Annotated in this window: 46 protein-coding genes and 2 pseudogenes (1 of these 48 running past the window's edge); 19 read left to right on the forward strand and 29 right to left on the reverse strand. The window is 63.6% G+C overall.

What is annotated here, in order from left to right; all coding sequences use genetic code 11:
• The 3 genes from A9D13_RS17835 to A9D13_RS17845 all read right to left on the reverse strand — a co-directional run.
• Positions 1-935, reverse strand: a 935-nt coding sequence (locus tag A9D13_RS17835) for a class 1 fructose-bisphosphatase (protein ID WP_066771795.1), incomplete at its 3' end; no start/stop codon positions are given.
• Between the two features lie 52 nt (positions 936-987).
• Entirely contained in the window at positions 988-1,845 is an 858-nt protein-coding gene (locus tag A9D13_RS17840) for a shikimate 5-dehydrogenase (RefSeq protein WP_082922544.1), read from the reverse strand.
• Positions 1,846-1,858: 13 nt separating this feature from the next.
• The gene (locus A9D13_RS17845; RefSeq protein ID WP_066776862.1) at positions 1,859-2,866 is read right to left on the reverse strand and encodes a LacI family DNA-binding transcriptional regulator; all 1,008 of its coding nucleotides are present in this window, start codon (positions 2,864-2,866) and stop codon (positions 1,859-1,861) included.
• A gap of 141 nt (positions 2,867-3,007) precedes the next feature.
• Here A9D13_RS17845 and ptsP point away from each other — a divergent pair, with 141 nt between their 5' ends.
• The 4 genes from ptsP to A9D13_RS17865 are packed head-to-tail and all read left to right on the forward strand — an operon-like array spanning position 3,008 to position 9,628.
• Positions 3,008-5,518: a phosphoenolpyruvate--protein phosphotransferase gene (ptsP, locus tag A9D13_RS17850; protein ID WP_066776864.1), complete on the forward strand. Its 2,511-nt coding sequence runs from the start codon at positions 3,008-3,010 to the stop codon at positions 5,516-5,518.
• Positions 5,515-6,504 (forward strand): 1-phosphofructokinase, encoded by a 990-nt coding sequence (pfkB, locus tag A9D13_RS17855; RefSeq protein WP_066776866.1) that lies wholly within the window; start codon positions 5,515-5,517, stop codon positions 6,502-6,504. The genes ptsP and pfkB overlap by 4 nt, the downstream gene beginning before the upstream one ends.
• A complete protein-coding gene (locus tag A9D13_RS17860) occupies positions 6,501-8,213 on the forward strand; it encodes a PTS fructose transporter subunit IIC (RefSeq protein ID WP_066776868.1) in 1,713 nt (570 codons plus the stop codon). Before pfkB ends, A9D13_RS17860 begins: the two co-directional genes overlap by 4 nt.
• Before the next feature lie 23 nt (positions 8,214-8,236).
• Positions 8,237-9,628: a carbohydrate porin gene (locus A9D13_RS17865; RefSeq protein ID WP_066776871.1), complete on the forward strand. Its 1,392-nt coding sequence runs from the start codon at positions 8,237-8,239 to the stop codon at positions 9,626-9,628.
• A gap of 115 nt (positions 9,629-9,743) precedes the next feature.
• Here the strand turns inward: A9D13_RS17865 and A9D13_RS20235 are convergent.
• From A9D13_RS20235 to A9D13_RS17910, 12 genes and pseudogenes are all read right to left on the reverse strand, one after another.
• A pseudogene (locus A9D13_RS20235) lies at positions 9,744-10,022 on the reverse strand (hypothetical protein); the annotation flags it as partial.
• A gap of 142 nt (positions 10,023-10,164) precedes the next feature.
• Positions 10,165-10,479 (reverse strand): response regulator, encoded by a 315-nt coding sequence (locus A9D13_RS20865; protein WP_172808220.1) that lies wholly within the window; start codon positions 10,477-10,479, stop codon positions 10,165-10,167.
• A 202-nt stretch (positions 10,480-10,681) separates the two neighbouring features.
• Positions 10,682-11,401, reverse strand: coding sequence for a polyamine aminopropyltransferase (locus tag A9D13_RS17875; RefSeq protein WP_066777541.1), 720 nt, complete (start codon positions 11,399-11,401; stop codon positions 10,682-10,684).
• 38 nt (positions 11,402-11,439) lie between these two features.
• Positions 11,440-11,754, reverse strand: a complete 315-nt coding sequence (locus A9D13_RS17880; protein WP_066776876.1) for a DUF6481 family protein — start codon at positions 11,752-11,754, stop codon at positions 11,440-11,442.
• 258 nt (positions 11,755-12,012) lie between these two features.
• Complete coding sequence (locus A9D13_RS17885) at positions 12,013-12,225, reverse strand: cold-shock protein (protein WP_066776879.1); 213 nt, start codon at positions 12,223-12,225, stop codon at positions 12,013-12,015.
• A 528-nt stretch (positions 12,226-12,753) separates the two neighbouring features.
• A complete protein-coding gene (locus tag A9D13_RS21445; protein WP_156522161.1) occupies positions 12,754-13,041 on the reverse strand; it encodes a PilZ domain-containing protein in 288 nt (95 codons plus the stop codon).
• Between the two features lie 185 nt (positions 13,042-13,226).
• Positions 13,227-13,388 (reverse strand): hypothetical protein, encoded by a 162-nt coding sequence (locus tag A9D13_RS20870; protein ID WP_172808221.1) that lies wholly within the window; start codon positions 13,386-13,388, stop codon positions 13,227-13,229.
• Between the two features lie 343 nt (positions 13,389-13,731).
• Positions 13,732-15,846, reverse strand: a complete 2,115-nt coding sequence (locus tag A9D13_RS17890) for a TonB-dependent receptor (RefSeq protein WP_066776883.1) — start codon at positions 15,844-15,846, stop codon at positions 13,732-13,734.
• 179 nt (positions 15,847-16,025) lie between these two features.
• Positions 16,026-17,432 (reverse strand): alpha,alpha-trehalose-phosphate synthase (UDP-forming), encoded by a 1,407-nt coding sequence (locus A9D13_RS17895; RefSeq protein WP_066776886.1) that lies wholly within the window; start codon positions 17,430-17,432, stop codon positions 16,026-16,028.
• A 2-nt stretch (positions 17,433-17,434) separates the two neighbouring features.
• Positions 17,435-19,630 (reverse strand): xanthine dehydrogenase family protein molybdopterin-binding subunit, encoded by a 2,196-nt coding sequence (locus A9D13_RS17900; RefSeq protein WP_066776889.1) that lies wholly within the window; start codon positions 19,628-19,630, stop codon positions 17,435-17,437.
• Positions 19,627-20,613, reverse strand: a complete 987-nt coding sequence (locus A9D13_RS17905) for an FAD binding domain-containing protein (protein ID WP_066776892.1) — start codon at positions 20,611-20,613, stop codon at positions 19,627-19,629. Before A9D13_RS17905 ends, A9D13_RS17900 begins: the two co-directional genes overlap by 4 nt.
• On the reverse strand, positions 20,610-21,122 hold the full coding sequence (locus A9D13_RS17910; protein WP_066776895.1) for a 2Fe-2S iron-sulfur cluster-binding protein: 513 nt from the start codon (positions 21,120-21,122) through the stop codon (positions 20,610-20,612). Before A9D13_RS17910 ends, A9D13_RS17905 begins: the two co-directional genes overlap by 4 nt.
• A gap of 154 nt (positions 21,123-21,276) precedes the next feature.
• Here A9D13_RS17910 and A9D13_RS17915 point away from each other — a divergent pair, with 154 nt between their 5' ends.
• Positions 21,277-23,595: an FdhF/YdeP family oxidoreductase gene (locus tag A9D13_RS17915; RefSeq protein WP_082922547.1), complete on the forward strand. Its 2,319-nt coding sequence runs from the start codon at positions 21,277-21,279 to the stop codon at positions 23,593-23,595.
• Between the two features lie 68 nt (positions 23,596-23,663).
• Here A9D13_RS17915 and A9D13_RS17920 read toward each other — a convergent pair whose 3' ends face one another.
• On the reverse strand, positions 23,664-24,935 hold the full coding sequence (locus A9D13_RS17920) for a VOC family protein (RefSeq protein WP_066776898.1): 1,272 nt from the start codon (positions 24,933-24,935) through the stop codon (positions 23,664-23,666).
• A gap of 102 nt (positions 24,936-25,037) precedes the next feature.
• Positions 25,038-26,927 carry a DEAD/DEAH box helicase gene (locus A9D13_RS17925; protein ID WP_066776901.1) on the reverse strand — a complete coding sequence of 630 codons (1,890 nt, stop codon included), beginning with the start codon at positions 26,925-26,927 and terminating at the stop codon, positions 25,038-25,040.
• 330 nt (positions 26,928-27,257) lie between these two features.
• Here A9D13_RS17925 and A9D13_RS17930 point away from each other — a divergent pair, with 330 nt between their 5' ends.
• The 4 genes from A9D13_RS17930 to A9D13_RS17945 are packed head-to-tail and all read left to right on the forward strand — an operon-like array spanning position 27,258 to position 31,709.
• Entirely contained in the window at positions 27,258-28,040 is a 783-nt protein-coding gene (locus A9D13_RS17930) for an SDR family NAD(P)-dependent oxidoreductase (RefSeq protein ID WP_066777547.1), read from the forward strand.
• Complete coding sequence (locus A9D13_RS17935) at positions 28,033-28,923, forward strand: alpha/beta hydrolase (RefSeq protein WP_172808222.1); 891 nt, start codon at positions 28,033-28,035, stop codon at positions 28,921-28,923. The genes A9D13_RS17930 and A9D13_RS17935 overlap by 8 nt, the downstream gene beginning before the upstream one ends.
• Positions 28,917-30,764 carry a glycoside hydrolase family 15 protein gene (locus A9D13_RS17940; RefSeq protein WP_082922549.1) on the forward strand — a complete coding sequence of 616 codons (1,848 nt, stop codon included), beginning with the start codon at positions 28,917-28,919 and terminating at the stop codon, positions 30,762-30,764. Before A9D13_RS17935 ends, A9D13_RS17940 begins: the two co-directional genes overlap by 7 nt.
• Before the next feature lie 48 nt (positions 30,765-30,812).
• On the forward strand, positions 30,813-31,709 hold the full coding sequence (locus A9D13_RS17945) for an SDR family oxidoreductase (RefSeq protein ID WP_066776908.1): 897 nt from the start codon (positions 30,813-30,815) through the stop codon (positions 31,707-31,709).
• Positions 31,710-31,778: 69 nt separating this feature from the next.
• Here A9D13_RS17945 and A9D13_RS17950 read toward each other — a convergent pair whose 3' ends face one another.
• A complete protein-coding gene (locus A9D13_RS17950; RefSeq protein WP_066776911.1) occupies positions 31,779-32,150 on the reverse strand; it encodes a PilZ domain-containing protein in 372 nt (123 codons plus the stop codon).
• 609 nt (positions 32,151-32,759) lie between these two features.
• Between A9D13_RS17950 and A9D13_RS17955 the strand changes: the two genes are divergently transcribed.
• From A9D13_RS17955 to fumC, 6 genes are all read left to right on the forward strand, one after another.
• Positions 32,760-33,023 carry a hypothetical protein gene (locus A9D13_RS17955; RefSeq protein WP_066776912.1) on the forward strand — a complete coding sequence of 88 codons (264 nt, stop codon included), beginning with the start codon at positions 32,760-32,762 and terminating at the stop codon, positions 33,021-33,023.
• Positions 33,024-33,178: 155 nt separating this feature from the next.
• Positions 33,179-34,606 (forward strand): sensor histidine kinase, encoded by a 1,428-nt coding sequence (locus tag A9D13_RS17960; protein ID WP_066776920.1) that lies wholly within the window; start codon positions 33,179-33,181, stop codon positions 34,604-34,606.
• An 80-nt stretch (positions 34,607-34,686) separates the two neighbouring features.
• Positions 34,687-35,796, forward strand: coding sequence for an FUSC family protein (locus A9D13_RS17965; protein WP_066776923.1), 1,110 nt, complete (start codon positions 34,687-34,689; stop codon positions 35,794-35,796).
• Between the two features lie 84 nt (positions 35,797-35,880).
• Entirely contained in the window at positions 35,881-37,164 is a 1,284-nt protein-coding gene (locus A9D13_RS17970; protein ID WP_156522162.1) for an MgtC/SapB family protein, read from the forward strand.
• 90 nt (positions 37,165-37,254) lie between these two features.
• Positions 37,255-38,499, forward strand: coding sequence for a dipeptidase (locus A9D13_RS17975; RefSeq protein WP_066776927.1), 1,245 nt, complete (start codon positions 37,255-37,257; stop codon positions 38,497-38,499).
• Positions 38,500-38,546: 47 nt separating this feature from the next.
• Positions 38,547-39,941 carry a class II fumarate hydratase gene (gene fumC / locus A9D13_RS17980; protein WP_066777562.1) on the forward strand — a complete coding sequence of 465 codons (1,395 nt, stop codon included), beginning with the start codon at positions 38,547-38,549 and terminating at the stop codon, positions 39,939-39,941.
• Positions 39,942-39,952: 11 nt separating this feature from the next.
• Here the strand turns inward: fumC and A9D13_RS17985 are convergent, their stop codons facing one another.
• From A9D13_RS17985 to A9D13_RS18030, 10 genes and pseudogenes are all read right to left on the reverse strand, one after another.
• Entirely contained in the window at positions 39,953-40,240 is a 288-nt protein-coding gene (locus tag A9D13_RS17985; RefSeq protein WP_066776929.1) for a formate dehydrogenase subunit delta, read from the reverse strand.
• Positions 40,237-43,104, reverse strand: coding sequence for a formate dehydrogenase subunit alpha (fdhF, locus tag A9D13_RS17990; protein WP_066776931.1), 2,868 nt, complete (start codon positions 43,102-43,104; stop codon positions 40,237-40,239). Before fdhF ends, A9D13_RS17985 begins: the two co-directional genes overlap by 4 nt.
• Positions 43,094-43,921 (reverse strand): formate dehydrogenase accessory sulfurtransferase FdhD, encoded by an 828-nt coding sequence (fdhD, locus tag A9D13_RS17995; RefSeq protein WP_066776934.1) that lies wholly within the window; start codon positions 43,919-43,921, stop codon positions 43,094-43,096. Before fdhD ends, fdhF begins: the two co-directional genes overlap by 11 nt.
• Entirely contained in the window at positions 43,918-45,450 is a 1,533-nt protein-coding gene (locus tag A9D13_RS18000) for an NADH-ubiquinone oxidoreductase-F iron-sulfur binding region domain-containing protein (RefSeq protein WP_066776937.1), read from the reverse strand. Before A9D13_RS18000 ends, fdhD begins: the two co-directional genes overlap by 4 nt.
• The gene (locus A9D13_RS18005; RefSeq protein WP_066776940.1) at positions 45,447-45,872 is read right to left on the reverse strand and encodes an NAD(P)H-dependent oxidoreductase subunit E; all 426 of its coding nucleotides are present in this window, start codon (positions 45,870-45,872) and stop codon (positions 45,447-45,449) included. The genes A9D13_RS18000 and A9D13_RS18005 overlap by 4 nt, the downstream gene beginning before the upstream one ends.
• A 112-nt stretch (positions 45,873-45,984) precedes the next feature.
• A complete protein-coding gene (locus A9D13_RS18010) occupies positions 45,985-46,785 on the reverse strand; it encodes a fructosamine kinase family protein (protein ID WP_066776942.1) in 801 nt (266 codons plus the stop codon).
• 10 nt (positions 46,786-46,795) lie between these two features.
• Positions 46,796-47,236 (reverse strand): annotated as a pseudogene (locus tag A9D13_RS20245) (low molecular weight protein-tyrosine-phosphatase); the annotation flags it as partial.
• Between the two features lie 5 nt (positions 47,237-47,241).
• Positions 47,242-47,865, reverse strand: coding sequence for a class I SAM-dependent methyltransferase (locus A9D13_RS18020; protein WP_066776946.1), 624 nt, complete (start codon positions 47,863-47,865; stop codon positions 47,242-47,244).
• Positions 47,866-47,936: 71 nt separating this feature from the next.
• Positions 47,937-49,427, reverse strand: a complete 1,491-nt coding sequence (gene glpK, locus A9D13_RS18025) for a glycerol kinase GlpK (RefSeq protein WP_066776948.1) — start codon at positions 49,425-49,427, stop codon at positions 47,937-47,939.
• A 35-nt stretch (positions 49,428-49,462) separates the two neighbouring features.
• Positions 49,463-50,284, reverse strand: coding sequence for an MIP/aquaporin family protein (locus A9D13_RS18030; RefSeq protein WP_229665471.1), 822 nt, complete (start codon positions 50,282-50,284; stop codon positions 49,463-49,465).
• A 240-nt stretch (positions 50,285-50,524) separates the two neighbouring features.
• On the opposite strand from A9D13_RS18030, the gene A9D13_RS18035 reads away from it, so the two are divergent.
• Positions 50,525-52,024: a glycerol-3-phosphate dehydrogenase gene (locus A9D13_RS18035; RefSeq protein WP_066776949.1), complete on the forward strand. Its 1,500-nt coding sequence runs from the start codon at positions 50,525-50,527 to the stop codon at positions 52,022-52,024.
• Between the two features lie 30 nt (positions 52,025-52,054).
• The gene (locus A9D13_RS18040) at positions 52,055-52,852 is read left to right on the forward strand and encodes a DeoR/GlpR family DNA-binding transcription regulator (protein WP_066776952.1); all 798 of its coding nucleotides are present in this window, start codon (positions 52,055-52,057) and stop codon (positions 52,850-52,852) included.
• Here A9D13_RS18040 and A9D13_RS18045 read toward each other — a convergent pair.
• Entirely contained in the window at positions 52,849-53,472 is a 624-nt protein-coding gene (locus A9D13_RS18045) for a TetR/AcrR family transcriptional regulator (protein ID WP_066776955.1), read from the reverse strand. The two genes, A9D13_RS18040 and A9D13_RS18045, sit on opposite strands and share 4 nt — an antisense overlap.
• A 78-nt stretch (positions 53,473-53,550) precedes the next feature.
• Between A9D13_RS18045 and A9D13_RS18050 the strand changes: the two genes are divergently transcribed.
• The gene (locus tag A9D13_RS18050) at positions 53,551-54,735 is read left to right on the forward strand and encodes an efflux RND transporter periplasmic adaptor subunit (protein WP_066776958.1); all 1,185 of its coding nucleotides are present in this window, start codon (positions 53,551-53,553) and stop codon (positions 54,733-54,735) included.
• A 3-nt stretch (positions 54,736-54,738) separates the two neighbouring features.
• Positions 54,739-57,671, forward strand: partial view of an efflux RND transporter permease subunit gene (locus A9D13_RS18055; RefSeq protein WP_066776961.1) — the 5' portion only. It continues 268 nt past the right edge of the window; the window shows 2,933 of its 3,201 coding nt (coding positions 1-2,933); its start codon is at positions 54,739-54,741; its stop codon lies off the right edge, out of view.

Genomic DNA, 57,671 nt, shown 5'->3' on the forward strand with positions numbered 1-57,671 from the left:
TGCAGGCCGACAGGCTCTGCATCGAGGATGCGGTTGGCCCCATCGGTCGCCGCGCCGCCAGCCTGTTCGATCAGCATGCTCATCGGGTTCGCTTCATATAGCAGGCGCAGCTTCGCCTTACCGTTGCGGTGATCTTCGGGGTAAAGGAACACGCCGCCACGCTTAAGGATGCGATGCACGTCGGCCACCATGGATGCGGTCCAGCGCATGTTGTAATCGACGCCCAAAGGCCCCTCTGCGCCAAGGATGCGCTCTTCCACATATTGGCTGATCGCAGGCGACCACTGGCGACGGCGCGCCATGTTGATCGCAAATTCGCGGCGGCCGGTCGGGATCTTCAATGGCCCGTCGGTCATACGCCACGAACCGATTTCGGCATCCAGCGTGAATTCATAGACGCCCGTGCCCACGGTCAGCACCATCAGCGTCTGCGGGCCATAGATCGCATAGCCCGCCGCCACCTGGCAGTGACCGGGCTGGAGGAAATCACCTTCCTCCACATCGCGGCCAGACGTGTGCTCCGGCGCGCGCAGGATCGAGAAAATAGTGCCGACGGAAAGATCGACATCGACATTGCTCGACCCGTCGATGGGATCGAACAGCAACAGATATTCGCCCTTGGGATAGCGGTTCGGGATCGGGTGGATCGCCTCCATCTCTTCAGACGCCATGCCGGCAAGATGGCCGCCCCACTCATTCGCGTCGAGCAGCAGGTCATTGGCGATCACGTCCAGCTTCTTCTGCACCTCGCCCTGCACGTTTTCGCTGTCGAGGCTGCCCAGCACATCCCCCAAAGCGCCCTTTGAAATGGCGTGATTGATCACCTTGCAGGCGCGGGCAATGGTTTCGATCAAGAGGCGCAGTTCGGCCGGACAGGTCGAATCCGGCATGCGCTGCTGATCGATGAGAAAACGGCTGAGAGTGGGTTTGGACATAGGCAATGCTCTCTGACAGGCTGTCATGACGATTGCGCGACATGTCCCGGCCTCAGCCGAGTGCGGCGCGAATTTCAGCTGCCGCGGCTGCGCCATGGGCAAAGGCCGCAGCCTCTTCCACCATGTCGGCGTCAGGACGCACCCCGGTATACAGCACGAATTGTTCCACCGCCTGCAATACGATTACGCTGGCGCCCGAAATCACCAATTTTTCCATTTCCCGCGCCAGCTTGATAAAGGGCGTTTCGGCTGGCTGGGCGACCACGTCGAAAACGATCTCGGCTGCCGCGACATAGGATTCGGGGAATGCAAGGTCAGCCCCATTCCCGCCCGCCATGCCAAGCGGGGTCACGTTGATCAAAAGGGGCGCTCCCGGTTCGGGCAGGTCGGCGCGCCAGTCATAGCCATATTGCCGGGCCAGCGCGGGGCCGGTGTCGACGTTTCGCGCGATGATGGTGCCATGATCGAAACCCAGATTTCGCAGCGCCGCTGCCACCGCCTTCGCCATCCCGCCGCTTCCGCGCAGGACGAAAGGTGTGGCCGGGTCGATCCTTTTCGCTTTCAGCAAATCGCGAACCGCGATGAAATCGGTGTTGTAGCCGGTAAGCACGCCATCATCATTGACGATGGTGTTGACGCTTTCAATCACGCTGGCCGACGCTTCAATATGGTCGAGGAGCGGAATCACCGCCTCCTTGAACGGCATGGAAATCGCGCTTCCGCGAATACCCAGCGCCCGGATCCCACCGATGGCGGCAGCCAGATCGGTCGTACCGAACGACTTGTAAAGAAAGTCGAGCCCCAGCAACTCATACAGCCGGTTATGTAGCCGCGATCCGCCATTACCGGGCCTGCCGGACAGCGACATGCACAGCTTCGTCGCAGCGCCAATCGGCGGTTTTTCGGTCATCGACAAACACTCTTCATCGGGATTGAGCCTCCATATCCGCCGCTGCATCCACGGCAGCGGACGATCCGCGCACGATCAGCCGGCCTTGTAGCACCACCTTGCGCGCGGGGTTTTCAGGGTGGGCGATGCGCTCGGCCAGCATCGTCATCGCGGTGCGGCCAATTTCGTCTACCGGCTGTTCGATCACGGTCAGCCCGTCGCCGACAAATTCCATCCAGTCGTTATTATCGAATCCTGCCAGCGCGATATCGCCCGGAACACGCAGGCCCAGAACCCGCAATTCGCGCAGCACCGTCAGCAGCATCACGCCATTGCTGGCAACGATGGCATCGGGCCGGTCCGCGCCTGCGAGGATTCCGTGCAGCACCTGCGCGGCCTCGCCATCGGCATGCGGCACGGCATGGCTGGTGGCAGCGATCCCCAACCGGGCGGCGGCTTCCTCGAACCCAATGCGGCGTTCCCGACCGGTATTGCTTTCGGCGCCGAAAAGCCCCGCAATGCGGCGATGGCCACGCTGCACCAGATGCTGCACCAGCGCATCGGCCATCGAGATATTGTCGAGCACCACGCAGTCGAACACCTCACCGGGGATCGTACGGTCGATCAGCACGGTGGGAAAGTCGCGTGGCGGGCGTTTGCGCGTGCTGCGGGCAGGGGCGAGGATGACGCCGGTCACGCGCTCCTCCTCCATCAGACCCAGATAGGCCTCCTCCTTCGCCGGATCTTCATCGGTGTTGCACAGGATGATCCGCATGCCTTGCCGGTTGGCCATGTCTTCGATCGTGCGCGACACGGCCGTGAAGAACGGGTTGCGAATGTCCGCCACGATAAGACCAATGGTATTGGTATGGCGCGAACGCAGACGCCGCGCTGCCAGATTGGGGCGATAGCCGGTGGTCTCCACCGCTTTCAGTACCGCGTCGCGCATGGCGGGATCGACGGGCGTTCCAGACAGGACGCGCGATACGGTAGCGGGGGAAACCCCTGCCGCCCGTGCCACGTCGCGAATACCCACTGCCATGAAAACGTTCTCTCCCGTTATCCGGTCCAATGCCTCTTCTGTGTCAATGATCTTGGCCTTTCGTATTGTTTTCTGCAAGCGCTCTTGACAATTTAGCTGAGAAAACGTTTTCTCAGTTCAGAACGAATGATGGAGAGAAGGATGTTGGCAGAAACCGCCCCCGAAGCGGTCGCACAGACCCATGTGGCGATCGGCGCAAAGGCTGCTTCGAAAGAAGATGCGATCCGCCAGGTGGGCCAGTTGCTTGTCGCGAGTGGCGCTGCCGATCCCGCTTATGTCGAATCGATGCTGGCGCGCGAAGCGGCTGCCAACACCTTCCTCGGCTCTGCCGTGGCGATCCCGCACGGGATGAAGGAAGACCGCGCCATGGTGAAGCATGACGCCATCGCCGTGCTGCAATTGCGCGGCGGGGTCGAATGGAACCCGGGCCAAGGCGCGCGGCTTGTCGTCGGCATTGCCGCCAATTCGGATAGCCATATCGCCATCCTGCGCCGCCTCACCCGCCTGATACAGGATGAGGAGAAGCTGGAGACGCTGATTTCAACCGATGATGCGCAGGCCATCGTGCGCGCATTGGAAAGCGATGCGCCCGAACCGGCGCGAATCGCTGCCACCGATCTGGCCCAGACTGCCGAATGGACAGTCGATTACCCCTCGGGCCTGCATGCGCGGCCCGGATCGGCATGGGTCGACACAGCCAAGGCGCAAAAGGCGCGGCTGCGCGTGCGCCACGGGGACGACAGCGCCGATCCGCGCAGCCTCATATCGCTCCTGCAACTGGGTCTGAAGCAGGGTGACACCGTCATTTTCAGCGCCGAGGGCGAAGGCGCCCGTTCCGCGCTGGATGCGCTGGTAAAGACCGCCCGCAACCTGTCCGCCCGCGAAAAGCGCGATGCGGAGCGGGCAGAAGAAAAGGCCGCCACCCCGATCCGCGGTTGGAAGCCGACCGGAAACCCCGAGATGATCACCGGCGTCGCGGCCAGCCCCGGCCTTGCCATCGGCACGGTGCACGTGCTTGCCGCCGAAGAGCTGGACGTGCCCGACGTGCCGGTCGATCTGGTCACCGGCGGCGCGCAATTGAACGATGCCCTGTCGCAGACCCGCGCCCATATGAAGGCGCTGATCGACGATACCGCGCGCCGGCTTGGCGCGGGCGATGCCGCGATCTTCAAGGCGCAGGCCGATCTGCTCGACGATACCGACCTTATCACTCTTACTTGCCAACTGATGGTCGAGGGGCACGGCGTCGCATGGTCATGGCACAATGCGGTCGAACGCGTCGCGGGCCAGCTTTCGGCGCTGGGCAATCCGGTGCTGGCGGCCCGTGCGGCGGATCTTCACGATGTCGGGCGCCGCGTGCTGGCCGAAATCGACCCCGCGCTCTCCACCGGATCGCTGGCCGACATGCCCGGCGAACCCACGATCCTCGTTGCCTCCGATCTCTCCCCTTCGGATACGGCGACGCTGGATACAGGCCGCGTCGCCGGTATCGCGACCGCACTGGGCGGGCCCACATCGCATAGCGCCATTCTTGCGCGCACGCTGGGCCTGCCCTCTGTCGTGGCGGGCGGCGCGCGCCTGCTGGCGCTGGCGGCGGGGACGACGGCCATCGTCGATGGCGACAGCGGGCGGGTCTGGATCGATCCTTCGGCTGACGATCTCGCCTCTGCCCGCGCATGGATTGCCGATCTGGCGCAGAAACGCGCGGCGGAGGAAGCCGAGCGCGGCCAGCCCGCCATCACCACCGATGGCATGCGGATCGAAGTCGCGGCCAATGTGAACCGCCCCGATCAGGTGCCCTTTGCCGTGGCGCAGGGCGGCGAAGGCGTCGGCCTGATGCGCACCGAATTCCTGTTTCTGGAGGCAGGCGAGACCCCGGACGAAGACGATCAATATGCGATTTATCGCGCCATGATCGACGCGCTGGAAGGGCGTCCGCTGATCGTGCGCGCGCTCGACATCGGCGGTGACAAGCAGGTCCCGCACCTCGACCTGCCCGAAGAGGAGAACCCGTTCCTGGGCGTGCGCGGCGCGCGGCTGCTGCTGCGCCGCCCCGACCTGCTCGATCCGCAATTGCGCGCCTTGTACCGCGCGGCAAAGGAAGGCGGGGACGTAAAGATCATGTTCCCCATGATCACTTCGGCATGGGAACTGATCCGCCTGCGCGCGCGGTGCGAGGAAATCCGCGCCGAACTGGACGCCCCCCAGATCCCCGTTGGCATCATGATCGAGGTGCCCGCTGCCGCCGTGCAGGCGCGCAGCCTTGCCCGCCATGCCAATTTCTTTTCCATCGGCACCAATGATCTTACCCAATATGCGCTCGCCATCGACCGGCAGAACCCTGAACTGGCGGGCGAGGCCGACAGCCTGCACCCTGCCGTGCTCAACCTTATCGCGCTTTGCGTCGAAGGGGCGAAGGAACACGGCTGCTGGGTCGGCGTATGCGGCGGTATCGCGGGCGATCCGTTCGGTGCGGCGCTTCTCACCGGGCTCGGCGTGGCCGAACTTTCGATGACCCCGCGCGACATTCCGGCGGTAAAGGCCCGCCTGCGCGGAGCCGGGATGGACGAGATGAAGGCGCTGGCCGCCCGCGCGCTGGCCGCAGCCGGAGCGGACGAGGTCCGTGCCCTCGATACAGGAGCGGGGGAATGAACATCCTGACCGTCACCTTCAACCCGGCCATCGACCAGACCGTGACGCTCGACCGGCTGACTGTCGGCGCGGTGCACCGCGCGCACCAGGTGCGGCAGAACGCGGGCGGCAAGGGCGTCAATGTCGCCAGCTGTCTTGCCGATTGGAGCACATCCGATAGCGGCACGCCCGTTGCGGCCTATGGCCTGCTCGGCAGCGACAATGCCTCCAGCTTCGATGCGCTGTTTGCACGCAAAGGCATCGCCGACCGCATGATCCGCATTCCCGGATCGACCCGCGTCAACCTCAAGCTGGTCGACGATGCGGGCACCACCGACATCAATCTCGATGGCATCGCCATTGATCGCGGGCGCGCCGAAATGGTCGCCGCAACTCTTGAAAGCGCGGCAGGTTCTGGCGACCTGGCCGTGCTGGCGGGCAGCCTCCCCCCGGGCTGCCCGCCCGATATCTACGGCACATTGACCGCTGCCTTGCGGGCAAAGGGCGCGCGCATCCTGCTCGACACCAGCGGCCTGCCGCTGACCTGCGCGCTGGAAAGCGCGGCATTGCCCGACGTGGTCAAACCCAACCGCGAAGAACTGGCCGACTGGCTGGGTCGCGCGCTGCCCGATACCGCCGCCCTGCTGGATGCCGCGCATGAATTGCGCCGGCGCGGGGTCGCTCTGGTGGTGATTTCCGCCGGCGAGGACGGCGCGATCTTTGTGTCGGGCGAAGGCGCGATTACGGCGAAGCTGACCATCGGTGACATCGCCAGCACCGTGGGCGCGGGCGATGCCATGGTGGCCGGCATCGCCGCCGCGCTGGCAGAGGGTGCCTCGCTCGAGCGCATCGCGCGCCTGTCGACCGCCTTTGCCGTCGCCAAGCTGGGCATGGCCGGTCCCAACCTGCCCGCGCTCGCCAATGTGCGGGCGCTGGTCGAGGACGTGGCGATCCAATGGCTGGAAACCTCCGAAACGAAAACAAGTATGGCTGGAGAGGCCGAATGAGCAAGTTCTACGCAATCGTCGAAGACCGGGACGCTGGCGTACGCGCCTTCCTGGCCGCCGAAGCCCTGCGCAGGGCCGCCGAAAAGACCGGCCGCGCGATAGAGATCGAGGTCCGCACCGAACAGGGCCCGGTCAACCCGCTGCCCGAAGGCGCGCCGGCTGCGGGCGACACGTTGCTGCTGGTCGGCCCCGAACAGGCGTCCGACCCCGCACTGGCCTCTCGCGCCGACAGCCGCCTCACGCTCGATGCCGTACTGTCGGACCCCGACGCCGCATTGGGCGCGGACACTGCCGCACCCGCAGCGGGCAGCGATACGAAGCGCATCGTCGCCGTAACCTCTTGCCCGACCGGCATCGCCCACACCTTCATGGCCGCCGAAGGGCTGCAGGCAGGCGCGGCGCAGCTCGGCTATGACATGCGCGTCGAAACGCAGGGTTCGGTCGGCGCCGGCACGCCGCTGACAGCGGAAGAGATCGCCGCTGCCGATATCGTCATCATCGCTGCCGACCGCGAAGTCGACCGTGCGCGTTTCGCGGGCAAGCGGGTCTTTGCATCCAGCACCAAGCCCGCCATTTCGGGAGGCGCGAAGCTGATCGCCCGCGCGCTGGACGAAGCCGAGACACAGGGCGGCGAGGTGCAGGCTGACGGAGCATCCGGAAACGCGTCCGGCAAGCAGGAACGCACCGGCCCCTATAAGCATCTGATGACCGGCGTGTCCTTCATGCTGCCCTTCGTGGTCGCGGGCGGCCTGCTGATCGCCATGGCGTTCGCGTTGGGCGGGGTCGACGCCAATGCCGATGCCGCCGAAGGGACGTTGGCCCATGCCCTGTTCCAGATCGGCGCGAGTGGCGGCTTTGCCCTGATCGTCCCGGCGCTGGCCGGTTACATCGCCTTTTCCATCGCCGACCGGCCGGGCATCGCGCCGGGCATGATCGGCGGCATGCTTGCCAATTCGATCGGCGCGGGCTTTCTGGGCGGCATCGTCGCGGGTTTCGTCGCGGGCTATGGCGTTTACTGGCTCAACCGCTGGATCCAGCTGCCCAAGAACCTGCAAGGATTGAAGCCCGTCCTCGTTCTGCCTGTGCTGGGCACGCTGTTGACGGGTCTGTTGATGATTTATGCCATCGGCACGCCGGTGGCCGCGCTGCTGAATTTCATGACCGAATGGCTGCGCTCGATGCAGGGGTCGAGCGCGCTGCTTCTGGGCGCGATCCTGGGCGCGATGATGGCGCTCGACATGGGCGGGCCGGTGAACAAGGCGGCCTATGCCTTTTCGATCGGCGTATTGGCGAGCGGCATTTACGGCCCGATGGCCGCGACCATGGCTGCGGGCATGACCCCGCCGCTGGCCGCAGCATTGGCCACCCGCCTGTTCAAATGGCGCTTTTCGCTGGAAGAGCGCGAGGCGGGCGGTGCGGCTGCCGTGCTGGGCCTTGCCTTCGTGACCGAGGGCGCGATCCCCTTTGCCGCGCGCGATCCGCTGCGCATGATCCCCGCGCTGATGGCCGGGTCGGCGCTGGCCGGGGCCATTTCGATGGCGGTGGGCGTGGAACTGCGTACCCCGCATGGCGGCATTTTCGTGCTGCCTATCCCGGGCGCGGTCACCCATGTCGGGCTTTATGCCGTCGCCATCATTGCCGGCACGGTGCTGTCCGCCGTGCTTGTCGGCCTGTTGAAACGCACGGCGCCTGCCGCCGCTGCCGCCTGATACCCCACGCAAAGGTTCAATCGATGACCGTCACATTCCCCCACGGCGCCTGCCGCACAGGCGCTGCCGCCCTCGCTATTGCCACGGCCCTGTCGCTATCGCCTGCTGCGGCCCTTGCACAAGACGGCGACGCCAGCACTGTCGCCGACCGGCAGGATCCGCTGCCCCCGGCCTTGCCCGAACCTGCCCGGCGCGAGGTCACCCCGTTCCAGCCCCTGGCCGATGACGGCATCACGCTTGCGCTGAACTATACGGGCGAGGCTGCCGCCAATCTGTCGGGCGGGCTGACGAAGGACGCCGCCTATGCGGGTCAGGTCTATGTCGGCGCCGATTTCGACATGGACACCATCGCCGGAATTTCGGGCGCGAAGATCCATGCCGCCGTCACCAACCGGCACGGCAAAAGCCTGTCGGCGCTCGCGCTGGGCAACAACACCTCGGTGCAGGAAATCTGGGGCACGCAAAACACCCATCTTGCGATCCTGACATGGGAACAGAGTATGCTGGACGGCGCGCTGACCGTTGAGGCAGGCAAGAGCCAGGCCAATATCCATTTCCTGAATTCGCAATATTACTGCCATTTCCAGAACAATTCGGTTTGCGGCAATCCGACCTTCGTCTTCAAGAACAGCAATTTCACCTATTTCCCGGCATCGAGCTGGATGGCCCATGCCAAGGCGCAGTTCACTGACGAGATCAGCCTGCATGCCGGCGTTTACGAGGTGAACCCGCGCCGCAAGCGGCCCAACGACGATGGCTTCACCTTCTCGTTCAAGGGCGGCACCGGCGTCGTCATCCCGTGGGAGCTGGAATATGCGCCCCAATCCGGGCTGCCGGGCCGCTATATCCTGGGCGGCTGGATCGACAGGGGCGATTATGCCGATCCGCTGCTCGACGATGATGGCGATATCGCGATCCTGTCGGGCGAAGCGGCGGCGACGCGCAAGGGGCGTTCGGGCCTGTATGTCCGCGCCGAACAGCAGATCACCGGCACCGCCGGGCCCAACCCGCGCGGGCTGGCGATCTTTGGCGTCGCGATGACCAACCTGTCGGGCCGGGTCGAGGAAAGCCGCTTCCTCGATTTCGGGATCGTGCAGACCGGCACTTTCCCCGGCCGCGATCGGGACACGTTGGGCTTCGTGATTTCCGACCAGCGCTTTTCCGACCTCGCGATGGAGCGTATGCGCGCCGCACGCGTTGCCGCAGGCGGCGATGGCGATATCTCCCGCCACCAAGTGATGATGGAACTGGCCTATGGCGCGCAGCTGACTCCTGCGGTCCGGATCTCGCCAAATGTCCAGTATATCGTGAACCCCGACCAGACCGGCGCGCCGTTTCGCACGAGCGATATTCCAGATGCACTGATCGTGGGCTTCAAATTCACCATCGACGGCCCGACATTATTGGGGCGGTGAGGCCAGTTTCAGACGAGTTCGGTCGTGGCAGGTTGCGACGCGGTGCCAATCCCTGATGCGGCCGAACACGATCTCGATGCGATTGCGATGCTGAATCGGCGCTTCTCTTATTGGCGTTCATGCCGCCCTTGGTCCGCCCTATCAGGCGCCCGAGATACCTTGTTCACTCCACGGCTGGAAGCGGTGCGCTTTCACCTTCCATCATGCGTCCGAAGAGCCTCCTTTCGCTCCAGTACTTCCAGCGGTTTTGAAGCGTTTCGTGAGGCACGTTTTCCTTGGGAGGCTCCCGCCAGCGAAACCCATCGCGATTGAGGAAGCTCTTGGGAAAATGCGATGGCAGACGTGCCATTTGCTCGTCGGTAAGCCCACACCGGCCGCTTATGTCCAATCTCATCGCGGAGCCAGAAGCCAAAGGCGCGCAGGGCACAGTCACATCGCGGCATGCCAATCAATTAGTCCCGAGCCTGGCAAATTCACGGAACTCTTGCGTTACGCAGCCCGTCACGGCGGTCCACGCGCCGAAGGGCCGCTGCGATCTAGCCCTGCGAAAGATCGGACTGGCGCTGGGCAAGAAGCCTCAGCGTGTCCACGACATCGTCAAAAGTGAAAGGCTTGGGAAGGCGTGCGGCGGCATCGAAATCGCCAATTGCGCTGTTGCCGCTCATGATCGCGAAAAATTTCGACCTTGCGGCCAATTCCTCAAGCACGGGATCGGAAGGCCCGTCTGCCAGGCCGAGGTCGACGAGCGCGACGTCGAATTCGACCGTTTCGATCGCCTCCATCGTTTCGCTTGTCGACGAATAAGGCCCCACGATAGAGCAACCGGCGTCTTCGAGCATGTCTTCGAGCAAGATGCAGATAAGCCCTTCATCCTCGCAAACGAGAACCGAAAGGCCTTTGATAGAGGGCGGCGTTACATGTTCGGATTGCTGCACGATGCGTTGCGACCTCCAAGCGGACGCCCACAATGAACGTGCGAAAAACTGCTTATCCAAATACGAGCAGACGGTTGCTTTGTTCCTGAGCAGACCATCTTTTCCAGATCGCCCCGGCTCACGGAATCTTGTGGGCAAGAATGATGACATGCGCCTCGATGTCGTCTTCGCCCTGCCAATGGGCATCGTGCCTGGCCTCGATCACGCGCACGGCAAATCCGCTTCGCGCGAGCCGGCCAGCAAAGCGATCGTCGTGCGCCGCCGACCAGATCGCAAGCAGGCCTTCGGGCCGCAGGGCGTTTCGCGCCGCGACAAGGCCGTCTGCGGAGTAAAGCCAATCGTTGCAGCGCCTCGTCAGGCCCTCAGGGCCGTTGTCGACGTCGAGCAGGATGCAGTCATATCCTTCGCTCGCAGCCTCGATCAGCATCCCGACATCGTCCTCGATCAGGACCACGCGGGGATCGTCAAGACAACCCGCCGTGACAGCGATCATCGGCCCCCGCGCCCACTCGACGATCTTGGGCACGATTTCCGCCACCGTTACTTCCGCGTCAGCTTCGAGACCGGCAAGGGCGGCCCTGAGCGTGAAACCCATGCCATAACCGCCGATCAGCATCTGCACACCCGCGCGCCCGGCCATTTGCGCGCAGGCCACTCCGGCAAGCTCCTGTTCGGACGAGGACAGGTCGGTACTCATCAGTTCGTGGTGGTCCAGCAGGATCGAGAAATCGTCGCCACTGCGGATCAGGCGCAGGCGGCCGCCATCGGGCACGAAGGCGATATCGACTAGCTGTTCGTCATCCTCAAGCGGGGACCAGTTCGGTACGGCCGGCGGCATGTCGGCCTTTTTCGACGCCAGTATCGTCAAGGCCGGGGCTACCTTCGCGCTTTGCGGGCGGCATATTTGGCATCGCGCGCAGCCTTGCGCTCGGCCTCGGTGGGGCCGGGCGGGGGCGAGGACATTGCCTCGATCCGCGCCGCCTTTTCCGCTTGCTCGCGCGCCTTTTTCTCTTTCAGGGCCGCGCGCTTTTCCGCCTGGACCTGCGCACGCGCCTCTGCAGCAGCCATACGTTTGGCCTGCACTGCGGGATCCACCGGCGCCTTTGCCCTGAGTTTTGCCAATGCCTTCTCTCGCGCTGCCGCGGCCGCGTTGCGGCGCTCGTTGAGATCGGGTTCCTTGTATGCTGCCATGACGTGCTTGCCTGTGAGAGAATTGGAAAAATGCTGCCGGTGTGTTCATTCTGGATCAGACGAAGCCAGCTTCGCATCAGGGCGATCACCGCGTTCGCTTTGCTGCTCGCGCCGGGTCTGTTCAGCCCGTTCAGCGCAAAGCTTCGATCGCAGCCTCGATCGCGCGGGCGTGGCGGAATTCGACTGACTGGCTCAGAACATCTCAGGCAGCGGAACCCCCGCATCCGCAGTGCGGAAACGGGGGCAAGATCGGCAAGCCTAGTCAGCCGCGGAAAGATTCACCGCGCTGGCCTTGCCATTGCGGCCCTGCTCGACCTCGAAGTTGAGGCGCTGCTCCTTGTCCAGCGTCTGCATGCCGGCTGCCTGGACCGCTGAGATATGCACGAAGCTGTCCGGCGAGCCATCGTCGGGCTGGATGAAGCCATAGCCCTTGTCAGCATTGAAGAATTTTACGGTGCCAGTCTTGCTCATGATCAGTTCCTTTCAAGAACGATGAGTGGCCGCGCCGCGACATGCGGTACGGTAAGCGTAAGGCCGTCCAATGAAAGGAAGTCGTCGTCTGGTTGCGCCACGCCGCAAGGCGGCAAGAGGCGGTTGTCAAAGGCCGAAGTCCGTCGCAAATTTCGACGTCAGCGATTGCGATGTAGCACGGCTGGCACGCTCGACCTAATTATTTGAACCCGGCAATGCCGGACATTGTTTGGCAAGTGGAAGTGCGTGGCCCGGCACCCCCCGCCGGGCCACGCTGACCAGGGCCGGTCGCAGGACTGCACGGCCTTCCCTGGTCCAAGAACCCTGAGCGCCCTTTTGGGCCCAGTCTGAGTTTCCGACGTCCGTCAGTGCGACTGGCCGTTTCCTCGATCCGGCTGGATTTGCACCCAATCAGCCGCTTGCATCACCATCGGGGCTGCGCCAGACGGCGCAGGGATCGACCGAAACGGTCCACGGGCTTTAGGTAGACCGGCTGGTCGCATGACGGATCGTAACCGAGGAACCTAATCACGGCATCGTGAAGCGGGGCTGTGAAACACACCCCGGCATTCGCGCCGGAGTGCCAACCACCTTGCCATCCGTGGCCGCAGGTTCGGTGAATCTGAGCGCGACGAGGCTGCCCTCGCTCATCCTTGCGCCCGGCACTTCGATCATGCAGCCGCTTTTCGAAACATTGTAGACATAAGCATCGAAGACGCGTCGCGCGCTCGTGCAGCGAAACGTTTTGCCGACACTGATCCTGCCAGAATTTCGGTTTTCCATCGGGCTCCCCGTCCGGTGGGATGGATCGGGCATCAAGGGGCAGCGATCCAGCCGAAACCTGCCGACACGTCAGTTGCCTGAATACGGTTGCGCGCGCCGCTTGAGCTTCCTGGTCGAAGCGTTCGCAGTCAGCGCGCAGGCCAGTGCCGCACCGACTGTCGGGAGAATATTGCTGTCCTTTCGGAGGCGGGCAGGAAGCGGAAAGGCGATGATGACGCTCATCGGTATTGCTGCACGTTCATGTCATGGCGAATGCGCCGCAACCGTGCAGAGTAGTGCCGAACCATATCGAAATGCGCCCCCCGGAATCCGGATGAGCGCCATCGGTTGGCATTCATCAATGCGATCTGATGATGATATAAAAGTTGATTGAGATCCATGTCGCGCTCCTCGATGCGGGAGCGCGGAGGTCTCTCAGCCACGGGATGCATCTTGAAGTGTCCCGCAATGGATGATGCATAGCATCCTTCACTGTTCGGACATAGCGATCATTTCCCGATGAAGATCCTTCTCGTTTTGCAGAGTGCGGCTATGTCAGGGTCGAGCCAGGTGCAGGCGACCGATCAAGGAATTGGCCACGACAGCCAACCAACGCTTCCCAGACACCGAAGTAGCGCCATGGGCCGCTGAAATCTGCCGAATATGGCAGAATGATCGGGCCGAAAATTCGCACTTGCCATTCTGACGAAGAGAACGGGCCATGCCGCGCACCACGTTCGCTTATCAAAAGCTGACGCGGGCGCTGACGGACGCGTTCAGCGGCTTTGCTGGCTGGATGTTGTTGTCGCCATGAGCGCTGGGGTAATAATCCTCGTCGAAGATGTTCTCGATATTCAGCTGCAGCGAAACCTTCTCGTTCACCTTGAAATAGCCGGCAAGATCGACCCGCGTATAGGACGGCAGCACGACCGCATTGCTGAGCGAGGCATATTGCTTTGACGCATGCACGATGCCCCCGCCGATGCCGATGCGGCGCGTGATGTCATAGCGGGTCCATGCCGCGATATGGTGATCGGGCACCTGCTCCAGCACGGTACCCGGCTCGGTGCTGCCAACGCGGGAGCGGACTTTGCCGTCGAGATAGGTGTAGCCGATATTGGCGTTCCAGCCCGGCGCCAGCTCGCCGGTCAGCTGGGCTTCGAAGCCGCGCGTGCGGGTCTTGCCGGTCAGCACCACGAAGCCGGGATTGTCGGGATCGGTGGTCTGGCGGTTCGATCGTTCCAGCTGGAACACTGCGGCCGTCACCAGCAGATGCGGGCGCGGTGCCCATTTGATGCCGGCTTCGATATTCTCGAACTTCTCCGGCGCCAGCTCTGCCGAAGTGGGGCTGATAAGCACGAACTGATCGCCTGCCTGCGGCAGGAAGCTTTCCGAATAGCTCGCATAGAGCGATAGCGTCTGCTGCGGCTTCACCACCACGCCGAAACGCGGGCTCCACTTCTCGTCCTTGCGCGAAGCGGGTGTTCCGCTGACGAGGTCGACGGTCTTGAGGTCGAAGCTTTCGAAGCGCACGCCGCCGATCAGCTGGAGATGCTCGCCGATTTCGATCTGGTCCTGCACATAGGCGGACAGCACGGTCAGCTCCGACGCGCGGTTGCGCGCCAGCGGGTCGAGGACAAATTCCGGAACGGTGATGTCATCGCTCAGCGCTACCTGCACCGAGGTCGGGCCATCAATGCTGCCGAAATGGACGATATCGCGCGAATTGCCGGTGTCTTGGCTAATCGCCTCGAACCCGGCGAGGAAGGTGTGGCCGATGCCGCCGGTATTGCCTTCCCAGACCAGATTACCCTGCCCGATCCAGTTGCGGCGCGTCGTCGCGTCGCGATATCCGGCAAGGCTTAGCGTATCGCCGTCAGTGCCGGTCGGCACGATATTGGCATAGACCTTGTCGTAATCGGCGAACTGCCCGCTGACATTTACGCTAAGGCTCTCGGAGAGCTGATGGTCGACGCGGGCGCGGGCAATATGCACCTGCGATTTCGCCTCGTTAAAGCCGGGCTGGCCGAAAAACGCCTTGTCATAACCCTTGAGCGGAGCGCCGTTCAGCGAGGGGACGCCGCGGTCGGTCACGCGTTCGTCATCGTCATAGCTATAGCTGAGAACGACGCGGGTGCGGTCCGACGGGTCCAGCGTCACGGTCGGGTTCACGCCGATAAAGCGGCCCTCGTACGCGTCGCGGTGGCTGGCAAATTCCTCATAGGTCGCATTGAGCCGGGCCGCGGAGGACAGGGAGAGCGGCTGGTTGATGTCGCCCGAAATCGCGAAGGCGCCGAAACTGTCCACCGATCCGGCAGCCGAGGTGAAAGCAGTGTCGGGGCTGGCGGTCTTGCTAACGCGATTGATTACGCCGCCGCCGCCGCCGCGGCCAAAGATCAGCGCGTTCGAACCCTTGAGGATCTCGACCCGTTCGACATTATAGAGCGAGCGATAATATTGCGCATCGTCGCGCAGGCCGTTGAGATAGAAATCGGCCGTGCTCTCCTGCCCGCGAATGAATACCTCGTCGCGGTGCCCTTCGCCCGATTCCAGCGATACGCCCGCGACGAAGCGCAGCGCATCGTTAAGCTGGCGCACGTTCTGGTCCTCGATCTGGTCGCGGGTGATGACGGACATGGCCTGCGGCACGTCGATGACAGGCGTTGGCGTCTTGGTCGCGCTCGACCCGTCATCGATCGCATAGCTGCCGCGTTCACCGGCAACGAGTATCTCATCCGGCAGATAGGAGCGGCGCTTGTCCTGATCCTGCTCCTCGGCAAAGGCCGGCGCGGCGGACGCGGCGAGAGCCACGGCCAGCGACGCATGCAAGGATCCAGCGGAAAGACGGCGAACAGACATTGAACCTCCCAACACTGCGATTGATTCGCAATTTGGGAAGGCTGCTAATGCGAGTTGATCGCAAAGGCAATGGGGCTGACGAAATCTTCGCAGATCGTTGCGTAAGGGGGCCGGCCCACCAATGGCCGCAGGCCCGGCTTTCAGCCCCGGATTTCAGGAAAGGATTTCAGGGCGCAGGCCTAGAACGCGAACGCACTTGCCTTAGCGCCGCTATGGGTCGTTCCGCGCAGGTCTTGGGTAAAACGCTCCTGCCAGTCGGTCAGGCTGTTCCGGGCGATGCTGTCGTTCAATGCCTGCCACCGCGCGATCCGCTCATCGCGTCCCATGTCGAGCGCCTCGGCGAAAACCTCGGCGCATTGTTCCTTGTCATAGGGGTTGATGAGCAGGGCATCGCCCAATTGTTCGGCAGCGCCGGTAAAGCGCGAGAGAATGAGGACACCGGGATCGTCGGGTGATTGGGCCGCGACGAATTCCTTGGCGACGAGATTCATGCCGTCGCGCAGGCTGGTGACGATGCACGCATCTGCCGCGCGATAGATCCCGGCCAAGGCGTCGCGACCATAGGACTGCGTATGATAGCTCAGCGGAGACCAGTCGAGCGTGCCATATTGCCCATTGATCCGCCCGGCCTCTGCGGCCAGTTCGTCGCCGAGGTTGCGATATTCCTCCACCAGTCCCCGGCTGGGCTGGCCGATCTGTAGCAGGCGCACCGATCCGTGCCTTTCGGGGAAGCGTTCGAGGAAGCGTTCATAGCCCGCGAATTTCTGGGGCAGCCCCTTGGAGTAATCGATGCGGTCGACGCCCAGCATGATCTTTTCCTCGCCCGCCCTGTCGCGCAGCATGGCCTCGCTCCTTGCGGCGGCCTCGCTTTTGCCCAGTTCGACCATCTCCCCGGGATTGATGCTGATCGGATAGGCGCGTGCGTGAAGCTTGCGGCCGAAATGGTCGATCAGCCCGTCTGGCGACGGATCGACCCCCAGTTCGGTTTCGACATAATCGGTAAAGGCGCCAAGATCCTTGTTCGACTGGAAGCCGACAAGGTCATATCCGAACAGCGACCAGACGAGATCCTCATGCTGGGGCAGGGTGACGAAGAGTTCGCGCGCGGGCCATGGGATATGAAGGAAGAAGCCGATGCGGTTCTTCACGCCCAGCGCCCGCAACTCCCGCCCCAGCGGGATCAGGTGATAATCCTGCACCCAGATCACGTCATCGGGTTCGACCAGCGAGCGGATTGCGCGTGCGAAAGTGCGATTCACATCCAGATAGGCATCGCGGAACGATTGCTCATAGGCGGTAAGGTCGATGCGGTGATGGAACAGGGGCCAGAGCGTGCGATTGGCATAGCCGTTGTAATATTCCTCGACGTTCTGGCGCGACAAATCGACCCGCGCGAGGGTGATGTCGCCCACCTCGGAAAATACCGGCTCGCCGTCCTCCTCGGCGGTCCGACCGCTCCAGCCCAGCCAGATGCCGCCGCTCTCCTTCAGCGCATTGCCCATGGCCATTGCCAGCCCGCCCGAGCTGGCACCGCCGGGTTTGTCGAGGTCGGCAACGCGGTTCGATACGACAATCAGCCGTGACAATTTCAGTTGTCCTCCATGGCCTGAAGTACCTTGTCGGGCGTCATCGGGAATTCGAAGATGCGCGCCCCGCTGGCGTTATAGATGGCATTGGCGATCGCGCCCGCGCCGCCGCACATGCCCAGCTCGCCGATGCCCTTGGCCTGGATCGCGCTGGCAGCGGCGTCCTTCTTTTCCAGCATCAGCACGTCGAGTGCAGGAATATCGCGGTGCACGGGCACGTGATATTCGGCGAGATCGGCATTGGCGATATGGCCGTCATTGGGGTCGAACAGCAGCGCCTCTGTCAGCGCGGTGCCGATGGACCAGACCAGCCCGCCAATGCATTGCGAGCGCGCAGTCTTGGCATTCAGCACCCGGCCAAAGGCGAATGCGCCCAGCATGCGGCTGACCCGAACCTCGCCCGTATGGCGATTGACGCGCACCTCGGCAAAAAACGCGCCAAAGCCGGAGGAGGTGTAATCATCGGCAATCTTGCCCGGCTCGTAATGGCCGAGCGCGGATAGTTCCTTTCCGCCCAGCAGATCGGACACGGGCTGGCCGTTCAGCATGCCATCGGCGATGTCGAGTTCATCGCTGTTCACGCCTGCCTTTTCGGCCAGCGAGCCGCGCAGCTCCTCACAAGCGACCAGCACGGCGGAGCCGATCGAGGCCGCGCCCCAGCTGCCGCCCGAACCGGGACCGCGCGGGAAGTCGGTATCGCCCAGCTGGACCAGCACCTTTTCCGGCGGCAGGCCGAGCATCTCGCCCGCGATCTGCGACAATATGGCATAGGTGCCGGTGCCAATATCGGTCATGTCGGTCTGCACGCTGGCGGTGCCGTCGGGGTTCAGCGTGACGCGGGCCTTCGCCTCGGCCACGTTGTGGACGCGCGCAGCGCTGGCGACGCCGGTGCCGATCCACCAATCGCCATCGCGCTTTAGCCGGGGCTGGCGCGGTCCGCTGTCCCAGCCAAATGCCTCGGCCCCTTCCTTCAGGCATCGGGCGAGGCCATGTTCGGTAAAGGGCAGGCCGGTGTCGGGGTCTTTCTCGGGGATGTTCTTCAGCCGCAATTCGACAGGGTCGATGCCGATTTCTTCGGCCAGCACGTCCATCGCGGCCTCCAGCACAGGCATGCCGACCGCTTCGCCCGGTGCGCGGACGGATGCGGCGGTGGAGCGGTGGATGCGGGCGATCTCCAGCTTCAGCAGGCGATTGTCACCACCATAGAGGAACTGGCTTGATTGCAGCACCGGTTCGGCAAAGCTTTCGCCCGGCAGGTTGGCGACCAGCGCCTCATGCCCAAAGCCGGTCAGCACGCCGCCGCTATCGGCGGCAAGGCGCACGCGCTGGCGGCTTTCGCTGCGGTGGCCGATGGCCTGCATGACCTGCTGCCGGCTCATCACCACACGCACGGGGCGCGACAGCTGCATCGCGGCAATGGCCGCTGCCGCAGTCTCTTCGGCAACGCCCAGCTTCGACCCGAAGCCGCCGCCGACATAGCGGGAGATGAGGCGGACGTTCTCCTCATCCAAACCGGTGATATCGGCGAGTTCGGCGATATTGTAATTGGGCATCTGCTGCGCGGCATGCACTGTCAGCTTGGTGCCGTCCCATTGGGCAATGGCGGCGTGCGGTTCGATGGCGGCGCTGACATGGCCGTGTGTACGATAACGCAGGTCCACCGTGTGCGGCGCGGTCTTCATCGCATGGGCAAGATCGCCCTTGCTCATCGAACTGCCGTCGTCGGTTTCGCGTGGCGCGCTTTCCGGGTCGAGCGGAACCGAGCCGATCTCGTCCGCTTCATAGTCGAAGGGAAGGTTCTTTGCCGCATGGCGTGCCTGTTCGAAGGTTTCCGCCACGATCAGCGCGATAGGCTGGCCGAAATAATCGACCTCACCGGGGCCCTGTTCGGGCGCGGCGGCGGCAGTTCCCTGCGCAGGCCGGGTGGTCATGCGCGGATCGTCGATCACCGCGATCACGCCATCCATGGCCAGCGCCGCTTTCTTGTCGATCGCGGTGATGCGTCCGCGCGCAAAGGGCGCGGTTACCAGCACGCCTTCAAGGCACCCATCAATCTGGTACTCGGCGGAATAGGGCGCGGTGCCCGTCACCTTGGCAAGGCCTTCGGGGCGCGACAGCGCCTTGCCGATCACGCCCTGTTTGCCGGTGTCCAGCAGGTTGCGCGTATCGGGTTCGTCCTGTTTGAAATATGCGTTCACGGCTTTACCCCGGTTGCCTCGGCCAGCACCGCTTTCAGCGTGCGCCGCGCGAGGGGAATCTTGAAATCGTTCTCGCCGTAACCCTGTGCTTCTTCGAGCAGCAGGTCGGCGGCCTTGTCGAACAATGCCTCTGACGGGGACTGCCCGACCAGCAGGTCGGCAATGCGCGGATCGTGCCACGGCTTATGCGCCAGTCCGCCAAACGCCAGATCGGCGCGGGTGATGGAATCGCCATCCATGTCGATGACCGCTGCCACGGAAACGAGCGCGAAGGCGTATGAGGACCGCTCGCGAACCTTGCGATAGACCTGCCTGCCCGCAACGGGGGCGGGGAGGGTGACGGCGGTGATGATCTCGCCATCTTCCAGCACATTGTCCTTCCACGGCTGGTCGCCCGGCAGGCGGTGGAAATCGCGCACGGGCACGGTGCGGGTGCTGTCTTTAGGCCCGGCGATTTCGACCTGCGCGTCCAGCGCGGCCAGCACGACCGCCATGTCGCCGGGATAGGTGGCGATGCAGTGGTCGCTGGTGCCCAGCACCGCGTGCAGGCGGGCGACGCCCTTGATCGCGCCGCAGCCCGATCCGGGCTCGCGCTTGTTACAAGGCTGGTCGATATTGGTGAAATAATAGCAGCGCGTGCGCTGGCACAGATTGCCGCCGGTCGTCGCTTTGTTGCGCAATTGCTGGGTCGCGCCCGCAAGGATCGCGCGGGCCAGCACCGGCCAGTTTTCGCGTACCCGCATGTCGACAGCGGTCGCCGTATTGCTGACGAGCGCGCCGATCGAAAGCCCGCCATCGGCGGTTTCCTCGATCCCGCCCAGCGGCAGCGGATTGATGTTGACCACGGTCGACGGGGTCTCGACCTCCAGCTTCAACAGATCGACGAAATTGGTGCCGCCCGCGATAGGGGCAGTGTGCTTGTCGGCGCACAGCTGCCCTGCATGGGCCAGGCCGTCGGCACGTTGCAGATCGAACGGCTTCATGACTGCGCCTCCTTTTCGGCGGTGACCGTGTCCATGATCGCATCGATGATATTGGCATAGGCGCCGCAGCGGCACAGATTGCCGCTCATGCGTTCGCGCACTTCTTCGGGCGTAATGGCGATATCGCCGGTCAGGCTGTCCGAAGCATCGCTGGGCCAGCCATTGGCGAATTCATCGGCCATGGCGGTCGCCGAACAGATCTGCCCGGGCGTGCAATATCCGCACTGGAACCCGTCATGTTCGACAAAGGAAAGCTGCAGAGCGGACGGATCGGTGGGCGTGCCGATCCCCTCGATCGTGGTGACATGGTCGCCATCGTGCAGCGCGGCGAGCGAGAGGCAGCTGTTGATGCGCATGCCGTTGACGATGACGGTGCAGGCACCGCACTGGCCGTGATCGCAGCCTTTCTTGGTGCCGGTCAGCCCGATATGGGTCCCCAGGAAATCGAGCAGGCTGACGCGGGGGTCGTCGGGCAGCTCGTGGCTTTGGTCATTGATGGTGATGGGCAAGATAGTCTCCTTGCCCCTCCAATGACCGAGGCGCGCTTCGTTTCCCGATCAATAATTTAAATGGTTAATGCGGGGCGATTTGCGCCCGCGCGCCGGAACATGTTCCCGATCCGCTCGTCTCGTGGGTGGAGGGATTGCGATCGAGGAAAAGCGAATGGCGGATCAAGAAAACCGGGGCCCTGATGCCGAGGCCCCGACCCTGCCCGAACCGCGCGAATATGAACACGCGGCAGGCGGCTGGGGTTCCGTGCAGGGCATTTCCCGGATCGAGCTGGCGGAGATGGCAGGCCCCGGCGCGCTGGACACGCTGAAGGAGCAGAACAAGCCGGGCGGCTATATGTGCTCCTCTTGTGCCTGGACCAAGCCGCCTAATCCCCACCCCTTCGAATTCTGCGAAAACGGGGCGAAGGCGACGTTGTGGGACCTGACCACCCGCCGCTGCGGCCCGGAATTCTTTGCGCGCCACACCGTGTCGGAGCTTGCCGCGCGCAGCGATTACGAATTGGAGCAGGTGGGCCGGCTGACCCATCCGATGCGTTACGACGCGGCCACCGACAAATATGTCGAGACCGGCTGGGACGAGGCGTTCGCCGCCATCGGCGCCAAACTAAACGAACTCGATCCCAAGTCGGTGACATTCTACGCCAGCGGCAAGGCGGGGCTGGAGGCCAGCTATCTTTATGCCCTGTTCGCCCGCATCTATGGGCACAATAACCTGCCCGACAGTTCGAACATGTGTCACGAAACGACTTCGGTCGGGCTGAAGAAGGTTGTCGGATCGCCGGTCGGCACCTGCCAGCTGGAGGATCTGGAGCACTGCGATGCGATCTTCTACCTTGGCCAGAACCCCGGCACCAATTCCCCGCGCATCCTGCATCCGCTGAAGGACGCGGTGAAGCGCGGGTGCAAGATCGTGGTGTTCAATCCGCTGCGCGAAAAGGGGCTGGTCGAATTTACCGATCCGCAAAACCCGATCCAGATGACGGTCGGCAAACCCACGAAGATGAACCATATGTATCTGCAGGTCCGTTCGGGCGGCGATATCGCGGCGCTGATGGGCGTGATGAAACGCGTGATCGAGCGTGACGAAATGGCGCAGGCCGCAGGCGAAAAGCGCGTTCTCGACACGGCCTTTATCGAACAGCACACCAACGGGCTTCCCGCCTTCCTCGACACGCTGAAGGGCACTAGCTGGTCGTCGATCGAGAAGAACTCGGGCATCGCGCGCACCGATCTGGAAGCGGCGGGCGATGTCTATGCCGATGCGAAGAACGTGATCGGCATCTATGGCATGGGGCTGACGCAGCATGTGCATGGATCGCAGGCGATCGGCATGCTGGTGAACCTGCTGCTATTGGGCGGAAACATGGGGAGGAAGGGCGCTGGCTGTTCCCCCATTCGCGGCCATTCCAACGTGCAGGGGCAGCGCACCGTCGGCATCACCGAGAAAACGGCGCTGGCTCCGGTCGACAAATATCGCGAATTGTTCGGCGTGGAAACGCCAGAGGAAGACGGCAACACCACGGTCGACTTCCTCGAGGGCGTGATCGATGGCAGCGCAAAGGGCTTTGTCGGGCTGGGCGGCAATCTGGCCAAGGCGGTGCCCGATCATGCGCGCATCCATCCCTGCTGGCGCGATCTCGAACTCACGGTTCATATCGCGACCCGCCTCAACAAGACGCATTGCATGCCGGGCAAGGAAAGCTGGATTTTGCCCTGCCTCGTCCGGGCGGAGAAGGACATGCAGGAAAGCGGCAACCAGCAGGTCAGCATCGAGGACAGCTTCAGCCATATTTACGGCTCCATCGGCAAGCGCGAGCCGGCCAGCGAGCATCTCCTTAGCGAGACCGCAATCGTCTGCCGCATGGCGAAGGCGACTGTGCCCGCGAACCCGCGCGTCAAATGGGACGAATGGCAGGGCGATTACGCGAAGATCCGCAACCTCATCGCGCAGAGCTTTCCGCAGGAATTCCACGACATGAATGTGCGCATGGATCAGCCCGGCGGTTTCTATCGCGGCAATCCGGCGCATGAACGCATCTGGAAAACCGACAGCGGCAGGGCCGAATTCACCGATCCCAGCGTGCTCAATTCATGCGGCATCGGCGATGCGGACGGGCGCTTCCATCTTGTCACCCTGCGTTCGAACGATCAGTTCAACACCACCATCTATGGCCATTCGGACCGTCTGCGCGGGCTGAAGGGCAGCCGCATGATCGTGATGATGAGCCCGCAGGACATCGTGAACCATGGCCTGCGCGAAGGGCAAGTCATCAGCCTTGCCACCGATACCGATGGCAGGGACGATTTCCACCGCTCTGTCGCCGGGCTGGAGGTTGTTCCCTATGACCTTCCGCGCGGCACGCTGGCGGGCTATTTTCCCGAACTGAATGCGCTGGTGCCGCTGTGGTATCACGACCGGCTCTCGAAGACCCCGGCAAGCAAGGGTATCCCGGTGCGGGTACTGGCCTGAGATCGACGCGTGAGACAATCCGGGCGGCGGCTCATTCAAGGGTTCCACGCGCAGGCACGCGTATCCACTTACGCGTGCATGGCATCGGCCCGCGATCTGGTCGCAATCGCGGCATATAGCGCAAAGGGATCGTGGACTGGGCGGCCCAGGGCCTGCTCGAATGCGTCCTGCGAAGCGCTTTCGGCATAGGCGCCGCGCACCTCTTCGCCAAGGTTGGAGCGGAAGATGCCGGCTGCGCTAACGGGCAGAAAATCCTCATAGGCGATGGGCTCGGTCGTGACGGTGCCATCATCATTGGTGACATGGCGCGCATAGGCCAGGCCCTCATCGACCATCTCTGCGAAATTGTCGGGAAAATCGGCGAAGGCCATTTCCAGCGACATGCCGTCATCACGCGAGCGGGTGAGGCATTCGTCGTAAAGCGCGCGGCCCTTGGGCGTCAGCGCCGCGCCGCGCTGCTCGATCTCGCCAAAACGGGCGGTATGCTGCGCGCTGGCGCTATCGGCATCTGCCGGGATGAAGCTTTCCGACAGGGCGTGGAAACTGGTCTGGCGCAGCAAGATCGGCACCTTGCGCCGGGGCGGGCCTTCGATGCTGTCCTTGGCCGCGATGCCACGCGCCAGCATTTCCGCCTGCGCCGCATCAATGTCGAGCGTGCGCGGGGTGAGATGATTGATATGCGGCCCCTTGAAAGAAACGATATCCGCGACCAGCCGGTGCGAGGCGAGCAGCCGTTCATAGGTCGGCGTGTCGACGATGGCATGCGAATGCCAGCGGAATATCTCCAATGCGGCAGCGACGAAACGCTGCGCGTCGGAATCGTTCAGGCCGCCTTCGGCCTCTGCCTTCTCGACCAGCGCCATGCATTCGTCGGACACGATCCGGCGTGAGGCGAGGATGTCCAGCGCCTGCGCGCTCAAATCTTCGTCCGCGATCAGTTCGGGCCGCAGCAAAGAGGTGAAGACACGGAACGGGTTGCGCGCCAAAGCCTCTTCGCCGATCGGGCGGAAGGCGGTGGAGTGCACCGGGATGCCCGCGGCGGCCAGGTCGTAATAGCCGACAGGCTCCATCCCCATGACCGCGAACACCCGCGCGAGCGCCCGCAATTCCGCCGGGGTGCCGACCCGGATCGCGCCATGGCGCTCGGCATCGATACGGGCCAGTTCGCCACGGCGCGACATGCTTTCCGCCTGCGCGACGTCAGCTTCCAGCGTGCGCGCATTGACCGTCGCGACAATGTCGAGAAGCTGCGCATAAAGCGGGACTTCGGCACGGTACATCGCTGACATGGCGGCCGAAAACAGGCTGCGGATGTCATCGCGAGGGATGAAATTGGACATAGGGCTCCCGGCTCTTGAACGGTTCAGCGTGCGGCGTCAGCGCCGACTCATTGTCATGCTGACCTGCCCCTGCCGGGCGCGATGTTCAAGGGGGCGGGGCGATCAGCCCCGCTTCTTGGGCTTCCCCTTGAATGCGGGCTTGCCTGACGCCGGCTTGCCGGCACCCTTGCCCTTGAACGGCTTTTTCGGTCCGTTGCGCGGCCTTTTGGGTGCGTCGCGCGGCGGACCATCGCCGTGCGGTGCGTCGTCGAACTTCTTCGCGCCGAATTTCTTCGGGCCGCGGGCGGGGCGATCGTCGCCCTGACCGCGATGCTTGAAGGGAGCCTTGCGCGGGCCGTCGTCATGGCCGCGCCTGCCGCCACGATTTTCGCGTGCCGCTTCGCGCGGGCCGTCCGACGGCTCGATCAGCAGTGCGTCGCGGTCACCCTCGTCTCCGGCGGTGCGGTGGAGCGTTGCCGCGAACTTGTCGGCGATGGCGGTCGGAACCTGGAAATGGGTTTCGTTGGGGCCGATGCGGATCGCCCCGATCTCGGCGCGGGTGATATGGCCACGGCGGCACAGCAGCGGCAGGATCCAGCGCGGATCGGCGTTCTGGCGGCGGCCGACCTCGATGCGGAACCAGCGAACGTCCTCAAAACCGGGGCGGTGGCGGTCCGCTTGCGCCGCACGGCGCGCTTCGGGGGTGTTTTCGGTCAGCTCTTCGGGCTGCGGCATGCGGGCGCGGTGGGCGCGCACCAGCATGGCGGCGATTTCTTCCGCCGGGCGTTCCTCCAGCAGGCGCTGGCCCAGTTCGCGGTCGTCCTCCTCGATCTCGACCGGCTCGCGCAGCACTTCCAAAAGGCGTTCCCGGTCCTGCGCGCGAATGGCCTCGCGGCTGGGGGCCTCGATCCATTCGGCCTCGATCCTGGCGCCGCGCAGCATGGATTCGACGCGGCGGCGGCGCGGATAGGGCACGATAATGACTGCCGTGCCCTTTTTGCCCGCGCGGCCGGTGCGGCCCGACCGGTGCTGAAGCGTTTCGGCATCGCGCGGAATCTCGACATGCACGACAAGGCTGAGGCTAGGGAGGTCGATGCCCCGCGCGGCGACATCGGTGGCGACGCAAACGCGCGCGCGGCGGTCGCGCAGCGCCTGCAGCGCGTGGTTGCGCTCGCTCTGCGAATGTTCGCCCGACAGCGCGACGACGGCAAAGCCGCGTTCCTGCAGCGTGGCATGCAGGCGGCGCACATTGTCGCGCGTGGCGCAGAACAGGATCGCGGTTTCGGCTTCGTGAAAGCGTAGCAGGTTGACCACCGCCGCCTCGATCTCAGCCGGAGCGACCGTCACCGCCTGATAGGCGATGTCGCCATGGCCGCGATCGTCGCCCACGGTCGAGATGCGCAGCGCATCGTTCTGGTAGCGCTTGGCCAGCGCCACGATCGGCTTCGGCATGGTGGCCGAGAACAGCAGCGTGCGGCGGCCATCGGGCGTCGCGTCGAGCAGTTCTTCGAGGTCTTCGCGGAAGCCCATGTCGAGCATCTCGTCCGCCTCGTCCAGCACGGCGACGCGCAAGGAGGTGAGGTCAAGCGCACCGCGTTCGAGATGATCGCGCAGGCGGCCGGGCGTGCCGACCACGATATGCGCGCCGCGCGACAGGTTGCGGCGTTCCTTTGACGGATCCATCCCGCCGACGCAGGTCGCGATGCGCGCGCCGGTTTTCGCGTAAAGCCACATCAGTTCGCGGCTGACCTGCATGGCCAGCTCACGCGTCGGCGCGATGATCAGTGCCAGCGGCGCTTCGGCAAAGGGAAGCTGCTCCGCATCGCCCAGGAGGTTTTCCGCAAAGGCGAGGGAGAAGGCCACGGTCTTGCCCGAACCCGTCTGCGCCGAAACAATCAAATCGCGGCCCGAAGCCTCGGGCGCGAGCACGGCGGACTGCACCGCGGTAAGGGAGGTATAGCCACGTTCGTCGAGCGTCTGGGCAAAGACGGAAGGCAGGTCGGGGAAATTCATGTCACTCTCAAGGGTCCGGGTGAACCGGACTCGATCGGGCCGGAGGGACGGCGCGGCGATCATGCAAGCGGTTCAGCTGTGGGGGTCCGCACAAAGGCATCGCGGACCAAACGGCCCCTGCCTGACTATCGATGCGGGTATCTCGCGCGCCCCTTACAGGCAGAATCGCGCTTTGGCTCTCTTTATTTTTGTTTGCCGTAAGATTCTTTGCCCCGGCCGGGCGGGGGCGTGTCCCCGCTTCCGCTCGCTTTGCCGCAGATCGTGCGCGCCGGCGGAACCGGATGGGCCGCGGTCCTTATCGATAGAAACACTATTGAAAAAGGACGTTACGTGGATCTCAAGATCAAGAACAGGAAAGCCCTTATCACGGGTGCGACGGGCGGAATCGGCCGTCACACATGCGCGATGCTGGATGCGGAAGGCGTATCGCTGTTCCTCAGCGACACCGACGAAGAGGCCCTGGCGGAACTGGCCGGAGAATATGGCGCGCAATATGCCGCGAGCGATCTGTCGAGCAAGGATGGCTGCGAAAGCCTCGTCGAGGCGGCAGGCACCGATTTCGACATCTGGGTCCACGCGACCGGCGTGACCGGCGGCAAGGGCGACCCGCTTGCCATGAGCGAGGAAGAATGGGCCGATGCGATCAACATCGATTTCCTGTCTGCGGTACGGCTGGCGCGGCATATCTGCCCGCCGATGACGGATCGCGGCTGGGGCCGGGTCGTTTTCATCACCTCCGAAAACGTGGCGCAGCCCTATCCGGATGAGACGGTCTATAATTCGGCGAAATCGGCTCTGCTGTCATTTGCGAAGAGCGTGGCGATGCAGCATTCGGGATCAGGCCTGCTGGTCAATTGCGTGGCGCCCGCGTTCATCGAGACGCCGATGACCGATGGCATGATGGAAAAGCGGTCGAAGGAAAAGGACTGTAGCTTCGACGAGGCGGTCGAAAGCTTCCTCGAAGAGCAGCGTCCCTATCTTGTCATGAAACGCCGCGGCAAGCCCGAGGAAGTGGCTGCCGTCATCACCATGCTGTGCAGCGAACTCGCCAGTTTCGTCACCGGCGCGAACTGGCGCGTCGATGGCGGCGCGGTCGGCAGCATCAATGTGTGACGCGAATATGATGGATGATGCCGACTGGCAGGCGCTGCTCGCCCATATTCGCGCGCATCCGGTGGAGGGCAATCCTGCCGAAATGCGCCGCGCCTTTGCCCGGCTGGCCCCGCCGCCGGTCGCGGGCAAGGCGCTGGAGCCGGGCGGCGTGCCCTGCCTGTCGTTTGGTGCGGGCGGGCCGCCGCTGGTCTGGGTGCATGGGGGCGGGCTGGTATTCGGCTCGCCCGAAACCCACTCCGCCATGGCAAGCTATCTGGCGGGGCAGCTTGGTCGCGCCGTGATCGTGCCGCGCTATGCGCTTGCGCCCGAACATCGCGCCCCGGCGCAGCGTGACGATGTGCTGGCCGTGGTCGATGCGCTGGATGGCCCTGTCGATCTGGGCGGCGACAGCGCGGGCGGGCAGCTTGCGATATTGGCCGCACTGCACCGGCCTGATGCTGTGCGCGCGCTTGCGCTCATCAGTCCCAATACCGACCGCAGCGGGCAGAGCGTGACGCGCATTCCCAATTCGCCATCCGATGCGATGAACGACCACGCATCGGACCTTCGGCTGGCGAAGATGGCGTTTGGCGAAAACCTTGCCGCCGATCCCGATGCCTCGCCGCTGGTCCACGAACTTTCGGCGCTGCCGCCCGTATGGATCAGCGCGGCTACGTCAGAAGTGCTGCTGGATGATACGCTGCTATTCATCCGGGCATTGGGGCAAGAAGGCGTTCCCGTCGCCGCACGGATCGAACGGGGCCTGTGCCACATGTGGCCCCTGTGGCCCGACCGGCTGGCGCAGGCGCGCGCCACGCTGGAAGCGATCGCGCATTTCCTGAACGCAGCGCCCGTGCAGGGCGGGGACACAAGCATGGAGAAGATCGTTTCCCTCTCATGCTGAACAATGAATCCGCCGCGCCGCCACCCATAGAGACCGACGATGTCGACCTGCAGACAGGAGAGGCGGTAAAGCGGACAGAGGGCTGCCTCCCAATCGAACAATATGGCGTGCTGGGCGAGGGGCGTTCGATCGCATTGACCGGCAGCGACGGATCGATCGACTGGTGGTGCGTGCCGAACATGGATTCCCCGCCCCTGTTCGATCGTTTGCTCGACCCTGAAAATGGCGGGTGCTTTGTGATAGAGCCGGTGGGCGAGTTTACCGTCAACAGGCGTTATCGCCCGTCCAGCAATGTGCTGGATACGATTTTCACGACCGCTAGCGGACGTGCCCGGCTGACCGAATCGCTGAACAGTGGAACGGCGGGCAGGCTTCCCTGGGACGAGCTGGCCCGCCGTATCGAGGGGCTGGAGGGCGAGGTCGAGTTCAACCTTCTCATGCGGCCGGGAAGGCGCGGCGACACGGTCAATCCTTACCGCTCCACCATCGGTCCCCATACCGTATTCCATGTGGGGCGGGTGCTGGGGCTGCTCCTGCACGACGACGGCATCGTGTGCGAATGGTCGGATACCGAAATAAGGGGGCGCTTTTCCGTCACCAAGGGTGATCGCCGCGTGGCCGCCATCATCGCCGGACAAGACGAGCCGCTGGTCGTCCCCTCCATCGAACAGATCGACGAGCGCATCGACATATCGGACCGCGAATGGCGGCGCTGGACCGACGGGGTTTCCTATGATGGCGCGGACCGAGACCGCTTTCTGCGCAGCGCGCTGGCGCTAAAGCTGCTGCTCTATTCTCCTTCCGGCGCGATCGCGGCGGCGGGCACGACTTCGCTGCCAGAGGGGATCGGGGGCGAGAAGAACTACGACTATCGCTACGCCTGGGTTCGTGATGCGGGCTATACGATCAAGGCCTATCTCGCCGCCGATGCGGAGGCCGAGGCAAAGGCTGCTTTCACCTGGCTGCTAAACCAGCTGCGCAGCGAAGGCGCGCGGGTCTGCTATGCGCTGGATGGCGGGCCGGTGCCGGACGAAAGCCACATGAATGTCGCAGGCTATCGCGGTTCGCAGCCGGTGCGCATCGGCAATCGCGCAGGGGCGCAGCGGCAGCATGGCGTTTACGGCGACATCTTCGAGACCGCATCCTGTTTCGTCGCGGCGGGCAATATCATCGACAGCGCGAGCGCGGAAACATTGTCCCACCTTGCCGACCAGTGTGCCGATGCGTGGCGCCTGCCCGACGCTGGCATCTGGGAACTGCCCGAAGAACAGCATTTCACCATGAGCAAGATCAGTTGCTGGCAGGCGCTGCAACGCGCGGTCGAGCTGGCGGATCAGGGGCAGCTTCCCACCACCTGCCGCGACCGCTGGGCGCGCGAGCGGCAGCGGATCTTCGACTGGATCGAGGAGAACTGCTGGAGCGAGGAGCGGCAGGCGTTCGTGATGTATCCCGGCAGCGACATGCTCGATGCCTCGCTGGCGCTGGCCGTCAGGTTCGGGTTCGACGGTCGCGAACGCCTGGAAAAGACCATGGCCGCGATCAATGCCGAGCTGGGACGCGGCGCCTTGCACTATCGCTATTCCGGCATGGACAAGGTCGAAGGGTGCTTCCTCGCCTGCTCGTTCTGGATGGTCGAGGCGCTTGCCGCATTGGGCCACCGGGGCGACGCGAGGCGCCGTATGCTGGCGCTGAATGCGCATATAGACCGCGGCGTGGGCGTGCTGTCCGAAATGATCGACCCCGACACGGGCGCTTATCTCGGAAATCTACCGCAAGGTCTCAGCCACCTGGCACATATCATGGCCCTGTCCGTTCTTGATGGTGAAGGCTCTGAGAGCTGATTTTGCGAGCCAAACCCTTGGCTCTGAACATTATTACCGGAGAAGACCATGACCGACATGCTGACCATGAAGGACCCGCGCACCATCTATCCCGCCCCGCCGTTCCCGCGCCAGCCGCAGCCCGTTCCGGGCGAGGCGGCGAAGATGGAGCCGGTGCCCGACCATGGCGAGGAAAGTTATGTCGGATCGGGCAGGCTGAAAGGGCGCAAGGCGCTGGTGACGGGCGGCGACAGCGGCATCGGCCGCGCCGCGGCGATCGCGTTCGCGCGCGAAGGGGCCGATGTCGCGATCTCGCACTTGCCGTCTGAAAAGCAGGATGCCGCCGATGTCATCGCCCTGATCGAAAAGGAGGGGCGCACCGCGCTCGACCTGCCGGGCGACATCACGGACGAGGCATGGTGCCGCCGGATGGTCGAGGAGGCCGCCGAAAAGCTGGGCGGCATCGACATCCTCGTCATCAATGCCGGTCGCCAGCAGTTCCGTGAGAATATCGACGAGCTGACGAGCGAGGATTTCGACCGGACGATGAAAACCAATCTCTATGCGATGCACTGGATCACCCAGGCTGCGGTGCCGCATATGCCGGCAGGCGGATCGATAATCACCACCGCATCGGTACAGGCCTATTCACCCTCGGCCATGCTCCTTGACTATGCCACGACAAAGGCGGGCATCGTCGCCTATACCGAGGGGCTTTCGAAGCAGCTGATGGAAAAAGGCATTCGCGCCAATGTCGTCGCGCCGGGGCCGTTCTGGACCGCGCTTCAATCCTCTGGCGGGCAGCCGCAGGATTCGGTCGAGAGCTTCGGTTCGCAGAGCCTGTATGGCCGTCCGGGGCAACCGGCGGAAATCGCGCCGGTCTATGTGCTGCTGGCGAGCCAGGAAGCGAGCTATATCACCGGCGAAGTCTATGGCGTGACGGGCGGGGCCGGTTCGGTCGGCTGATCAAGCGCCGCTAACGGAACAGGGGCATCGGGTGCGATTGGGTGCGCGCGATGCCCTTTGTGTTTGTGCCTAGTGGCCCCCCGCGAGTTCGCGCATGGGCCGGGTTAGGCGGGGCAGCGGTCTTCCGAAACGGTCGGTCGGCATCAGCGACGTCGATTTCGCCGGGTCATAGCCAAGGAAGCGCACCACCGCTTCGTGCAGGGGCTGGTCGAAGCGCACGCCCGCGTTGCGCTCTTCCTGCCAGACGACCATGCCCGCCATGCGGATCTGCCCATCGGTCTTGAGGAAAAGCCTGTCGCCCTGCGACACGCGGTTCAACGGAATCTCGATCATGCAGCCGCTGAGCGACACATTATAGAGCACGGCCTGAAACGTGCGGCCATCGACCCGGCATTCGATCTGCCTGTCGGAGGCCAGCCGCTCGTGGTCTCGACGATACATAGGTTTGCAACCCTTCGGACTGGAGTTGCACCGATTCTATCGCGTGCAGGGTTAAGATCCGGTTCCGATGCAACCCCGTAATCTCGCATCGACCAGATATCACCCATGCGATGGTGCGCTGCAGCACGACGTATCCGAATGATTCGCGGCTGCATTCGTGACCGGGAAACTGCGGGTTGGCGATTCGCTTCCTATTTTTGCAATAGGGCACCAATTACTGTGAACGTTACCTCGGCGGCGTTAAAATCTACTCAAATTTGTATAATTTGCGGTCAAATACGCAAAATATCGTTGTTTTTCTGCTTTTATCCGCCGGCATTCCAGCCGTGCGTCAGGCGTGAATGGGGCAAGCCCGCCGCCTGCTGCGATCGCGCTGTCCCGCGAACCCCCCGCCGCGGAAGGACCCTGACCTAAAGTACAATACGATTTGTTGTTTTTGCACTTGCGAAGTCGCAAGTGCGAGCAGATAAGGGACCTGCCTTTCAGGCATCCTCTCCCAAAACTTTTCACCCGGTTCGGTTTATCCGAACCGGGTTTCTTTTTGCCCGCCTTGGGCTGCCTGCGCCAAGACCGCTTGGCCCGATCACCGCACTCGGCTATCGGCGGGCGATGGATTTCGACGAACAACTCCGCCTTTATTTCGGCACCAGCGACATATCTGCCGTGGCGCCATCGGCGCGAGAGGCGGGGATCGAGAAAATGCGGGTCGATCTGGGGCTGGCCCGGCAGGCTCCGCAGCGTTTCGCCATCTGGGCCCTGCTCCATGTCCTGGGAGAAGCGCCCGACCTCGATATCGCTTTCGAGGACGAGAATGAACGCGAAGCCGCGCGTAACCTGATGGACATGCTGGACGCTGCCGCCGACAAGAGCTGACGGCCTAGCCGGTCCATGGCTCGCACGTGCCGCGAATCGAATTTCGGGCACGAGGGCAATCGGGTTGCGTTTGGCTATTCGCAGGGGCACCATGCGCGACCTTATCTCCCCGCCGCGCCCGATCCGGGCTGTAATGGACGTCCCCGCCGATCCCCATGGACTACAAAGCGCTCCTCACTTTTTCACCCAATCCCTATGTGGTGATGGACCCCGATCTCGTGATCGTCTGGGCGAACGAGGCCTATCTGCGGGTCACCATGCAAACGGAAAGTGCCATCGTCGGGCGCAATGTCTTTGACGCCTTTCCCAGCGAGGGGGAGAGCCATGATCTGCTGTCCAGTTCCTTCGATCGCGTACTGGAAACACGCAAAGCCGATGAGATCGCGCTGATCCGTTATGATATCCGCGCGCCCGACGGATCGATGAGCGAGCGGTTCTGGAGCGCCACGCATACGCCCATTCTCGATGATGATGGCGAAATCACGCATATCCTGCAGCACACGGTCGACGTGACCGAATTGCACAAGCTGCGACAGCTGAGGGAAGAGGTGCGCGTGGTCGAGCGCGCAGGGGTCGTGCAGGCGCGCAATCTCGATCTTGAAGAGCAGACCGAGCGCATGCGCCACATGTTCGAACAGGCGCCCGGCTTCGTGGCGCTCCTCGATGGGCCGGACCATGTGTTCCAACTGGCCAATGACGCTTATTACGAATTGACGGGCAATCGTGAGCTTATCGGTCTGAGCGTGGCCGAGGCCATGCCCGAGATGGTCGAGCAGGGCTTCGTGCGCGTCCTCGACGAGGTCTGGAAAGGCGGCACGCCCTATTTCGGCCGGAGCGAGGAGATCTTTTTGGATCTGGCGACCGGCCGTAAGCGCATGTATCTTGAATTCATCTACCAGCCGATTTCCGATCATAACGGCAATCCCACCGGCATATACGTGCAGGGCTATGACGTGACCGAGGAGGTCATGGCGCAGCGGCGGCAGGAACTGCTGCTGGAAGAGCTAAATCACCGGGTGAAAAACACGCTTGCCGTGGTTCAAGGGCTTGCCGGTCAGTCTTTCCGCACAATCGACGCCACGGGCGAGGCGCGCCGGATTTTCAACGAACGGCTGCGGGCGCTGGCGGCAGCGCATGATCTGCTGACCAGCCAGAACTGGGAGGCATCAACCCTGTCCGATACTCTCGTATCCTCGATTCAGGCCGCGACGGGCGATGATCTCACGCGCTTCGATCTTGATGGTCCCAATGTTCTGCTTTCGCCGAAACTGGCGGTGGCTCTGGCCATGACCGTGCATGAATTGTGCACCAATGCGGTCAAATATGGCGCGCTGTCCACCCAGGGCGGACGGATCGCGATCACCTGGTCGGTCGAACCGGCAGGGGATGAACGCGACAGCCTGACCATCGAATGGCGCGAAAGCGGAGGGCCGCCCGTGGTCAAGCCGCAGCGGCGCGGTTTCGGAACCCGCCTGATCGAGGCGGGTTTCGTGATGGAGCACGATGGCGAAGCCGCGTTGCAGTACGAGCCCGAAGGCCTGCAATGCACCATCCGGCTCAAGATCGTTAAACAGGGGAAATAGGCCGCAGCGCCTGTCGGCCGCGAGCGGTTTGCATTCCCCGCGCATCAGGCATGGCCGCAATGTCCCGAAAATATTCCGGAATGACCGATGCCGGGCCGCAATCCGGCAAGGGACGACAACGGCTCAGTTCTGCGCGGGACGAGCTGTCCGAACTTTTCGTGCCCCGCAGCAGCGACCGGCCATGGGCCTATCCGGTGGCGATCGCTTTCGCGGCTGCGCTGCCGCTGTTCATCGGGGCAGGCTTCGGCGCGATCAGCCAGGCCACCATCGCCTCGATCGGGGCAATGACCCTCACCTATATGCCAAGAAGCACGCTGGACCGCCGGCTGGTCACCATCATGGCCGCCGCGTCGGGCATGATCTGTTGTTTCGCGCTGGGCCAGATCGCGCAGATCATGCCCGAACTGCGCGTGTTCTCCCTCGTGCTGGTCACTTTCTTCGTCACCTGCGGCTGCCGCTATTACCGGATTGCGCCGCCCAGCAATCTATTCTTCGTCATCGCCGCATCCATCGGCGCCTATGTTCCCGGCGGGTTGGAGCAGATGCCGCAGAGGCTGGGCATATTTGCGCTGGGCTGCATGTCGGCGATCATCGTCGGGTTTTTCTACAGTTGGTACATTACCCGCCGGCGCGAACCTGTTGATCCCGAACCCCCGCCAAAGGATATCGCGGGGGATGTCATCACCGATTCCCTCGCTTTTGCGTTCATCATCGGCCTTGCGCTGGCGATGGCGGAGAGGCTGGGCTTCGACCGGCCCTATTGGGTGACGATCAGCTGCCTTGCGGTGCTGCAGGGCCCTCATCTGAAGGCGGTGTGGCGGCGGCAGCTGCAGCGGATTATCGGGACGATGGTCGGCCTGCTCCTCACCGCCTTCGTGCTCAGCCTTGCGGATACGCCCTGGCATCTCGCGATCACGGTTTTCGTGCTGATGTTCCTGATTCAGGCAATCGTGGTGCGCAATTACGCCATGGCCGCGGTATTCATCACCCCTTACGCGATCACCCTTGCCGAGGCGACGATCGGCGGCACGGTCAATCCCGCTCCGCTGATGGCGGCGCGGTTCCTTGATACGGTGCTGGGATCGCTGATGGGCCTGCTGGGCGGGTTCCTGCTGCATGTCGATGCCATCCGCAATCCCGTCAGGTGCGCGGTCATCCGGGTGCTGCGGCTAAGGCCGGTCCGGCAATAGTGCCGATATCCCCGGCTGCGCTCTTGCCGGGACAGGAGTTTGGCGGCAGCGTCCAGCGGGACGGATGATGAAACGGATGGGGCCGTGCAAAGCCAGGAGCTGTTTTTCGATGCCGATCTTGTCCTGCCATTGCTGGCAGGCGTGGCCAGCGGCCTGCTGATCGGGATAGAGCGCGGCTGGACCCAGCGCGGGCGGGCGAGCGGCACGCGCGTCGCGGGTATTCGCACCTTTACGCTGATCGGCGGCATGGGGGCCCTGAGCGCGCTGATCGCGCTCAAGACCTCGGCGCTGATCGCGGCGGTTTTGCTGGCGGGGATCGTGGCGGGGCTGGTCGCGCTGTTCCTGCGCGGCAACGGCGATCCGGAAAGGCGCGACGCGACGACGATGGTCGCCGCGATGGTCGCGCTGGCGCTGGGGCTTATGGCAGGGGCGGGCTATCCCAGCTTTGCCATTGCCGGTGCCGCGCTTGCCAGCTTCATCCTTGCCATGCGTAAACAGTCGCACGGCTTCCTCGACCGGCTGACAAGCGAGGAAATGCAGGCGATCGCCCGCTATGGCGTGCTGACGCTGGCCGTGCTGCCGTTCCTGCCCGATGCGCAATATGGCCCCTATGATGCGTGGAACCCGTTCAGGCTGTGGCTGGTGGTGCTGCTGATTACCGGTTTTTCCATCGCGGGCTATGTCGCCAACCGGGTGGTTGGTGAAAAGCGCGGGACGATCGTCACAGCCATGATCGGCGGGGCCTATTCCTCGACAGCGGTCACGGCGGCACTGTCGACCCGGCTGGCTAACCGCGAATCCGGGCCGTTCGCGACCGGCATCTCATTGGCCAGCGCGATCATGTATCTGCGCGTCATGTTGCTGTCGCTGGTGATCGCGCCCGATGTGTGCTGGCCATTGACGAAGCTGCTGGCGCTGCCTGCCGTCATGGCCTTTGCCGCGACCGCAGTCGCCTGGCGGTTCGAGACGGCATCGACCGGCGCGCCCGGCGCCATCTCGAAACGCCCGTTCGCGCTGCTGCCGGCCATGGTCTTCCTGCTGGCCGTGGCAGGCGCATCGCTTTTGGTGAACTGGGCGCAGGCGGAATTCGGTTCGGCGGGCGGCGGGCTGTCGCTGTTCATTGCGGGCAGCTTTGACGTCGATGCCGCGACGGTCGCTTATTCGGCATTGCCCAGCGGCGCGGTGCCGGTGCGGATCGCGGCCTTGGCCCTGGCAGGGACAGTGGCGGTGAACATGGCGTTCAAGACCGCCATCACCTTTGCCAATGCGCATTGGAGCAAGGGACGCACCGCCGTTCTGGCGCTGATATCCAGCCAGGCGGTGCTGCTGGTCGTGCTGGCAGCCGATGCGATCGCCCAGTTCGCCTGAGGCTTTTCGCGGGGGCCGGGGACAATCCACGCCGCAGTGCAGCAAATTCACCCTTTTCATGGCGACGAAGCGGCGCAATAGTGCGCGGCCATGGACATAAGCCGCATCGGCCTCATCGCAGGCATCGCCCTTTCCTCCACGCTTTTGGCACCTGCCGCGCTGGCGCAGGACGTCCCCTATGAGACGCTGGAACTGCAGCGCGGGATGATCACCTTGGATACCCATCTCGACACGCCAGAAGCGATGGACCGCCCGGGCTGGTCGATCATGGACCGCCACGACGTGCGCGGCGACGGGACGCAGGTCGATTATCCGCGCATGGTGCAGGGTGCATTGGATGGCGGCTGGTGGGTGATCTACACCTCCCAGGATCCGGAAGGGGAATGGGATTACAAGCGCGTTCGCGATTTCGCGGTGATGCGCGGGATGACCATTCGCAACATGATCGCGGCCCATCCCGAACAATTCGAACTGGCGCTGACCGCCGATGATGCCGCGCGCATCAAGGGTGAGGGCAAGCGCGTCAGCTATATGAGCATCGAGAACAGCTATCCGCTGGGCGAGGATGTCTCGATGCTCGACCTGTTCTACAAGATGGGCGTGCGCATGGTGGGCTTTGCGCATTTCCGCAATAACCAGTTCGCCGACAGCTCGACCGATCCGGAAGGGCCCAAATATGGCGGCCTGTCGCCGCTGGGCTTTGAATTGCTAAAGCGGGCCAACCGCCTTGGCATGATCGTCGATGCCTCGCATTCCAGCGACGAGGTGCTGGACGACATGCTCGAACATTCGACCACGCCGGTGATCCTGTCGCATTCGGGCGCAAAGGCGATCTTCGACCACCCGCGCAATGTGGATGACGCGCGGCTGAAGAGACTGGCAGCCAAGGGCGGGGTGGTGCAGGTCAACAGCTATGCCGGCTATCTGCGCGAGGTGGAGCCGAGCCCCGAGCGCAATGCCGCCATGCGCGCTTTGCGCGAAGAGATGGGCGCACCGGCAGAGATGGATGAGGCGACATACCAGTCGTATCTGGCGAAATTGCGCGCTATCGACGCGCAATATCCGCTGGTCGACCGGCCTGACGGTAATGACTTCTTCAAGCACCTGTTCCACATCCTTGACCTTGTCGGGCCCGATCACGTCGGCATCGGCATGGACTGGGACGGCGGCGGCGGCGTTGCGGGAATCGAGGATATCACCGACCTGCCGGTCATCACGCAGGCGCTGCTGGACCGGGGCTATTCCCGCGATGACATCGCCAAGATCTGGGGCGGCAATATCCTGCGCGTCATGCGCGAGGTGGAAGCCAAGGCCGATCCGAAGCCTGCCGAATAGGGGAACGCCTGCGCGCCCACGCGTTTTCCATGCACGAGGAGAATGCAGTGAGCGATACCCGCGAAACTTTCCGGACCGAAACCGACAGCATCGGCCCCATCGAGGTGCCCGCCGATGCGTATTGGGGCGCGCAGACCCAGCGCAGCATCGAGAATTTCCCCTTTGGCACGCGTGAGGCGATGCCGATCGAGATCGTGCACGCGCTGGCCATGGTAAAACAGGCCGCCGCCCGCGTGAACCGCGACCATGGCCTTGCCGTCGAACTCGCCGACGCAATCGAGGCTGCCGCTGCCGAGGTGATCGACTGCAAGCTCGACGATCAATTCCCGCTGGTCATCTGGCAGACCGGCAGCGGCACCCAGTCGAACATGAACGTGAACGAGGTGATCGCGGGCCGCGCCAACGAAATGCTGACCGGCACGCGCGGCGGGAAAGACCCGGTGCACCCCAACGATCACGTCAATAAGGGGCAGTCCTCGAACGACAGCTTCCCCACCGCGTTGCATGTCGCGGCCGTGCGGATGGTGGAAAGCGCGCTGCTTCCCGCCATGGCGAAGCTGCGCAAGGCGCTGGCGGCAAAGGCGGGCGCATGGGGCGATATCGTCAAGATCGGGCGCACCCATCTGCAGGACGCGACACCGCTGACACTGGGGCAGGAGTTTTCCGCCTATGCGCAGCAGCTGGCCGATGGTGAGCGGCGCGTGGGCGATGCGCTGGAAGGCGTGCGCAGGCTGGCGCAGGGCGGAACGGCGGTCGGCACCGGCCTCAACGCGCCCAAGGGGTTCGGCATGGCCATGGCGCGCGAACTGTCGACGCTTGCTGGCACGGCATTCACCCCTGCGCCCAATAGTTTCGAGGCGCTTGCATCGAACGATGCTTTGGTCGAGCTGTCGGGTACGCTGAACACGCTGGCGGTCAGCCTTAACAAGATCGCCAATGATATCCGATATCTCGCATCAGGCCCGCGTTCGGGGCTGGGTGAAATCAGCCTGCCCGCGAATGAGCCGGGCAGTTCCATTATGCCGGGCAAGGTCAATCCCACTCAGTGCGAGATGCTGACCATGGTGGCGGCGCAAGTGATCGGCAATCATCAGGCCGTGACCGTGGGCGGGATGCAGGGCGCATTCGAACTCAACGTGTTCAAGCCCATGATTGGCGCGGCGGTCATCCGGTCTTTGCACCTTCTGTCGACGGGCATGGACAGTTTCGCCACCCGCTGCGTTGAGGGGATCGAGCCCAATCGTGAGCGGATCGCCGATCTTGTCGGCCGCTCGCTGATGCTGGTGACCGCACTGGCGCCGGAAATCGGCTATGACAATGCGGCCAAGATCGCCAAGCATGCGCATGAAAGCGGCCAGACCCTGCGCGAAGCTGCGCTGGAACTGGGGCTGGTGGATGGCGAGACTTTCGACCGCGTGGTCCGCCCGCAGGACATGATCTAGCCCGCGTCGGCCTAACCCGCGTCGGAACGGCCCATGCCACCGATGCCGCTGAATTCGGTCGCGCGGGTCTGCGATCCGGGCGCTTTGCCCTGCATCAGCAGGGTTATCGCGGCATGGGCGGGTTCGGAGAAGCTGTCGTGTCCGTCACGGATCATGGCGTAGGCCTTGGCCTTCATGCGCGGGTCCCAGAACTGGTGGATATGATCGGCGGTTGCCTCGACCGCGGCCTGATGGCCGATCGCGGAGAAATTCTTCGCAATATCATTGGCCATGCGGGTCAGCGTGTCCTCCGTGCTCATTCCGCCGGCTCCCGCTCGGTATCGATGCGGCGTGAGCGTTCCGAAAGCTGGGCGTAATCCTCCTGCCAGTCGGTGGGGCCATTGGACGGCATGACCTGCACGGCGGTGACCTTGTATTCGGGGCAATTGGTGGCCCAGTCCGAGTAATCGGTGGTCACCACGTTTGCCTGCGTCTCAGGGTGGTGGAAGGTCGTATAGACTACCCCCGGCGCAACCCGGTCGGTCACGGTGACGCGCAGGGTCGTTTCCCCGGTGCGGCTGGCAAGGCGGGTCCAGTCGCCATCCTTCAGTCCCCGGTTCTCCGCATCTGTCGGGTGCATCTCTAGCATGTCTTCGGGATGCCATGCTGTATTGGCGGTGCGCCGCGTTTGCGCGCCGACGTTATACTGGCTGAGGATACGCCCCGTCGTCAGCAGCAGCGGGAAGCGCGGTCCGGTCTTTTCATCGGTCGGCACATATTCGGTGACGACGAACTTGCCTTTTCCGCGCACGAATCCGTCGATATGCATCACGGGCGAGCCTTCGGGCCTTTCGGCGGTGACCGGCCATTGCACCGATCCCTTCTCTTCCAGCATCTCCCACGAAACACCGGCGAAGCTGGGGGTGAGGCGCGCGATCTCGGCAAGGATCTCGGCGGGGTGGGCGTAGTTCCAGTCGAGGCCCATGGCCTTGGCCAGTTCCTGTGTGACTTCCCAGTCTTCCAGACCGTTGGCTGGCTCCATCACCTTGCGAACGGGCTGGATGCGGCGTTCGGCATTGGTGAAGGTACCGTTCTTCTCAAGGAAAGTGCTGCCCGGAAGGAAGACATGGGCATAGTTCGCGGTCTCGTTGAGGAAGAGATCGTGGACGATGACGCAGTCCATCGCCTCCAGCCCAGCGGCCACATGTTTCGTATTGGGGTCGGACTGGAGGATATCCTCGCCCTGGATGTAGATCGCGCGGAAACTGCCATCGACCGCGGCATCGAGCATGTTGTTGATGCGCAGCCCCGGCTCTGCGTCAAGCGTGACGCCCCAGTCCTGCTCGAACAAGGCGCGGGCCGCATCGTCGGAGATATGGCGATAGCCGGCCAGCTCATGCGGGAAGCTGCCCATGTCGCAGGCGCCCTGCACATTGTTCTGCCCGCGCATCGGGTTCACGCCGACGCCGGGGCGGCCGATATTGCCGGTGACCATGGCGAGATTGGCGATGGCCATGACGGTGCTGGAACCTTGGCTGTGTTCCGTGACGCCGAGGCCGTAGTAGATCGCCCCGTTCCCGCCCGTCGCATAAAGCCGCGCCGCCGCGCGCAGATCGGCGGCGGGCACGCGGGTCACCGCCTCAAGCACTTCGGGTGAATGACGCTCGTCGGAGACAAAGCGCGCCCAGTCCTGATATTCGTCCCAGTCGCAGCGGGCGTGGATGAACTCTTCGTCTGCCAGCCTTTCGGTCACGATGACATGCGCCATCGCGGTCAGCACCGCGACATTGGTGCCGGGCTGCAGCGGCAAATGATGCGCGGCCTCGATATGCGGGCTTTTGACCAGATCGATGCGGCGCGGGTCGATGACGATCAGCTTTGCACCCCCATCCTTATTCAAATCGGGCCGCAGGCGCTGCTTCATGCGGCTGGCGAAGACGGGGTGCCCGTCGGTCGGGTTCGAGCCGATGACAAGCATCACGTCCGACTGCATGACGCTGTCGAAATCCTGCGTCCCCGCGCTGGTGCCGAAAGTGGTCTTCAGCCCATAACCGGTCGGCGAATGGCAAACCCGCGCGCAAGTATCGACATTGTTCGACCCGAACCCGCCCCGCACCAGCTTTTGCACGAGGAAGGTCTCTTCATTCGTGCAGCGGCTGGAGGTGATGCCGCCCAAGGCCTGCGCGCCGTGCTCGGCCTTGATCGCGTTGAGGCGGGCGGCGGTGAAGGACAGGGCTTCGTCCCACGAAACCTCGCGCCACGGCTGGTCGATGGCATCGCGGATCATCGGGGTGGTGATGCGGTCCTTATGGTTGGCATAGCCCCATGCGAAGCGGCCCTTGACGCAGGAGTGGCCCCGGTTGGCCTTGCCGTCCTTCCACGGCACCATGCGGACAAGCTGCTCGCCCTTCATCTCGGCACGGAAGGTGCAGCCCACCCCGCAATAGGCGCAGGTGGTGACGACCGAGCGTTCGGGCTTGCCCATATCCTTCACCGATTTTTCCATCAGTGCCGAAGTCGGGCAGGCCTGCACGCAGGCGCCGCAGGAAACGCAGTCGCTCGACAGGAAATCGTCGGAGGTCTGTCCGGCGCTGATCTGGCTGCCGAACCCGCGTCCGTCGACCGTCAGCGCGAAGGTTCCCTGCACCTCGTCGCAGGCGCGCACGCAGCGGCTGCACACGATGCATTTGTCGGGTGCGAAGAGGAAATAGGGGTTCGAGACATCGGGCTTGTTGCCCATGTGGTTCTCGCCCTCATAGCCATAGCGCACGTCGCGCAGGCCCACGGCGGCGGCCTGGTCCTGAAGCTCGCAATCATTATTGGCGCTGCAGGTCAGGCAATCCAGCGGATGGTCGGAGATATAAAGCTCCATTACCCCGCGGCGCAGCTTGGCAAGGCGCGGGGTCTGGGTCTTGACCACCATGCCATCGGCGACAGGCGTGGTGCAGCTGGCAGGCGTGCCGCGCCGTCCCTCGATCTCGACAAGGCACAGGCGGCAGGAGCCATAGGCCGAGACATTATCCGTCGCGCACAGCTTCGGGATGTCGCCGCCCGATTCCGCAGCCGCACGCATGACACTGGTGCCTTCGGGTACGGTGATCTTGCGCCCGTCGATGGTCAGCGTGACGCTGGTATCGGAATGGCTGGCGGGGGTGCCCATGTCGGGCTGGCGTTCATAGGCCATCGCAGACCTCCTTTTCGGGAGCGAAAATTTCGTAAGGGTCGCAGGCGATCAGCGCCGTGTCGCGCCGGGCAAGCGTGACCAGCGTCAACCCCGCCGCACGGGCGCGTTCGACCGCAAGCGTGGTGGGCGCGGAAATCGTGACCAGCAGCGGGCATCCGGCGCGCACGGTCTTTTCGACCAGCTCATAGCTGCAGCGCGCCGTCAGCACGATGAAGCAGGCGGCCATGTCGATGCCAGTGCGCAAGGCGTGACCGATCAGCTTGTCGAGGGCATTGTGGCGCCCCACGTCTTCTCGCACGGCAAGGATCGCGCCCGACGCATCGCATAGCGCGGCGGCGTGGGTCGCGCCGGTCGCGCGGGACAGGTGCTGGTGTTCGGGCAGATCGTTCAGCGCGCGGGTGATCGCATCGCCATCGGCCTTGGGCTGAGCGACAAGCGAGGGCAGGGGGCGCAAGGCCTCCTCGATCCCCTGCAATCCGCACAAGCCGCAGCTGCCTTCCGACAGGCGCAGGCGCAGCCGTTCGCGCAGGGTTTCGGTCCCCGCTTGCGGAAGGTCGGCACGCAGGATTATTCCGCCTTCGACCTCTGCCGGGGTGATATTGGTCAGCTGGTCGGCGCGCTCGATCAGCCCCTCGGCAAAGGCGAAGCCGGTGGCGTAATCCTCGATATCGGTCGGGGTCGCCATCATCACCGCATAGGCAAGCCCTGCGAATTCGAAAGCGATGGGCATTTCCACCGGCACGTCGCGAGTAATCTCACCCATGCCGGGCGAACCCAGCCCCAACTCGACAAAGCGCAGGGTTTGTTTGCCGCTCATGTCTCGCCCCGTGGCGGCAGGCCGAAATCTTCCGGCCAGTTACGAATTGCACTCAGCACCGGATAAGGCGTGAACCCACCCAGTGCGCAGAGCGAGCCGTCCTTCATCACCTCGCACAAATCTTCCAGCAGGGTGACCTCCTCGGCCCGGCTGCGCGTGGCGGTGGAGGTGTTGTGCATCTGCGGCGCACGCTCCAGCGCATCAGCCTCGCGCCCGCCGTCAAGGATGCGCCCGATCAGCTCGCGCCCGCGCACCGCGCCGATGCGGCACGGCGTGCATTTGCCGCAGCTTTCGGCCGCGCAGAACTGGAAGGCGAAGCGCGCCATTTCGGCCATGTCGGCGTGATCGTCGAACACGGTCACCCCGCCATGCCCGATCAGCGCATCGGCCCCGGCATAGGCTTCATAGTCGAAGGGCAGGTCGAACTGGTCAGGGTGGATATAGGCGCCCAAAGGACCGCCCACCTGCACCGCCTTGACGGGGCGACCGCTGGCGGTGCCGCCACCGATCTCGTTTACCAGCTCGCCCAAAGTGATGCCGAAAGCGGTTTCATAGAGGCCGCCATGCTTAATGTTTCCGGCAAGCTGGATCGGCATCGTGCCCTTCGACCGACCCATGCCCAGCGATCCGTATTGCGCCGATCCACCGTCCATCAGAACATGCGGCACGGCCGCCAGCGTCAGCACGTTGTTGACCACGGTCGGCTGCCCGAACAGACCCTGCAGCGCGGGCAGGGGCGGCTTGGCACGGACTTCTCCGCGCTTCCCTTCAAGGCTGTTGAGGAGCGAGGTTTCCTCTCCGCAGACATAGGCGCCCGCACCGACGCGGACCTCGATCTCGAATGGAGCGATCTTCGCGGCGGCAAGGTCGATGGCCGCGTTCAGCGTGACAATCGCATCGGGATATTCGCTGCGCAGATAGACGAAGCCCTTTTGCGCGCCCACGGCGAGGGCAGCGATGGCCATGCCCTCGATCAGGGCAAAGGGATCGCCCTCGATCAGCATGCGGTCGGCAAAGGTGCCGCTGTCGCCTTCGTCGGCGTTGCAGACGATATATTTGCGCGCAGCCTGCGCGCCCGCGACCGTTTGCCACTTGATCCCGGCGGGGAAGCCCGCGCCGCCCCGGCCGCGCAGGCCGCTGGAGGTGACTTCCTCGACAATGGCTTCGGGGCCGATCCGGCGCGCGCGGTTAAGTCCCGCCCAGCCGCCGGTGGCCTCGTAATCCTCCATGGAGAGCGGGCGGGTGCGGCCCGCGCGGGCAAAGGTCAGGCGCTGCTGGCTGGAAATCCAGGGATGCTCGGCAATCGCGCCGATCGCCTTGTCGCTGCTGCCACCAAGGATCGCGGAGACATCGGCGGCGGTGACTTCGGCATAGCCGATGCCGTCGACCTCTACGACCGGCTCCAGCCAGTGCATGCCCCAGCCCGAGACGCGCTCGACGGTGCAGCCCGCTTCGGTAAAGGCGCGCTCCACTTCGGCGGAGCCGCAGGCGCGGGCGACGGCGTCGCTTGATATGCGAACAATGCTCATGCGTTTTCGATCAGCCTGGTCAGCCGCTCCCCGTTCAGCCGTGCATGCAGATCATCGCCGATCCGCGCATTCGGGCCAACGCTGCAAAGGCCAAGGCAATAGACCGTGTCGATCCGCACACGCTCTCCGGCAGCGGCGCTGGCACTTGGCATCAGCGCCTCGACGCCGCGCGCCTTGCAGGCTTCGGCGCGGCAGATCTGCACCACGGGGCGCGGATCGGGCTCGGCACTGAAATCATGGTAGAAGCTGACCACCCCACGCACTTCGGCCCGGCTGATGTTGAGTGCATTGGCGATCTGCATTTCAGCAGCGGCATCGACGCAGCCCAGTTCCGCCTGGACATCGTGCAGGATCGGCAGCAGCGGGCCTTCCCTGCCAGCATGGATTTCGCAGATTTCCGCGATGCGCCCTTCCTGGGTCATACCTGCAATCTTCTCCCGGTTATGGTCAGGATGATAAACCCGTTGCGTTAATTACGCCACGGGCCTGACTGAAACAGAGTTTAACCGTTCTGCAGCTAATGATCGCAATCTATCACATACCCGAAAGCGCTAGCGCGTTTTCGACCGGCGCGCGATAGCTGCTGCCGAACAGGCGCAGGTGCAGCAGCCATGGCCACAGGCAATAGATCGGCTGCCGCTCCCGCCATCCCGGCTCCATGTCGAGCGCATCGAAAAAGCTGTCGGGCGGATTGTTGAACAGGGTGAGTGCGGCAACATCGACTTCCCGATCGCCGTGAAAGCAGGCGGGGTCGATCAGCGTGCAGGAACCGGCGGGCGCCACCAGCACGTTTCCGCCCCACAGATCGCCATGCAGCAGCGAAGGCGGCGGCCGTTCGGGCAGCATGTCGGGCAGCCGCGCGGCCAGCGTCTCTACGCGCCGGGCAATATCGCGGGGCAAGTCATGGACATGGCACATCAGCCGGTTTTCGGCCCAGAAATCAGGCCAGCAGGTGTGCCGCGTATTGATCATCGCGACCTTGCCGAAGGCGTAATCCTCGCCCCAGCCATAGCTCTCGCCATGGGCGGAGCGGAGCATGGCCATCTGGTCGACGAGGTCATTCCACCCGGAGGATAACCGGCCTCCATCCTCGACCCTTTCCATCAGGAGCAGGTCGCCATCGCACGCGATGACCTGCGGGGCGGCGGCGCCACTGGCAGCAATTGCGCCCAGCATGCGCGCCTCCTGCGCCACAAGCGGGCCCTGTTTTGCGACCAGTGTGTCGCCGTTTTCCAGCGTGAGCAGATGGACAGCGGATATGTCGCCGCCATGCAGCGCCATGATGTTGAATACCGGTTGTCCCAGCAGGGCGGAGGCCTGTGTGCGAAGGCTCATCCCAGCTTTCGACGATGGCGCGGGCCGCGCGATCGACTTGGTCCCAGGTGCGGGAAAAGCCCTCGTCGCCGCCGTAATAGGGGTCGGCGACCGGCTCGCCCTCAAGCCCCTCGACCATATCGAGAAGCAGCGCGATTTCAGCGGTCGTATCCATCGGGGCACGCGCCCGGATATCGGCAAGGTTTTCGCGGTCGAGCGCGAATATGTGGGTGAAGCTGCTGTAATCCACCTCGCCGATCTGGCGGGCGCGATAGGAGGAGATGTCCTCGCCCCGGCGCTTCGCTTCTGCCTGCGCGCGTGGATCGGGCGGGCCGCCGACATGCCAGTGGCCGGTGCCTGCTGAATCGACCTCCCAGTCGAGCCCGGCTTTAGAAAGCCGCGAACGCAAAGCGGCCTCTGCCAGAGGGGAGCGGCAGATATTGCCGAGGCAGACGAAAAGAACTGATGGCATAGAGGTCAATTCTCCGGCCGTATGGCGATTAAGTCGATCAGCGCGGACATGCCAGAATGGCCCGGTCCCTCGTCGACCTCGGCATCATAGGCGTTCAATATGCTTATGTCCCAGCCAGCAAAGGCTTCGCGCAGCATATCCTCGGTATAAAGGTTCTCTCGCGCTTTCGGGCCGCCGGTGCCGTATTCCAGCTGCTCTGGCCGATAGCCTTCGAGAAGGAGCAGGCCGCCCGGCTTCAGCGTCTTTGCAAAGCCTTTGAAGATTTCTGCCCGAAATGCGGGATCGGCAATCTGGATGAAAATGGCGACAACCGCATCGAACTCGGCCTCGGGCCAGCCATAGTCGGCCAGATCGACCAGTTCGGTATGCAGCCTCACGCCCTTTTCGCCGGCAAGTCGGCGGGCCTTGGCGATGCCCTTTGGCGCGAAATCGGTAGCGACGACATCATGGCCGAGGCCGGCAAGATATACGCCATTGCGTCCTTCGCCGTCGGCCACGGCCAGTACCCGCGATGCGGGCGCGATGCGATGGGCCTCACGCTTCAGGAAGGCGTTGGGCTCGGTGCCGAATACGTAATGCTCGGCCTCGAACCTGTCGTCCCAGAATTGCGACTGCCCGTGATCTGCCATGCGCTGCTCCCTTGGTGCCCCGGCGATGTAGGAAGCGCCGGGGCATTCCGAAAGGCCAGCGAACAGAAAGCCTAGCGGGTGAGGGTCTTTCGCACGGCCTCGTGCCAACCGCCGATCAACTGCTGGCGCTCGTCCGCCTTCATCCTGGGGGTGAAGAGATCGCCCTGCGTCCATGTCGCGGCCAGATCGCCAAGGCTTTCCCAAACGCCTGTCGCAAGCCCTGCATGAAAGGCCGCGCCCAATGCCGTCGTTTCCAGATGGACGGGGCGCTCGACCGGGGCCTCCAGCATGTCGGCAAGAAACTGGCACAGCCAGTCGTTCGCCGCCATGCCGCCATCGACACGGATCGCTTCGGGCGCCTTGCCGCCGTCGGCGACCATCGCCTGCGCGAGGTCCATCGTCTGATAGGCCACCGCCTCCAGCGCGGCGCGGGCCAGATGCGCCTGCGTCGCGCCAAGGGTCAGGCCAAAGATCGCGCCGCGCGCGTCCGGATCCCAATGCGGCGCGCCAAGGCCGACGAAGGCCGGCACCATATAGACGCCGTGATTGCCGGGCACCTGCGTCGCCATGTCGTTCGTCTCACGCGCATGGGTAATGACCCCGATGCCGTCGCGCAGCCATTTCACCGCCGCGCCCGCGACGAAGATCGATCCTTCGAGCGCATAGGTCATCTCGCCATTCAGGCGATAGGCGGGCGTGGTCAAAAGGCGGTTCTGCGAAGCCAGCGCCTCCTTGCCGGTGTTCAAAAGCATGAAGCAACCGGTGCCATAGGTGCTCTTGGCCATGCCGACATCGAAACAGGCCTGCCCGAACAGGGCCGCCTGCTGGTCGCCCGCAACGCCCGCGATGGGGATTTCCGCGCCGAGCAATTCCTTGTCGGTCATGCCGAAGACATGGGAATTATCGTGTACCTCCGGCAGCATCGCCATCGGCACGCGAAAGAGGCGGCACAGCTCTTCGTCCCACGCTTGCGTGCGGATGTTGTAAAGCAGGGTGCGGCCCGCATTGGTGACATCGGTCGCGTGGACCCTGCCGCCAGTAAGGCGCCACAGCAGGAAACTGTCGATGGTGCCGAATGCCAGCTCACCCTTTTCGGCGCGGGCGCGGGCGCCGGGAACCTCGTCCAGAATCCATGCCAGCTTCGTCGCCGAGAAATAGGGATCGACGAGAAGGCCGGTCTTTTCCCGCACGCCCTCTTCCTCGCCCGCTGCCTTCATCTGGGCGCAGAGCTTGGCCGTGCGGCGATCCTGCCAGACGATGGCGCGGTGGATCGGCTTGCCGGTGACGCGTTCCCAGACGACCACGGTTTCGCGCTGGTTGGTGATGCCGATGCCGGCAATGGCGCTGGCGGGCAGGGCGCTTTTGGCGATCGCCTCGCGCGCGGTTTTCACCGTATCGCGCCAGATATCCTCGACATCATGCTCGACCCAGCCGCCTTCGGGATAATGCTGCTGGAATTCGCACTGCGCGGTGCCGATGGGCTTGGCCGCGTCGTCGAATACGATGGATCGGGTGCTGGTCGTGCCCTGGTCGATGGCGAGAATATGGCGGGGCTGGGTCATCTTTGATCTCTCCGGGGGGGAAGTTAATATCTGGTTCAGGCAGGGATGTCAGCGTCGCTGGCTCCGGCCATTTCTTCGCGGTTCTGGAACGGCTTCACGCCATATTGATAGATCGCGGCACCGACCACGCCGCCGACCAGCGGGCCCGCGATGGGCACCCACATGTAGAAATCCTTGCCGGGCAGGGCGGATGATCCCCAGCCTGCGAAAAAGGCGAAAATGCGCGGGCCAAGATCGCGCGCCGGATTGATCGGCCATGCTTCCAGATATCCGCCCGATGCGCCGATCCCGGCGACCAGCAAGCCGATCATGAACGCGCCCGAATTCGCCATGGGCGCGACGGTGTTATATTCATCGGTGATCGCGAAAATGCCAAGCAGCAGGATGCCGGTCAGGATCACCTCGTCCCAAAAGGCATGGGTGGGGGTGATGTGAAGCCCGGGGTTGGTGAAGAACACGCCCGATGCGCCGCCCGCCGCGCGGGTCAGCTCATGGGTGGCGTTAAAGGCATCGATCACCGGGCCATACATCTGCAGCACCAGCGCCGCGCCAATGAATCCGCCCACGACCTGCGCTGCCATATAGGGCAGCACCTTTCGTTTGGGAAAACCGCGAAACAGCATCAGCGCCAGCGTCACCGCCGGATTGGCATGCGTGCCCGATACCGAGCCGGTGACGAAAATCGCCAGCGTCACGGCCAGGCCCCAGGCGATGCACACGCCCCAATAGGCGGTCGCGTATGGGCTGGGATCGTAAAGAATGATCATGGCTGCGGCGCTGTCGCCAAGGGTGATGATGATCGCCACCGCCAGCATTTCGGAAATGAGTTCGCCTATCAGGCGGCCTTTCAGGGGCAAGGGAGAATCCTCCGATATATTTTCGCTTTCAATGCGCCCCATAGCATTTGGTTTCGTACGAACGTCAATATTTTCGTTTGAGTTTTCGTTTTTCGGGACCTAAATAGGCGTCGAAGCGTAATCCGGTCGTCGGCGCCTACCCCTCTCCCCATATCTCCCAGGCGTCGGCGACCGGGCCCTTTGCGCGACGCTGCAAAGGGCCCGGACTTGAAAAACGATAGATCTGAAGAGGACGTGAGAGTGACCAAGCCTGCTATCCCCGAAGTCGACCTGCTGATCATCGGCGGCGGCATCAATGGCGCAGGGATCGCACGCGATGCGGTCGGACGCGGCCTTTCTGTCATGCTGGTGGAGCAGGACGATCTGGCAAGCTACACCTCCTCCAGCTCGACCAAGCTGATCCATGGCGGCCTGCGCTATCTCGAGTACTACGAATTCCGGCTGGTGCGAGAGGCGCTGATCGAGCGTGAGCGGCTGTTGAACATGGCGCCGCATATCATCTGGCCGCTGCGTTTCGTGCTGCCGCAGTCGCAATCGCCGCGCCCTGCGTGGATGGTGCGGCTGGGCCTGTTCCTTTACGACAATATCGGCGGGCGCAAGGAACTGCCCGGCACCGATACCATCGACCTGTCAAGCGACCTGAAAGGCAGCGGCCTGAAAGATGGCGGCAAGGCCTTCGTCTATTCCGACTGCTGGGTCGAAGACAGCCGCCTCGTCGCATTGAACGCGATGGATGCCGCTGCGCGCGGTGCGGATATCCGCACCCGCACAAAGCTGATCGCCGGTCGGGCAGATGGCGATGAATGGATCGCCACGATCGAGGACAAGGACGGTACTCACGAAGTCCGCGCGAAAATGCTGATCAATGCCGCCGGGCCGTGGGTGGACGAGATGCTTCGCACGCTGGGCCGGGCGAAAAACGATCGCGGTGTGCGGCTGGTCAAGGGCAGCCATATCATCGTGCCCAAACTCTATGATGGCGACCATGCCTTCATGCTCCAGAACCCCGATCGCCGCATCGTCTTCGCCATCCCCTATGAGCATGACTACACGCTGGTCGGCACCACGGACGAGCCATGGCAAGCCGCGCCGGGCAAGGCCGAGATCAGCGAGAGCGAGACCGAATATCTGCTCGACACCGCGAACCGCTATTTCGAAACGCAGGTAGGCAAGGGCGATGTGAAATGGAGTTATGCCGGCATCCGCCCGCTTTATGACGATCATGCCGCCAATGCGTCAGCCGTGACACGCGACTATGTGCTCGACCTTGAGAAAGGTGAGCCGGGGCGCCCGCCGATGCTGTCGATATTCGGCGGCAAGATCACGACCTTCCGTAAGCTGGCCGAACACGCGATGCAGGAGATCTCGGGCATTTTCCCGAAGATGGGGCGCGCATGGACCGCAGGTATCACCCTTCCGGGCGGTGAGATCGCCCGTGGCGATTTCGAAGGCTTCGTCGACACACTTTCTGTGCGCTACCCGCAGTTGCCCGCTGCACTGCTGCGGCGATATGCGCGGGCCTATGGCGCGCGGACGCACGTTCTGATCGGCGGAGCTGCGACGCTGGACGAGCTGGGCCGCGATTTCGGTGGCGGGCTGTATCAGGCCGAAGTAGATTATCTGGTCGAGCACGAATGGGCGCGCAGTGCCGAGGATATTCTGTGGCGCCGCACGAAGATGGGGCTGCATGTTCCCGCCGGCACTGCCGAAGCAGTGGAAGCCTATCTGGCGACACGTTGATTGCGCGATGGCGCGCGCTAGGGTGCGGCGATGAACGAGCTTCCCGGCCATGACAGCGATATCGTCGCCAAGCGGCGTGAACATATCCTCGAACTCGCGCGGGCGGCCGGAAGCGTAAGCGTCGAATATCTGGCAGAGCGGCTGGAGGTGACACCCCAGACCATTCGCAAGGACCTTAATGTCCTTGCCGAACGATCGCTCTTGTCACGCGTCCATGGCGGGGCGCTGGTCACTTCGGGTGTCAGCAATCTGGCCTATGACGCGCGCCGCCGCGTGGCGAGTGAGGCGAAATCCGGCATCGGCTCCGCCGCCGCGGCGCTGGTGCCCGATGGCGCATCGCTGTTCATCAATGTCGGCACCACGGTCGAGGCGGTGGCGGCGAACCTCTCGCATCACCGCGATCTCGTTATCATCTCGAACAATCTCAATGTCATCGACATGCTATCGGGCCATCCATCGGCCCAGCTGGTCTGTGTGGGCGGATCGGTGCGCACGGCGGACCGGGCGGTGGTGGGCGCGCTGGCCATGCGCTTCATCGACAATTTCAAGGTCGATTACGCGATCATCGGTGTTTCCGCGCTCGATTCCGATGGCTCGCTGCTTGATTTCGACATTGACGAGGTGGAGGTCGCGCAGCGGATCATCAGCAATGCGCGCAAGGTGATCCTTGTCGCCGATAATACCAAGGTCGGTCGCTCCGCACCTGTTCGCATTTGCGGAATGGATGAGATCGATTTCCTCGTTTGCGACCGGATAGAGGATGCGGAACTACGCGCCGCGATCGCGCGCGGCGGGGTCGAACTGATCGAAACCGGCGGCGCGCACTAGTCGGCAAGCCCTGCGCCGCGCAGGAAGAAATCGGTTCGCCTGCGGATCTGTTCGGGGGTCGCAGGCTCGAAATGGCCGTGGCTGATCGCCTCCATCTGGAAGTCGAGCACATGCATGCCAAGGAAGATATCGGCGAGCATCGTCGGCTCCTCGATCATCTCGACTCCCTGCTCCGCCCATAACTGGAAAATGTCGTGCAAGGCGACACGCTTGCCGAGCTGGGTCTTTTTGAAAAAATCCTCTGCAAAGCTGGAATCGGCGATGCATCGGCTCATGACAATACGAAAAATTGCAATATATTCGGGGCTTAGAACGGATTCGTGCAGCGCTAGGCCGACTTCGTGCAGCGTCACGGACGGCTTTCCACCGCGTGCTGCAATCTCGCGGATGATATCGGCCCCGTGATCACGGGTGTCGGAAATGACGGCCTCCAGCAGACCCTCCTTGTTGCCGAAAAGCTTGTAGAGCGTCGCGAGCGATCCGCCTGCGCGTTCAACGACTTCCGACAGCTTGGTCGCCTCGAATCCCTGTTCGGTGAACAGGGTGAGCGCGGCGCATTTCATGGCGTTGCACCGGCGGTCGAGCCGTTCGTCCGTAATCTCCGTCAATTTCTCACTCATTGTACTTTTTGCCTCTTGAACCGCGACGTGTAATCGCTATTACGCATTTCGCAACCGCAAAAAGTTCGGAATTTCATAATGCGCAGCTTCCTATTCCCGCTGGCGGCGTCCCTCGCTCTTGCCGCATGCGGGGGACCCGATCAGCAGCCTGCCCCCCAGGCGGTGCCGGTCAAGACCATCACCGTGGCGACCGAAGATGTACCCAATGTCGTCGAATTGCCCGGCCGCGTGGCCGCCGTCCGCACGGCAGAGGTGCGCGCACGCGTCACCGGCATCGTTCAGCGCCGCCTCTATGAGGAAGGTTCCGACGTGCGTGAGGGGCAGCCGCTGTTCCGCATCGACCCATCGGAAATGCAAGCAAGCTATGCGCAGGTCGAGGCCAGCCTGAAATCCGCGCAGGCCACCGCCACCAATGCCCATGCGGTTGTCGACCGGTATGAGCCGCTGGTGAAGGAAAACGCGATCAGCCGGCAGGAATATGACGCCGCGGTCGCTGCCATGCGCGAGGCCGATGCCAATGTCGCGCAGCTGCGCGCCCAGCTGCAGGCGGCATCGCTCCAGCTTGGCTATACGCTGGTCCGGGCCCCGATCTCGGGCCGTTCGGGCCGAGCGCAGGTGACCGAGGGCGCGCTGGTGAGTTCCAGCGAAGGCACGCTCCTCGCCACGGTCGAACAGACCTCGCCTGTCTATGTAACCTTCAACGAATCGGCTGCCAATCTCGTGCGAGTGCGCAGGCAGATGGCGGCCGGCGAGCTCGATTACAGCGACGGTCAGAGGGTAGAGGTCAGGCTGACACTGGCCGATGGCAGCGCCTATCCGGTGCCCGGCTACATCGACTTCCTGGCATTCTCGGTCGAGGAAACGACCGGCACGGTCGAGATCCGTGCCGAGGTGCCCAATCCCGATGGGGCGTTGATTCCCGGCGAATTCGTGCGCGGCCACCTGCGCGTGGGTTCGCGCAAAGGTGCGATCGTCGTGCCGCAGCGTGCGGTTACCATGGCCAGTGGTGGCGGAACCGTCATGGTCATCGCCGAGGATGGCACTGCCGAAGTCCGCAGCGTGAAGCTGGGCCAGATGACCGAAGGCAAGTGGATCGTGGAAAGCGGGCTCAAGCCGGGCGACGAGGTCATCATCAGCAATCTGCAGAAACTGCGTCCGGGCGTTCCGGTGCAGGTCGCCAATACGCCCACCGGGCAGGACGGAGCGGCAGCAAAGGCCAGCGGGGCAACACCCTCTGGCGCAAAGGCCGAAGAGGCGAACTGATCCATGGCCCGTTTCTTCATCGACAGGCCGATCTTCGCCTGGGTGATCTCGCTCGGCATCCTGCTCGCTGGCTTCATTGCCCTGCGCGCGCTCCCGATTGAGCAATATCCCGAAGTCGCGCCGCCGTCGCTTGCCGTCACGGTCGCCTATCCCGGCGCCGATGCCCAGACGCTGGAGCAGAACGTCACCCAGGTCATCGAACAGGAGATGAACGGGGTCGACGGCTTCCTCTATATGGCCAGCTCCAGCTCTTCATCGGGGCAGGCGACGATCACGCTGACCTTCGAATCCGGCACCGATATCGATATCGCCCAAACCGAGGTACAGAACCGCCTGAGCACGGTGGAGGCGCGGCTTCCCGATTCCGTGCGCCAGCAAGGGATCTCGGTGCGTCAGTCGAACAGCTCGTTCCTGATGATCGTGGGCCTCACATCGCCCAATGGCACGCTGTCGGGAACCGATCTCGGCAATGTGGCCAGCAACAAGGTGGTGGACGAATTGCGCCGGGTGCCGGGCGTGGGCGACGTCACGCTGTTCGGGTCCGCCTATGCGATGCGCATCTGGCTCGATCCCGACGCGCTGGCATCCTATAATCTGTCGCCGACGCAGGTACTGGCCGCGATCGAGGAACAGAACAGCCAGACCGCCGGCGGTTCACTGGGCGCGAAGCCTTATGTCGACGGGCAGCAGATCACCGCGACGATCAAGACCGAGGGCCGTTTCCAGACCGTCGAGCAGTTCAAGCAGATCATCCTTCGCGCCGCGACCGGCGGCGCGGTGGTGCGGCTGCAGGACGTGGCGCGCGTCGAACTGGGGGCGCAGGACTATAATTTCGTCGCCTCCTTCAATGGCGATCCCATGGCGGGCATGGCCGTGCAGCTGGCGACAGGCGCGAATGCGCTCGACACCGCCGATGGCGTCAAGGCGCGGATGGAGGAGCTTCAAAGCTCGCTTCCTGCCGATGTGAGCTGGGAGGTTCCTTACGATTCCACGCCCTTCGTGCGCATTTCCATCGAAGAGGTGGTCAAGACGCTGATCGAGGCGATGGCACTGGTCTTTGTCGTCATGTTCCTGTTCCTGCAGAACTGGCGCGCGACGATCATTCCGACACTCGTTGTGCCGATCGCGCTGATGGGCGCGGCGCTGGGCCTTTGGATCGCCGGGTTCTCGATCAACGTGCTGACGCTTTTCGCGATGGTGCTGGCCATCGGCATCCTTGTCGACGATGCCATCGTGGTGATCGAGAACGTGGAGCGCATCATGCGCGAGGAAGGCCTGTCGCCGATCGAGGCGACGAGGAAGGCCATGGACCAGATCACCGGCGCGATCGTCGGCATCACGCTGGTGCTGATCGCGGTGTTTCTGCCGATGGCGTTCTTCCCCGGTTCGACCGGCGGCATCTATCGCCAGTTCTCGGTTACGCTCGCGATTTCGATCTTTTTCTCGGCATTGATGGCGTTGACGCTGACGCCTGCGCTGTGCGCCAACTTCCTGAAACATATTGAGCAGGGCGAAGACGAATCCGAACCCGCACCGCCCGCGGATCTGGATGCGCCGGGCTGGCGCGGCAAGCTGGCGCACGCGCGCTGGCGCGGGTCGCGCTTCTTCAGCGGCTTCAACCGCTGGTTCGCGCGCGTGACCGAACGCTATGGCCGCGGGACCGACAAGATCCTCTCGCGCCCCTTGCGCGCCTTTGCGGTCTTCCTCGTGCTGTGCGTGGTCACCGTGCTGATGTTCATGCGCCTACCCACCGGCTTCCTCCCGACAGAGGACCAGGGCTATCTCATCACCGTCGTGCAGGCTCCGCCGGGATCGACGGTCGACCGTGCGAACGAATCGATCGACCCGGTCGAAAATTTCCTGCGCGAACAGCCCGAAGTCGAAAAGGTCGTTACCATTCGCGGTTTCAGCTTCTTTGGACAGGGCCAGAACAATGCCATGCTGTTTTCCCAGTTCAAGGATTGGGGCGAGCGGACCGAGGAGGGCAGTGATGCCGCATCGATCCTGAACCGGGCGATGGCGCGTTTCTCTCAGATGGATTCGGCGCTGGTATTCACGATCCAGCCTCCGCCGATCCAGGCGCTGGGCAATGCCAGCGGCTTTTCGATGAAGCTGCAGGACCGTGGCGGCGTGGGCCGCGAGGTCTTGACGCAGGCGAGGAACCAGCTGCTGGGCATGGCGTCTCAGTCCGATCTCGTCGCGAACCTGCGGCCAGAGGACCAGGCCGACGCGCCCGAACTGGAAGTGACGGTTGACCGGGTGCAGGCGCGGGCGCTCGGTCTGTCGATCGATGACGTCAATAATGCGCTATCGATCAACAATGGCTCGGCCTATGTCAACGACTTCACCTATGGCGGGCGCGTGCTGCGCGTGCTGGTGCAGGCCGATGCGCCTTATCGCATGACGCCAGAGGACATCATGAACCTCAGGATTCCGAACTCTGACGGCAATCTGGTGCCCTTCAGCAGCTTCGCGACCGCAGAATGGTCGGCCGCGCCGCCATCGCTGGCCCGATACAACGGCTATCCTGCCATGACCATCTCGGGCACGGCCGCACCCGGCGCCTCGTCCGGCGATGCGCTGGCGGAGATGGAGCAGCTGGCCAGCCAACTGCCCCAAGGTATCGGTTTCGAATGGACCGGCATCAGCTATGAGGAAAAGCAGGCGGGCGGACAGGTCGGCCTTCTCCTTGGCCTTTCGGTGATCGTCGTCTTCCTTGTGCTGGCGGCGCTTTATGAAAGCTGGGCGGTGCCGCTGTCGGTGCTGCTGGTGGTGCCGATGGGCGTGCTGGGCGCTGTCCTGTTCTCTATATTCCGGGGGCTGTCGGCGGACGTCTATTTCAACGTCGGTCTCATCACCATCATCGGCCTTGCCGCGAAAAACGCGATCCTGATCGTCGAATTCGCGATCGAGGAGGAAGAGCGCGGCCTGACCCC

Source organism: Croceicoccus mobilis (genome assembly GCF_001661965.1).
In the GTDB taxonomy this organism is placed as follows: Bacteria; Pseudomonadota; Alphaproteobacteria; order Sphingomonadales; family Sphingomonadaceae; genus Croceicoccus; species Croceicoccus mobilis.

Coding starts and splice junctions, on each gene's coding strand:
- A9D13_RS21445 (WP_156522161.1), bottom strand. CDS start 13,041: ATGCCCGATCCATCCCACCGGACGGGGAGCCCGATGGAAAACCGAAAT.
- A9D13_RS17965 (WP_066776923.1), top strand. CDS start 34,687: ATGACCGATGCCGGGCCGCAATCCGGCAAGGGACGACAACGGCTCAGT.
- A9D13_RS17940 (WP_082922549.1), top strand. CDS start 28,917: ATGCTGAACAATGAATCCGCCGCGCCGCCACCCATAGAGACCGACGAT.
- fdhF (WP_066776931.1), bottom strand. CDS start 43,104: ATGGCCTATGAACGCCAGCCCGACATGGGCACCCCCGCCAGCCATTCC.
- A9D13_RS17840 (WP_082922544.1), bottom strand. CDS start 1,845: ATGACCGAAAAACCGCCGATTGGCGCTGCGACGAAGCTGTGCATGTCG.
- A9D13_RS20870 (WP_172808221.1), bottom strand. CDS start 13,388: ATGGATCTCAATCAACTTTTATATCATCATCAGATCGCATTGATGAAT.
- A9D13_RS17985 (WP_066776929.1), bottom strand. CDS start 40,240: ATGAGCACGGAGGACACGCTGACCCGCATGGCCAATGATATTGCGAAG.
- A9D13_RS18020 (WP_066776946.1), bottom strand. CDS start 47,865: ATGGCAGATCACGGGCAGTCGCAATTCTGGGACGACAGGTTCGAGGCC.
- pfkB (WP_066776866.1), top strand. CDS start 5,515: ATGAACATCCTGACCGTCACCTTCAACCCGGCCATCGACCAGACCGTG.
- A9D13_RS17960 (WP_066776920.1), top strand. CDS start 33,179: ATGGACTACAAAGCGCTCCTCACTTTTTCACCCAATCCCTATGTGGTG.
- A9D13_RS18010 (WP_066776942.1), bottom strand. CDS start 46,785: ATGAGCCTTCGCACACAGGCCTCCGCCCTGCTGGGACAACCGGTATTC.
- A9D13_RS17975 (WP_066776927.1), top strand. CDS start 37,255: ATGGACATAAGCCGCATCGGCCTCATCGCAGGCATCGCCCTTTCCTCC.
- A9D13_RS17950 (WP_066776911.1), bottom strand. CDS start 32,150: ATGTATCGTCGAGACCACGAGCGGCTGGCCTCCGACAGGCAGATCGAA.
- A9D13_RS17945 (WP_066776908.1), top strand. CDS start 30,813: ATGACCGACATGCTGACCATGAAGGACCCGCGCACCATCTATCCCGCC.
- ptsP (WP_066776864.1), top strand. CDS start 3,008: ATGTTGGCAGAAACCGCCCCCGAAGCGGTCGCACAGACCCATGTGGCG.
- A9D13_RS17860 (WP_066776868.1), top strand. CDS start 6,501: ATGAGCAAGTTCTACGCAATCGTCGAAGACCGGGACGCTGGCGTACGC.
- A9D13_RS18000 (WP_066776937.1), bottom strand. CDS start 45,450: ATGAGCATTGTTCGCATATCAAGCGACGCCGTCGCCCGCGCCTGCGGC.
- A9D13_RS17865 (WP_066776871.1), top strand. CDS start 8,237: ATGACCGTCACATTCCCCCACGGCGCCTGCCGCACAGGCGCTGCCGCC.
- A9D13_RS17925 (WP_066776901.1), bottom strand. CDS start 26,927: ATGAATTTCCCCGACCTGCCTTCCGTCTTTGCCCAGACGCTCGACGAA.
- fdhD (WP_066776934.1), bottom strand. CDS start 43,921: ATGAGCGGCAAACAAACCCTGCGCTTTGTCGAGTTGGGGCTGGGTTCG.
- A9D13_RS17905 (WP_066776892.1), bottom strand. CDS start 20,613: ATGAAGCCGTTCGATCTGCAACGTGCCGACGGCCTGGCCCATGCAGGG.
- A9D13_RS18045 (WP_066776955.1), bottom strand. CDS start 53,472: ATGAGTGAGAAATTGACGGAGATTACGGACGAACGGCTCGACCGCCGG.
- A9D13_RS17955 (WP_066776912.1), top strand. CDS start 32,760: ATGGATTTCGACGAACAACTCCGCCTTTATTTCGGCACCAGCGACATA.
- A9D13_RS17890 (WP_066776883.1), bottom strand. CDS start 15,846: ATGTCTGTTCGCCGTCTTTCCGCTGGATCCTTGCATGCGTCGCTGGCC.
- A9D13_RS18050 (WP_066776958.1), top strand. CDS start 53,551: ATGCGCAGCTTCCTATTCCCGCTGGCGGCGTCCCTCGCTCTTGCCGCA.
- A9D13_RS17875 (WP_066777541.1), bottom strand. CDS start 11,401: ATGCCGCCGGCCGTACCGAACTGGTCCCCGCTTGAGGATGACGAACAG.
- A9D13_RS17880 (WP_066776876.1), bottom strand. CDS start 11,754: ATGGCAGCATACAAGGAACCCGATCTCAACGAGCGCCGCAACGCGGCC.
- A9D13_RS18005 (WP_066776940.1), bottom strand. CDS start 45,872: ATGACCCAGGAAGGGCGCATCGCGGAAATCTGCGAAATCCATGCTGGC.
- A9D13_RS17935 (WP_172808222.1), top strand. CDS start 28,033: ATGTGTGACGCGAATATGATGGATGATGCCGACTGGCAGGCGCTGCTC.
- A9D13_RS17845 (WP_066776862.1), bottom strand. CDS start 2,866: ATGGCAGTGGGTATTCGCGACGTGGCACGGGCGGCAGGGGTTTCCCCC.
- A9D13_RS17920 (WP_066776898.1), bottom strand. CDS start 24,935: ATGTCCAATTTCATCCCTCGCGATGACATCCGCAGCCTGTTTTCGGCC.
- glpK (WP_066776948.1), bottom strand. CDS start 49,427: ATGACCCAGCCCCGCCATATTCTCGCCATCGACCAGGGCACGACCAGC.
- A9D13_RS17885 (WP_066776879.1), bottom strand. CDS start 12,225: ATGAGCAAGACTGGCACCGTAAAATTCTTCAATGCTGACAAGGGCTAT.
- A9D13_RS18040 (WP_066776952.1), top strand. CDS start 52,055: ATGAACGAGCTTCCCGGCCATGACAGCGATATCGTCGCCAAGCGGCGT.
- A9D13_RS17915 (WP_082922547.1), top strand. CDS start 21,277: ATGGCGGATCAAGAAAACCGGGGCCCTGATGCCGAGGCCCCGACCCTG.